Below are 46906 nucleotides of genomic sequence, written 5' to 3' on the forward strand. Positions count from 1 at the left end.
CGTGGGTGCCGGGGCCGCCGCCGGCGAGGGTCGCGCGGCCGCCGCGGGCGCCGACGTCGTCGGGGCCCTCGGGGCCGCCGGGACCGTCGTGGTGCCGACTCCGGCGGCCTGCCCCACCGCATCGCTCTTACCCTGGTCCGAGCCCGTCCCGCAGCCCGCCACGCCGATCGCCACCGCGCCGGCCACCGCGGCCAGCAGGCCGCCCTTCCCCGCCCCTGAAGTCCTCATGCCCCTATCGACGCCCGAACGGGGCTCCTCGTTGCGTCGGAACGGCCGCCACAACCTACTTGTTACAAAAAACATCGCGAGGCACCCCACGACACGGATCCGGCATGGTCGCCTGCCTGGTCAACGGCGTGAGGACGACCCCCGTGCGTTGCGGGTACGCGGCCCCTGGAACGGGGCACTGCCCGAGGCCCGCGGCGCACACCAGCTCACCGAGCAGCAGCTGGTCATCGCCCTTGCCGGGGCCGATGCACGGCCGGCCGCCGACCGCGGCGCTCTGGATGTTCGCGGGGTCGGACGTCAGGGCCCCACCGAAATCGAGATTCCCGTAGAAGCAGTCCCGCGGCGCGGTGGTGCCCTCGTCGGCGAGGTCTCCGTTGGTCGGGTTGCCGAAGGAGCCGTTGTGGGCGAACAAGTTCCCGTAGACGTGCGTGCCGAGGGCCTGGAACAGGCACAGCCCGGGCAGTTGCACACCGCCCTGGCAGCTGGACAGCGGCGGCGGAGTCTCGTAGTCGGGGTAGTCGTGGGTCACGACGCCCCATGAGCCCTGGTCGGTGATGAGGTTGTCGCGGATGGTGTCGTAGTGGCCGCCGGAGATCTCCACGCCGACGCCGATCACCGGCGCGAGGCCGAAGCCGGGCGCGTTCGGGTTGTTGTTGCCGTGGATCCAGTTGTGCTCGATGAAGGTGCACGAGCGCGTCGGGTCGTTCGGGCACGAACCGTCCTGCGGCGGCGGGGCGTCGTCGTTGTTCAGGGCGTTGGGGGCCAGACCGGTGCGGTTGCCGTCGAACTCGGAGTCGCGGATGGTGTAGCCGCCGGCGTTGGTGCCGGAGAATCCGAGCGCCGAGTTCTGGCCGTGGGCGCGCGTGATGGTGACGCCGCACAGGTTGCGGCAGGCCCCGACGTAGTAGTCGGAGTCGCCCATGTTGCTGGCGTAGGTGTCGGTGAGGTCGGCCGGGCCGACGGCGTTCGAGGTGAAGATGCCGTACTGGCCCATCTGGCCCGAAGTGTCGGCGGTCGCGTACTCGCTCGTCGCCGTGAGGTAGGCGCCGTGGTAGCGGTGCATGCCGATCGCGCCGGTTCCGTCGCCGCCGTTCCACCAGATCTCGTTGCCCTGTTCGCCGTCGGTGCCCGCGAGGTAGTTGCACACCGTCAGGTTCTCGATGGAGACGTCGTCGGCGCCGCGCACCACGACTCCGCTGCGCGGTGTGAAGTCCTGCTGGGCGGCGGCGCCCGGGCAGGGATGCGCGGCGTCCCCGTCGGAACCGTCGACGATGACCTTGTTCCGGTCCATCCCGCGCAGGTGCAGGCCGGATTTGGTGATGAGCACGCCTTCGGAGCCGGTGGCCTTCTCGTGGTAAACCCCGGGCCAGACCAGGATCCAGTCCCCCGGCCTGGCGGCGTCGACCGCGGCCTGGATCGTCGAGTACTCCGTCCCCCGGGGGCACCGGGAGGTGGAGCCGTTGCAGACGGTGTGCACGGCGCCGCGGGTGGCGGTGGTGCTCGCGGCGAAGGAGGTCGGGGCCGTGGCGGCCGCCGAAGCGAGGAACGTCGCGGCCGAGACCGCGATCATGAGGGACCTTCGGCTTCCCATGGTGTCGCAGAGTACTGCGGGGAACCGCTGATCGGAACGTGCTTACCAGCGGGTAACAAACCGGCGTCAGCTACTAGAGACGCTGTTAAATAGCGGCTACTCTACGCGCCATGAGCGCTGCGCTGGACTACGACGTGCTGGTCATCGGCTCGGGCTTCGGCGGTTCGGTCACCGCACTCCGGCTCAGTGAGAAGGGCTACAAGGTCGGAGTGCTGGAAGCCGGCCGGCGGTTCGCCGACGGTGACTTCCCGAAGACCTCCTGGCGGCTGCGCTCCTTCCTGTGGGCCCCGAAGCTGGGCTGCAAGGGCATCCAGCGGATCCACCGGCTGAAGGACGTCGTGGTGCTGGCCGGGGCGGGCGTCGGCGGCGGGTCGCTGGTCTACGCGAACACCCTCTACGAGCCGCTGGACCCGTTCTACGACGACCCGCACTGGCGCGACGTGGCCGACTGGCGCGGCGAGCTGGCGCCGTTCTACGACCAGGCCAAGCGGATGCTGGGCGTCGTGCAGAACCCGACGATGACGCCGGCCGACGTGCAGATGAAGGCGGTCGCCGAGGAGATGGGCGTCGGGGACACGTTCCACCTGACGCCGGTCGGGGTGTTCTTCGGCGGTGACGGCGACAAGCCCGGCACCGAGGTCGCGGACCCCTTCTTCGGCGGCGCCGGACCGAAGCGGAATTCGTGTCTGCAGTGCGGCGCGTGCATGACCGGCTGCCGGCACAACGCCAAGAACACGCTCGTGAAGAACTACCTCCATCTCGCCGAACGCCTCGGTGCCGAGGTACATCCGCTGACGACCGCCGAGGGTGTCACCCCGTTGCCGGGCGGCGGCGGATACCAGGTCACGGTGACCCGAACCGGGAAGTGGTTCGCCAAGGGCCGCCGCACGCTCACGGCCGAGCACGTCGTCTTCAGCGCGGGTGCGCTCGGCACGCAGCGCCTGCTGCACAAGCTCGCCGCCGACGGCTCACTGCCCGGACTCTCGCCGCGCCTCGGAGAACTGACCCGGACCAACTCCGAGTCGCTGCTCGGCGCCATGGCCAAGAAGCCGCGCCAGTACGACTTCACCGAAGGCGTCGCCATCACGTCCTCGTTCCACCCGGACGAGCACACGCACATCGAACCGGTCCGCTACGGCCGCGGCAGCGGCGCGATGGGCCTGCTGAAGACCGGGCTGACCGACGGCGAGGGACGCGTCCCGCGCTGGATCAAGCTGCTGGGCATCGGCGTCAAACACCCGACGTGGGTGCCGCGCATGCTGCCCAGCCGCCGGTTCGCCGAGCGGTCGATCATCCTGCTGGTGATGCAGGCCCTGGACAACTCGCTCACCGTCTACCGCAAGCGCGGCCTGTTCCGGAAGACGAAGCTCACCACCCGCCAGGGCCACGGCCTGCCGAACCCGACCTGGATCCCGGCCGGCAACGAGGCGGTGGAGCGCACCGCGGCCCGCATCGACGGCATCCCCGGCGGCACCGTCGGCGACCTGTTCAACATCCCGATGACCGCGCACATCATCGGCGGCTGCGTCATCGGCCGCGACCGCGACCACGGCGTGGTGGACCCGTACCACCGCGTCTACGGGCACCCCGGCCTGTACGTCGCCGACGGCTCGACGGTCTCGGCCAACCTCGGCGTGAACCCGTCGCTGACCATCACGGCGATGGCCGAGCGCGCCGCCGCGTTCTGGCCGAACAAGGGCGAGCCGGACACACGCCCCGCACTCGGGGAGCCGTACAAGCGGATCGGGTACGTGCGGCCGAAGAGCCCGGCGGTGCCGGAGGCGGCTCCGGGGGCGTTGCGGTTGCCGATCGTGGAGATCCGGTAGGGACCGGCAGGGATCAGGCGGCGCCGGGCGCGAAGACGGGAAGTCCCGCGCCCACCGCCGCCTCGGCGAGGCGCTTGTCGTAGGTCACGAAGGCGGTGATGCCGGTCAGCGACAGGGCGGTGCCGAGGTGGACGGCGTCCAGGCTGCGGATGGCGGCAGGCTTCACCGTCTGGGCCAGGATCCGGATCCCGGGATCGAGCTCGACGAGCTCGATCATGTCGAGGAACGAACGCAGGTTCCCGACTGCCGCCGGTTCGGCCCTCACCACGGCACGGAATGCCTCGACTTCAAGCAGGACCGAACTGACCCAAGGCGTGTCGATGCGCTGATCCAACCAAGCGACAAGCGCATCGGACTCGACTTCGTCCTGAACCAGCTTCACGAGTGCTGCCGAATCCAGATAGATCACCGTTCGTCTCCGTACCGCTCGCGAATGATCTCGTCAGCGATGCTGACGCCGGTGTTGGGCACCCGGGGCATCTGCAGCACCGCGCGCCGCATCGCCGCCGCCCGCTCCCGCCGCTGCGCGGCTTCCACGACAGCGGCCGTGATCGCCGCCGACCGGTTGGTCCCGTCGGCGGTCAGTATCTCCAGCGCGCGGTCGAGAGCCGGATTCGTCCTGATCGTGATGGTTTCAGCAGCCATGTGCCGACTGTAGCACATAATGTGTTACGGCTGTCCATCCCGTAGGGTTCCCCCGTGGCAGTGCTCCTCGACCGACTCGACCAACCGGGCCGACTCGACCGCCGCCGGCTCACCGTCCTGCTCGCCGTCTTCGCCGCCGTGAGCCTGACCGGCTATCTCGCGGTCCGGGCGCTGGCCCATCCGACGATGATCGACATGGTCGTGTACCGCGCCGAGGGGCAGGCGGTGCTGCATGGGCGCGACCTGTACGGCGACGGTGTGCGGATCCCGACCTCCGGCGGCAATGTGCTGCCCGCGACGTATCCGCCGTTCGCCGCGCTGCTGTTCGCGGCGATCAGCTGGATTCCGGTCGGTGTGCTGAAGGTGCTCGTCACCGCGGCCAACGTTGTGTTGCTCGGGCTCGTGGTGCATCTCGCGGCGAAGCTGATCGGCGGGTGGCTGGACCGGCCCGGGTTCGCTGAGCGGTGGGCGTCGCTGGCCGCGGTCGCCGGTGCGGGGCTGTGGTTCGAGCCGGTGTGGACCACGCTGCGGTACGGCCAGATCAACCTCGCGCTGTCCGCGCTGGTGCTGTTCGACCTGACCCGGCCGCCGACGAGCCGGTGGCCTCGCGGTCTCGGCATCGGGCTGGCCACCGGGATCAAGCTGACCCCCGGGGTGTTCATCCTGTGGTTCCTGTTGTCCGGCAAGCGGCGGGAGGCGGTGACCGCCGCCGCCGGCGCGCTCGCCACCATGGTGGCCGGTTTCGTCCTGCTTCCCCACGCGTCAGTGAAGTTCTGGCTGCACAAGGTCTTCGAGACCGACGCCGTCGGGAAGACCTACATCACCGACAACCAGTCGCTGTCCGGGATGATCGCGAGGATCACGCACATCGACGATCCCAAGGCGCTGTGGGCGATGGCCGCGGTGCTCGTCGCGGCGGCCGGGCTGTGGGTCGCGGCGCGAAACGCGCGGCGCGGGGACGACGCGCTCGGCGCCCTCGCGTGTGCCGTCACCGGGCTGCTGGTCTCGCCGATCAGCTGGTCCCACCACTGGGTCTGGGCGGTGCCGGTCGCGATGCTGCTGGCGGTGCGCGCGCCGCGGGCGGCGGTGGCCTGGTGCGCGGTGTTCCTGTCGTTCCTGATCTGGGCCGTGCCGCACAAGGTGGTCGGGTCCTCGCCGGCGCTGAACCCGCCGCAGATGGTGCTGAGCGCGCTCTATCCGTTGGCCGGGCTGGCGTTCCTCGCCTGGGCCTGGAGGGAGTCCACGCGCGCCCAGCCGGTCTCGGCGTCGTAGCGGCGCAGCATCCTCGCCGGGACGCCGCCGACGACGCAGTGGTCCGGGAACTCGCCGCGGACCACGGAGCCGGCCGCCACCACCACGTTGCGGCCCAGGACGGTGCCCGGCAGGATCACCGCGTTGGTGCCGATCCAGCAGCCGGGGCCGATGCGCACCGGGGCCTCGCTGGGCCATTGCTTGCCGATCGGCACGTCGGGGTCGTCGTAGCCGTGGTTCTGGTCGGTGATGTAGACGTTGGGGCCGGTGTAGACGTCGTCGCCGATGTCGATGGACCGGTGGCCGACCACGTGGCTGCCGCGGCCCAGCACGACGCCGTCGCCGATCCGCACCAGCGGCACCGGCCCCAGGTCCAGGCCCGGGACGAAGCCGACGGACATGGTGACGTTGGCGCCGATCAGCACGTGCGCCCCGACGGCTATGTAGCGTTCCCCGAACACGGTGCCCGGCGGGAAGGCCATCGTGGACCCCTCGCCGAACGTGGCGAAGCGGCGCGCGACGGCCGATCCGGCACGCACCTTCCCAGCCTTGCTCAGCCAGCCCCAGAGACCGGCGGCGAGCCGGTTGCCCAGCGCTGACACCATGGCCGCTACGGTACCGCCTCCTTCCGGGACCCTGCGCATACCCCGATCTTCGGGCCCGCAGGAGTCCCGATCGGGGGCGATGGCAGGGACTTCTCGCGGTTGGGCTGGGACTTTCCCTGCCCCGTAACCGTTCGGTCACAAGCGGGGTGAGGTGAAGACTCGGGTACCGTCGTTCCCGGCCTTGCCTCTAAGGTTCCGTTGGATCGGCGTCAGGACACGCCGACGCGGCCCGGGAGGACACCGACAGATGCACACAGTGGGGGCGGTACTGCTGGCGGCAGCGCAGCAGACCGAGAACATCAAAGTCCCGAGCCACTGGGACGCCGTCGGCCGGATCGCGCTGGCCTGGGTGCTGACCTTCGCGCTGGGCTTCGAGCGCCAGCTGCGCGGTGCGCTGGCCGGCGACCGCACGTTCTCCCTGCTCGGCGCCGCCACCGCGCTGATCGGCGTGCTGGCCGGCAACGGCGCCAACACCATCCTGGCCGGCGCGGTCACCGGTATCGGCTTCATCGGCGGCGGCCTGTGCTTCCGGCAGACCGTCGAGGAACACGAGGTCCTGCACGGCATCACCACGGCGGCCAGCATCTTCGCCTGCGCCGCGATCGGCGCGGCCTGCGGGCTGGGCCTGCTCAAGGAGGCGGTCGCGGCGACCGTCGCGACGCTGCTCACCCTGGAGCTGCGCCAGATCCCGCTGCTGCGCGCCCTGGACGCCCGCCGCTGGACCGGCCTGCTGCTGCTCGACGACCACATCCACGAGCACTTTCTCAAGCGCGCCGGCCGCGCCGAGACCCCCGAGCAGAAGGCCGCCGAGCGCGCCGTCGCCGAGGCCCGGGTGGCGACCGCGGACACCGCGGACACCGACGCGGTGGTGCTGATCAACCCGGTCATCGCGGCGCAGCAGGCCGCCGCGGCGACGGCGGTGACCGTCGAACCGGTCCTCGTGGACGCGGTTCCGGACGACGCCGCGGGCCTGGAAGCCCCGGCCAAGCAGTGACGCGGTCAGTGGCCTGAGAAAGACCGAGTAATACGGCGGGAGGGACGGCTGCGAACGCCGTCCCTCCCGCTTCAGTCCGGCCGGCAGCGCGATGGCGCCGGCCGTGGCGGTGAGTTCGAGGACCCGAGCGGTCATGGCGTGCTCCTCCTCAAAAAAGGCCCGCTGTCTCGCGGGCACTCCGGCAGCCTTCGCGACGAGCACGCGGGGCGCGAACGGCTGCTGCGCCGCCCGGAGGAGGACCGACGCGGTGACCAGGCACTTTATGCACCGTGCCGATCACGCGTGCTACCCTCGTGGGCGCCGGTGCGTAGAAGATGTCCCCGGGCCTCAACTAACGCCGTCGCGGAATACCGTTCGGCTGGAGCCGCGGCGAGCTTTCCGCCGCGAGGCGACACGCGCACCGGCGCTAAACTTTTTCACTTCTGGAATGATGGTCACCGCCACGGCATTGTCCCCTTCCATTCCAGGAGCAGATCAGAGTGCATGACCGCAAGCCCGTCGAGAGCTGGATGACCGATATGGACGGCGTCCTGATCCGCGAGGGGCACATGATCCCGGGCGCGGACGAGTTCATCCGCCGGCTGCGGGCCAAGGACCGTCCCTTCCTGGTCCTCACCAACAACTCGATCTACACCCCCCACGACCTGTCGGCCCGGCTGACCAGCATCGGGATCCCGCTGCCGCAGGAGCACATCTGGACCTCGGCGCTGGCCACCGCGCAGTTCCTCGACAACCAGCGGCCGAACGGGACCGCCTACGTCATAGGGGAAGCCGGTCTGACGACCGCTCTCTTCGACGTCGGTTACACCCTGTCCGAGGCCGACCCGGACTACGTGGTGCTGGGCGAGACCCGCGCGTACAGCATCGACGCCATCACCCGGGCCATCCGCCTGGTGACCAACGGCGCGCGGTTCATCGCCACCAACCCGGACGCCACCGGCCCCACGCCGGACGGTCCGCAGCCGGCCTGCGGCGCGGTGGCCGCGCTGATCACCAAGGCCACCGGTGTGGAGCCGTACTTCGTCGGCAAGCCGAACCCGCTGATGATGCGCGAGGGCCTGAACAAGATCCAGGCGCACTCGGAGGTGACGGCGATGATCGGCGACCGGATGGACACCGACGTGCTCTGCGGGATCGAGGCCGGCCTGGAGACGTTCCTGGTGCTGTCCGGGGTGACGCAGGCCAACGAGATCGACCGCTTCCCGTTCCGCCCCTCGCGGATCGTGAAGTCGATCGCGGACCTGGTCGACCTGGTCTGAGCCGGTGGCGTCCCCGCAGTGAACAGCTTCGTCCCCGCCGCCCGCCGGCCGGAAGACAGTGGTTTGACAATGTACGAGAACAGCAGGGGCGGCGCCGCGTCCGCGGCGTCCGCCGGTCCCAGCAGCACCCCGGTCTTCGACGCGCTCATCCTCGAGTTCCGGGCCGACTTCCGCACCGTCCCCGGGGAGCCGTGGGCACCGTCGCCGGTGCCGCGGTTCGCCGAGCTGTCCGTCTCCGGCGGGCAGTTCGGGCTGCCGCCGGGCCCCGGCGGGCTCTGAGCGCCGGGCGCGAGCCCGCACAACCGAACACCCCCTACTCCGCGCGGGCGGCCCGGCCGGGAGGCCGGCCGCCCGCGGAAGACCCCGGGCCGCCGGCCCGGGCGCGATCCTCAGTCCCCTGCCTCGCGGGTCCGCGAGTAGTCGACGAACCACTGGATCAGCGCCGGGTCGTCGACCGTCCCCAGGTTCACCGCCTTGGCCGGGTCGGCGCCGGTCAGCAGCCGCTTCACCGGGATCTCCAGGCGCTTGCCGGTCCGGGTGTGCGGGACGCCGGGCACCTCGATCAGCTCGTCCGGCACGTGCCGCGGCGTGAGCTCGGCGCGGATCGCGGCGGCCACCCGGGCCCGCAGCCCGTCGTCCAGCACCGCGTCCGGCGCCAGGTGCACGAACAGCGGCATCCAGTAGCCCCCGTCGGGCAGCTCGACGCCGATCACCAGCGACTCGCGGATCTCCGGCAGCTTCTCCACGACTTCGTAGATGTCCGCCGAGCCCATGCGGACGCCCTGCTTGTTCAGCGTGGAGTCGGAGCGGCCGTGGATGATGACGCCGCCGCGCTCGGTGACGGTGCACCAGTCGCCGTGCCGCCAGACGCCGGGGAAGACGTCGAAGTAGGCGTCGTGGTACTTGTGACCGTCCGGGTCGTTCCAGAAGAACACCGGCATCGACGGCGCCGGCGCGGTCAGCACCAGCTCGCCGACCTCGCCGACGTGCGGCTTGCCCTCGGCGTCCCAGGACTCCACGCGACAGCCCAGCGCCCGGCACTGGATCTCGCCGGCGTACACCGGCAGCAGCGGGTTCCCCGCGACGAAGGCGGTGCAGACGTCGGTACCGCCGGACAGCGAGTTCAGCCAGATGTCGGCGCCGACCGCGTCGTAGACCCAGCGGAAGCCGGTCGGCGGCAGCGGGGAGCCGGTGGAGCCGATCGCCCGCAGCGCGGACAGGTCGAAGTCGCGGCCCGGGTGCAGGTCCGCCTTCTGCGACGCCATCAGGTAGCCGGCACTGGTGCCGAGCAGGGTGGCGCGAGTCTTCTCGGCGAGTTGCCACAGGCCGCTGACGTCGGGGTAGGCCGGGCTGCCGTCGTACAGCACCGCGGTCGCGCCGAGCAGCAGCGAGCCCAGGACCACGTTCCACATCATCCAGCTCGTGGAGGAGTACCAGAAGAACCGGTCGCCCTCCTCGACGCCCATGTGGAAGGCGATGGCCTTGTAGTGCTCCAGCAGGATGCCGCCGTGGCCGTGGACGATGCCCTTCGGCAGGCCGGTGGTGCCGGACGAGTAGAGGATCCACAGCGGGTGCTCGAACGGCACCGGCTCGAACTCCAGCACCGGCTCCCCGGCGGCGGATCCCGGTCCCGGCTCGGCTGACGGCCCGGCGACCGCCTCGGCCCAGCGGATGCTCTCCGCGCACGCCGGGCCCCCGGGGAACTGGTAGTCCACCCAGACGGTGTGCTCGACGGAGGGCAGCGCGTCGCGCGCCTCCATGCACTCCGCGCGGCGGTCGATGCGCTTGCCGCCGTAGCGGTAGCCGTCGACGCCGATGAACACCTTGGGCTCGATCTGGGCGAAGCGGTCCAGGACGCCCTGGGTGCCGAAGTCCGGGCCGCAGGAGGACCAGATCGCGCCGACCGAGGCGACGGCGAGCACGGCGACGATCGCGTGCGGGGTGTTGGGCAGGAACGCGGCGACGGTGTCGCCGGGGCCCACACCCCAGGAGCGCAGCGTCGCGGCCAGGCCGGCCACCTGGTGGCGCAGCGCGGCCCAGGAGGTCTCGACCGGCTCGGCGCCCTCCTCGACGAAGACCAGGGCCGGGCGGTCGCCGCTCGCGGCCCGGAAGACGTGCTCGGCGAAGTTCAGCGTGGCGCCGGGGAACCAGTGGGCGCCGGGCATGGCGGCGTCGGGCAGACAGGCCGTGTAGGGCGTCGCGGCCCGGACGTCGAAGTAGCGCCAGACGCTCTCCCAGAACTCGCCCGGGTGATCGACGGACCACTGCCAGGCCTCGGCGTAGGAGGGGAACGGTCCCACGCCCTGGGCTGGCAGCCAGTCCAGGTAGCGTTGCAGCGGCGAGCGCAGGCGCGACGCCTCGCTCGGCGTCCAGAGCAGTTCCCCGAACGCGGCGGGCTGGTCGGCAGCGGACATCGTCGTCCCCCAACTTCGCGGTGGCTTCACCGTGCACCGGCTTGTGGCCGTGATCACGCCTGACAACCGTCAGATTAGCGGCCCGCGCGGGACGCGTGTACGGCGCCGGTCAGCGGCCCTCGCCGGGCTCCAGGAACGACTCCTGGCAGCCGACGCCCTCGGGCAGCGGCGGGAGCTCGATCCACTTCTCGGCCCAGTCCGCCAGCTCCCGGAACGCCGGCTCGAGCTCGGCGCCCTTCTGGGTGAGGCGGTACTCGACGCGCACGGGCGTGTCCGGGATCACGACCCGGTCGACGATGCCCACCGCCTCGAACTCCTTGAGGCGCTCGGACAGCAGCCGGTCGGACAGCTTGGGGACCGCGGCGACGATGTCGGTGTAGCGGGTGGCGCCGGCCAGCATGGCCCGGAGGATCGCTCCGGACCAGCGGCGGCCGATGATCTCCACGGCCGTGTGGAAACGGGGGCAGAAGGAGCTCAGGCAGTCCTCGGTCCCCGCGGTGGTGTGCTCGCTCGCGTGTGCTGCCATGCTCATAGCTTACCTTTCGTAGGCGACTTGACAAGCGTAAGCACGGCGCCTACCTTCAACCTTACGAAAGGTAACCGGCTCACGGAGGGTTACCGAGTAGGTCAAGGTGGGGAGCCGTCCCGCTTCCCACCTCGTCACCCAGACCCCGGGAGTTTCAGAAGTGACCATCAAGATTCTCGCCTTCTCCGGCGCTCTGCGTCAGGCCTCCACCAACACCGCGCTCGTCCGCGCCGCCAAGCAGCTGGCGCCGGAGGGTGTCGAGATCGAGATCTACGACGGCCTCGGGCAGCTGCCCTTCTTCGACCAGGACCTGGAGGCCGAGGTGCCGGCCTCGGTGGCCGAGCTGCGCCAGAAGATCGCCGACGCCGACGGCGTGCTGATCGCCTCGCCCGAGTACAACTACTCGATCCCCGGCGTCCTGAAGAACGGCCTGGACTGGGCCTCCCGCCCCTACGGCGAGTCGGTCCTGACCAACAAGCCGGTCGCCATCATGGGCGCCTCGGGCAGCGCCTTCGGCACCGTGCGCGCCCAGAACCACCTGCGCGACGTCTTCCACTGGCTGGACGCGAAGGTCGTCACCAAGCCCGAGGTGCACGTTGGCAACAACTGGGAGCGCTTCGACGGCGAGGGCAACCTGGTCGACGAGACCTCGCGCAACCTGGTGGCCGGCCTGGTGGCGGCCCTGGTGGTACTGATCGAGGAGACCCAGAAGGCCAAGGTCGACGCCTGACCGCGACCGGCGCCGCCGGTGGCTGAACGCTGAGGTTCTCGAGGTGGGCCCTGCCGCATCGCGCGGCGGGGCCCGCTTCGCGTTCGCGGAGCAGTCCGGCATGCGCCGGAGCGGCCGGTGCCGGAGATTGGAGGAGTGTGGCACCCGGGCATGAGCTCCGCACCGGCCGGGGACATCGACGAGGCGTCGATGCGCGTGCTGTTGGGCCGCGTTAGGCACGACCCCCGGCATACCGCGGAGACGCTCGCCGCATTCGGCGTCGGAAAGCTGGGACCGAACGCGGCGGAGTCGGTCCGGAAGCTGCGGAACGCGCACCCGGAGTGGACCTCGCGGCAATACCTGGACGAGGTTCTGCACCGCGGGATGCTGGCGTCGGTCTCGCGCGGCAGCCTGGTCGGCGGTCCGCTCCTGGCTCTGGCACCGTACGGGTTCTGCGCGGCGCTGATGGCGCAGAACCGGATCGTGCTGGGACTGGCCGCGCTGGCCGGCCGGGATCCGACGCTTCCGGAGCGCGCCGCGGAGCTGCTGGTCCTCCAGGACGCTTTCCCGGACGTCGACGCCGCGCGCGCCGGGCTCGCCGAGGCGGGGGCCGCGGGCGGCGCTCCCCCGGCGCCCGGCGGCGGTCTCCGAACGCTGTGGCGGGCGACGGTGCGGCTGGCGAATCTCCTGGGCCTGGTGACGCGGACGCAGGAGGGCGAGAGCCGTCCTTCGCGCTGGCGGCGCATGCTGGGTTACGTCGGGCTCGGCGTCACGTTCTTGATCGGCATGGTGGCGCCGCTGGTGTGGATGCCGTACATGGCGAACTGCTACCGCCAGTCCACGGTACGCATCGTCCAGCGCGCCGAGCGCTTCTACTTCGGCACTGTGACGCCTATCCGCCACGTCCCGGACCGCGCGTCGCGCGCCCTGGCCCTGGCATCGGTGCTGATCACGCTCGGGCTGGTGCTCGTGGCGCTGTTCGCCGACATCCGGCTGTTCGACCGCACGTGGATCGCGGTGGCGGTGGCGCTGCTCGTGGGCTCGCTGGCCGGGATCGCGCTCCGGACTGCCGCGGTCGAGGTGATGAAGCGGCGACGGTCGCACAGTATATGAGGGCTCCGGATCGGTCCGCGGTTCGCCCCGGGGGCGCGGAGCAGGCGCAGAACGTTTCAGGATTCGTATTATGTGTCAGCCCCCTTACGGCGGGCAGATCGAGGAATAACCCAAGGCGCTGCCATCGCGTAATTCTGCCTTCGTCCTCTAGGAGTCTTCCGTGGCGATCCCACCGATATCCAACGAGTACCTCTACACCCGCGCCATCCAGGTCATGGTCCTGGGCGCGGTCGCGATCCTCGTCGACTCCGTCCCGATCCGGGCGTCCAAGCTGGAGCGGACCCTGATCGCCGCGCTGGCCTGCGTGCCGGGCCGGGTGGTCTCCACCGAGCGGCTGGTCGACGTGCTGTGGCCGCACCGGCCGCCGTCCTGGGCCCGCACCCGCGTGCAGGCCGTCGTCAGCTCCCTGCGCAAGCGGCTGGCGACGGCCGGCGGCGACCCCGCCGCCATCGCCACGGAGGCCGGCGGGTACGTGCTGCGCGTGGACGCCGAACACGTGGACGCCGAGCGGTTCCGGGAACTGAGCCGGCGCAGCCGGGACGCCGCCGAGGCCGGGGACCGGGCGGCCGCGGCGGAACTGGCCCGGGAAGCGCTGGAGCTTTGGCGGGGCCCGGCCTTCGACGGGCTGCTCTGCGCGTCGTTGGAGGCCGAGGCGGTGTACCTGGAGGAGCTTCGCCTGGCGGTGCTGGAGGACCGCATCGACGCCGACCTGGACGCCGGGCGGCACGCGCAGCTGGTGCCGGAGCTCGCCAGCTTCCGCGTGCGGCACCCCGGCCGGGAGCGGCTGGCCGGCCAGCTGATGGTCGCCTTGAACGCGGTCGACCGGCACGCCGAGGCGCTGGCCGTCTACCGGGCCCTGCAACGGCACCTGCGGGAGGAGTACGGCACCGATCCGGGTCCGCGCATCCAGCAGATCCACGCCTCGCTGCTGCACGCGCAGTGAGCGGGTCGCAGACCCCTGAAATGAGAGCTCGAGCCTCCGTTTCGTAGCGGTAACGCAGCGGCATCGCAGTGGCATCGCAGCGGTTTCGCAGGGATGACGAGAAAACTGATCACGTCAGGGCTCGATTATCGGCAGGAAGGAACCGATGATGAAGTTCATCAGCTCTTTGGGCGACAAGATGTTGTCGCGTGTGCTGAAGCAGGAGACCGCCGGCGCGTGCATCCCCGAGCACGGCCAGTACTGCGGCCGGGTCGCCGTCAGCGGCGGCCACTGCGGCGGCGACGGCCACTGGTACCAGCGGTACTGTGACGGCGCGTACAGCTGCACCGGCTCCTGTGTCTCGACCGGGAGCAACTGCTACGACCAGCACACCGGCGCGCTCTGCTAAGTGATCCACCCGGCGGCGGGCTCCTCGCGGTCCCGCCGCCGCTCCCCCCGGACGGGTTCCATGGTCTACCTGAGTCTGTGCTGCCGCGGGCTGCTCGCGGCGGTCTTCCTGCTCGCCGTGGCGGGCAAGGCACGCTCCCGTACGGCATACACGGCTTTCGCCGCGTCGCTGGACGACCTCCGGTGGCTGCCCGCGTCCCTGCGCCGCCTGGCGCCGCCGGCCCTGGTCCTGACCGAAGCGGCGATCGTCGTCCTGCTGCTGGTTCCGGACACGGCCGCGCTGGGGTCGGCCGGCGCGCTCGCCCTGCTCGCCGCCTTCGCGCTGGGCATCGGCTGGTCGCTGCGGCGCGGCGAGGAAGTCCGATGCCTGTGCTTCGGCGCCGACCGCGGGGCGCTGGACGCCTCCTCGGTGGTGCGCAACGCGGTGCTGGCCGCGGGCGCCGCCCTCGGCCTGCTCAGCACGCTGCTCGCCCACGACCCGGCCTCGGCGGCCGGGACCGCTCTGGCCCTGGCCGGCGGCGCGGCGCTGGGCGCCGTGGCGACCCGCTGGGACGACCTCCACTACTTGTTGTTCTCCGCGTGAGGTAAGGGGATATTCCGATGGTTGGTGTGCTGGCCGCGGCGGTCGCGGTCCTGGCGGTGGCGACGGCGCTGAACCTCACCCTGCTGTTCGCGGTGATCCGGAAACTGCGCGCGTCCGAGGCGCGGCAGGCTGCGGCGGCCCCGGAGGCGTCGATGCCGGCGCCGGGGACGGAGATCGGCTCGTTCCTGATCGCCGCCGGCGACGACTCGATGATCTCCGACGCCTCGATCGCGGACGCCATGACGGTGGCCTGCGTGATGCCGGGCTGCTCGCCGTGCAAGACGCAGATCGCGGCGTTCCGGGAGAACCCGCGCTCGGCGCCGGACAAGACCGTGTTCTTCGTGTTCGGGGGCATCGGCGATCCGGAGACCGACGAGCTGGCGGCCTCGCTGGCCGGGCTCGGCCAGGTGGCCGTGACCCAGACCGCGAGCGAGGTCGGCGTCGCGCTCGGCGACGTCAGCAGCTTCCCGACGCTGATGCGGACCGAGGGCGGAAAGCTCGCCGCGGTCGGCCGGACCTGGGAGGAGATCGGCGCGGGCACGGTGGCGACGGTCCGGTGAGGACGGCGAGGACGGGAGCGCCGAGCGGCCGGACGGCCCGCTCGGCGCTCGCTCTTTCCTGGCAGGCGGCGCCGCTGGCGTCGGCGCTGGAGCTCGCCGTCACGGTCGCCATGGGCCTGGTGCCGGCGGCCGCGGCCTGGACCGGCAAGCTGCTGTTCGACGAGTTGGCCCGCGGGCGCGCGATGGACACCGGCCGCGCCACCTGGCTGGTGGTCGCCGGGGCGCTGCTGACCTGCGCTCTGGTGGCGCTGACGCAGTGCGGCGGACAGCTCGCGCGGCGGGTGCAGCGCGCCGTGGCGCTGCGCGCCCAGGACCGGCTGTACCGCGCGGTCAACGCCTTCCCCGGCGTCGGCCACTTCGAGGACCCGGCGTTCCAGGACCGGCTGCGGCTGGCCGAACAGGGGGCGCAGAGCGCGCCGCGGGACATCAACACCCTGCTGACCGAAGTGGCGCGGAACACGGTCGTGATCATCGGCTATCTCGGCACCCTGCTGGCGATCTGGCCGCCGATGGCCCTGACCCTGCTGGTCACGGCGGTCCCGGCGCTGCTGGCGCAGCGCGCGCTGGCGGCGCGGCGGGCCCGCACCACCGAGGAGACGATGGAGGGCCAGCGGCGCCGGTTCTTCTTCCAGCAGCTGCTCACCGACGCCACCATGGCCAAGGAGGTCCGGCTGTTCGGCCTCGGCGAGCTGTTCCACGGCCGGCTGCTGGCCGCCGCCCGGGAGAGCGCGGACGCCGAGCTCGCGGTCGAGGGGCACGGCTCCCGGGTGCAGTCGGCGCTGGCGCTGCTGAGCGCGTCGGTCGCGGCCGCCGGGACGATCGTCGTGGTGCGCGGCGTGGCCGCCGGGCACGTGTCGCTCGGCGACCTGACGCTGTTCACGGCCGCGGTGCTGGGAGTGCAGAGCGCCCTGTCGTCGATCATCGGGCAGGCGGCACAGGCGGGCAGGACGCTGCGGCTGTTCCGGAGCTTCCTGGAGGTCGTCCACGCGGAGCCGGACCTGGTCAGCGGGACCGCACCGGTCGCAGCGCTGCGCGACGGGATCGTGTTCGAGGACGTCTGGTTCCGCTACCACGACAACGCGCCGTGGGTGCTGCAAGGCGTGACGGTGACGATCCCGGCCGGCCGCAGCGTCGGCCTCGTGGGCCTCAACGGAGCAGGCAAGAGCACCTTGGTGAAGCTGCTGTGCCGGTTCTACGAACCGGAGCGCGGCCGCATCCTGTGGGACGGCACGGACGTCAGGGAGCTGTCGATCACGCAGCTGCGCCGCCGGATCGGCGCGACGTTCCAGGACTTCTGCCGGTACGACGTCACCGCCGCCGAGAACATCGGCGTGGGCGACGTCGCCCACCTCGACGACCGCGCCGCCATCCGGCGGGCAGCCGCCGCCGCGGGCATCGACGCCACCCTCGCGGGCTTGCGCGACGGCTACGACACCCTGCTCAGCCGCATCTTCTTCGACGCCGACCGGGAACGCGGCCTGGCCCTGTCCGGCGGCCAGTGGCAGCGCGTGGCCGTGGCCCGCTCCCTCATCCGCCGCGACGCCGACCTGCTCATCCTCGACGAACCCAGCTCCGGCCTGGACGCCGAGGCCGAGCATCAGATCCACCGCGCCCTGGCCGAGTACCGCCGGGGCCGCACCAGCCTGCTGATCTCCCACCGCCTCAGTGCCCTCCGCGACGCGGACGTGATCGTGGTCCTGGAACAAGGCCGCGTGGTGGAGCAGGGTACGCACGACGAGTTGCTGGGTACTGATTCGCAGTACGCACGACTGTTCATGATCCAGGCGGCGGGCTACCGCGACACGCCAGTGGGGAGCGCACCATGAAGACGGCCCGGGAAACCCGCCTGACCGCCGCCGCGTTCGGCACCGCCGCCGCCTGCGGCCTGCTGGCCCTGCGCCGCCGCTACACGGTGATCACCGTCACCGGCCGCAGCATGAGCCCCACCTACGCCGACGGCGATCGTCTCCTCGTGCGGCGTACTCGAGCCCATCGCGTCTCGTGCCAGGAGGTCGTCGTCTTCCGAATGCCGCCCCAGCACCGGAAGAACGGCCTGCGCTGGCTGGTGAAGCGCACCGCCGCGGTACCCGGCGACCCGGTCCCGGAGGACATGCGCGAGGCGGCCGGCTCGGACCGTCTGGTCCCGCCCGGCCGCCTCCTGGTCCGTGGCGACAACCCCCACAGCCTGGACTCGCGGCACTTCGGATACGTGCCGGCCGCGGACGTGCTCGGGATCGCCGTCAGAACCTTGCGCCGTTCAGGCGACGCTTAGCTCCCACCACCGCTCACACCCGGAGCCACGAAGCGACGGTACGGAGGCCGGAACCCGACCTCATGACCGCCGTCGAGGACCGGCCGCACCTACCCGACCGGCCACCGCACGCTCAGCGTGTCGTCCCAACCGACGGTGGCCGCTTCACCGAGACCGCCGGGGACCGCTTCCCGCACCCCGCCCGGCTGCCGGGCCAGTACCTCGACGGCCACCTGGATCTGCATGCGAGCCAGTCCCGCACCGGGGCAGTAGTGGGCCCCCATCCCGAACGTCAGGTGGGCGTTCTCGCCGCGCTCGATGTCGAACCGTCGGGGGTCTGCGAACACCCGCGGGTCGTGGTTGGCCGCGGCGAGCGAGCCCACCACGAGATCCCCGCGCCGGACCGGCGTCCCCGCGATCTGCGCGTCGCGTACCGCGTACCGGGGGAAGCTCGCCGTGCTCGCCAGCGGTGTGACACGGATCAGCTCCTCCACGGCGGACGGGACCGACTCCGGGCGCGAGGCCAACCGGTCCAGGTCCTGCGGGTGCCGCAGCAGCGTCCGCAGGACGTTCGCCGTCATCAGCACCATGTTCTGCAGTCCGGGGATCAGCAATCGGAACGCCACGCTCACCAGCTGGCCGTCGTCGAGGCGGTCCTCCCCCTCCCCCCGCACGCGGACCATGGCGCTCAGGAGATCGTCGCCGGTGCCCGCGGCCCGCGCGGTCAGCAGGGCCGCAAGGCAGCGGGTGAGCGCCTTCTGGTCCCGCTTCGCCGCGTCCGGCAGCGGATTCCCGGTGGTGGCGGCGCTCAGCAGCATGGCCCGCATCGGCTCACGGCCGCCGTCGGGGATCTGCAGCAGTTCGCACAACAGGGAGCTCGCCAGCGGTTTGACGAAGCCGGCCATCAGGTCCGCGGGCTGCGGCGTCCCGGCGAGCCGGACGAGCAGCTCCGAGGCCGTCCGCTCCGTCTCCGGCCGCAGTCGCTCGATGCGGCGAGGCTTCATCCCCGCCATGGCCACGTTGGTCAAGCGTGCGGTGGACAAGCGGCCACCGGACGGCTCGGCGGAGTCCTTCGCCGACGGGACGCAGTCCGGCGGCTTCACGTCGAACCGGGCGTCGGTGAGGATCTGCCGCACATCGGCGTAGTCCGAGCACTGCCACCCCTGGCCCAGCCCCGGTAGCTCGACGCGGATCAGGCCCTCCTCGCGGGGCCGGCGGGCGGCTCGCGACGCTCCGAGGTCGATAAGCGCCACGTCGCCGTAGCGGTCGGACCACGAGTCCGGCGTCTGCTTGAGATACATGTTCCTGGATTCCTCTCCGCGACTCGGGACGGGGATCCCGGCCGGCTATTCCCAGCCGAAGCCGTCGCCGTCGGCGGATCCGGTCGCCGAGCCCTGCCAGCCGAAGCCGTCGGCGCGGACCGTGGCCGTGCCGTGCGCGCCGGAGGTGAGCGCCTGCTGCACCGGACCCGACGTGCCCAGCGCGACCACGGCCAGAACGGCCGCGAATCCCATGCCGCGCCGGCCGGTCGTCCTCCGCGAGATCGCGTTCATCTTCCGCCCCTTCACTGGCGATATCCCTTTTGCCTTCGAGGTATTTGTACAGCCGGCCGGGAAGCGGGTCAGCACAATGACGATGGACATTGGGTGCCACGGCAGGGAGTGTCCATCCCGCGCGGCCCAGGCCGGTTTCGGCCACGCCCGGCGGCAGGACGGAAGTGACCACTTACGCCCGGCTCGGCGGCGGCGCACAGTGGAACTCGTCGGCGGAACAGCCGGCACCACCGCCCAGTGAGGAGAACAGAATGTCCGCGAACGAAGAGCTCGAGGTCCTGGTCGAGGCCATGCTGGCGGCCGAGCCCGAGGGTGGCGAGGACGAGGAGAACACCGGCGACCTGCTCTGGAAGATCTCCTACTCCACGTTCCGCGACTAATAGGACGCCGGACCGGGGCGCCTGTCGCGCCGCGCCGAAAGGGGTCCCCCTTTCCGCGGCGGACAGGCGCCCCGGTCCGCTTCGGCGGCCGCATTCTCCCGGCGACGGGAAACGCAACAGTCCTTTCCGGGAATGTCCCCGGCAGATCGGATGGAGCCCGCAATGAATTACGTGATTCCGGACGAGGGTGTCCTGCAGGGAATCAAGGTCCTGCTGGAGGACTACGTCCTGATCAAGGAGGACGACACCTTCGTCGTCACCTACACCCCGGACAGCCGCCAGCCCGCGGCCTGGCTGGCGCTGGCGCTCAAGCAGCGCGGCTTCTCCCCGGCCGTCGTCATGATGCGCAAGCTGCAGGACGAGGGATTCGCCGACCGCTACGCGGCCGCGCTGCCGGACCCTCACGAACTGCCCGGACGGCTCGTGGTGTTCACGCTCGAGAAGGACACCATGTCGCACTTCAACGTCTTCGAGCGCACGCTGAAGGACTACGGCGCCGAGCGCACGATGATCGTGCGCGTCATCAGCGCCTCCGAGGAGTTCTTCGCCAAGGCCCTCAACCTCGTGCCCTCGCAGCTGTCGCGGTTCAACGCGACGCTGCTGGACCGGGTCAAGCCGGCGAGGAAGCTGCGGGTCACCAGCCGCGGCGGCACCGATCTGACCGTCGAGATCGACTCGGAGAAGTACCACTGGATCAGCAACCGCGGCATCTGGCGGCCCGGCGGCTTCACCATTCTTCCGGCCGGCGAGATCGCCACCTACCCCGCGCGGGTCGACGGCGTGCTGGTCGCCGACGGCGCCTACAACGCCAACATCCTGACCACGCTCAACGCGAGCCTGGCCCCGAACCCGGTCCGGGTCGAGATCCAGAACAGCACCGTGGTCGAGCTGACCTGCTCCGAGCCGCGCCTGAACGAGATGTTCCAGCTGTGCCTGAGCAGCCCCTACGGCCGCAACGTCGGCGAGTTCGGGCTGGGCACCAACCGGGGCATCGACTCCTTCATCACCGCGAACTCGCACATCAACGAGCGGCGCTGCGGCGTGCACCTGGGCTTCGGCCAGCACAACCAGAGCCTGTCCATCGTCCCCTACATCGCCGACGTCCACCTGGACCTGATCACCGACGGCGCCCTGGTGTGGGTCGACGACGACCCCGAGCCCATCGACCTGGAGACCTTCGTCGCGACCGACGCGCCGCACCCGCAGGACGCTCTGGACGAGGACATCACCGGCGACTGCTGCGGGCTGGGCTACGGGCAGCTCGAGGGGCTGGCGTGCGCCGTCCCCGGCTCCGAGGTGAGGATCCAGCGATGACCGCCACGACGACGGCCGCCGCGCCGGTGCGCGGCCTGCCGACGGCCGCCGCGGTGCCCGGCGGCGCGACCGTCCGGCACGCGCCGGACTCCCTGGCCGCTCAGCTCGCCGATCGCGGCTATGTGATCGTGCGCGGCGTCCTGGACGCCGCGGAGGTCGCGCGGGCCCGGGACCTGTGCACCGCCTACCTCACCGGGACCGGCACCCAGGAGATGATGACCGGTGAGTTCCTGACCGACGAGTTCCTGGCCGGGATCGCGCTGCGCGACCAGGTGGTGGCCGCGGTGAAGGAGCTGATGGGCCCGAACCCGGTGTTCTACCCGAACTCCACCACTCGCAAGAACGTGTACGTGCCCTGGCACGTCGACGCCACCTTCGTCGGTCCCACCGCCGCGTACGTGTGGGAGCCCGGCTTCGCCCACGTCCAGTGCGGCCTGTACCTCCAGGACAACGACCCGGTCCGCGGCGGCGGCATCGACGTGGTGCGCTCCTCGCATCTGATGTCGTTCGACGGCTACGGCACCCGCGAGCCGGAGTTCGACATCCCGGCGCGCACGCTGGGGGAAAGCCCTCTGCGGGAGCGGGTCGACACCCGCGCCGGCGACGTCGTGATGTGGGACGGGCGCCTGATGCACGCCAGCACGCCGGTGGTCCGCGAGACCGACCGCGAGAAGTTCGGCGTCTTCTTCAGCTACGCCCGCGGCCACGCCCGGGACAACCACCGTTTCATGAGCCAGATCGCGGTGGACTCGATGCGCACGATGAACGGCGTCTCGCGCGCCATCCCGCGGCTGGACGAGATCGCGCACATGCGGTATCCGGAGAGCTTCCCGGACTGGTTCGTACGGCGGGCCCGCGATACCGGGGTCCGGGTCGTGACCCTGTGACCCCCGGGATCCGCCACACCCCTATCACCTATGGCAGCCGGCTGAGCCCCGGCAGAGCGCTGAGGGCTCTGAGGGTTCTGAGGGCGCTGAGAGCACCACGAGCACTGGGAGAAGACGGGACATGACTTCGACGACACTGGCCGACGGCGCCGAACAGACCGGCGGCCCCGCGCCGCGGTTCCCGGACCGGTCGTTCCGGGCGCTGTGGACGGCGACCGGCTTGTCCCAGGTCGGGTCGGCGGTCAGCAACGTCACGATTCCGGTGTGCGCCGCCGTGACCCTCGACGCGACGGCGGGGCAGATGACCTTGCTGGCGGCCGTCGAGCTCGTCCCCTCGCTGCTGATCAGGATCCCGGCGGCGGCGTGGTCCGACGGGCTGCGCCGCCCCCGGGCGCCGCTGATGGCGTTGTGCAACCTGGTCCAGGCCGCGGTCATGGCCTGCGTACCGCTGCTGTGGTGGCTCGGGGCGCTGAGCATCGGCCTGCTGTTGGTGCTGGGCGCCGCGGCCTCGGCGGCGCTCGGGGTCTACGCGGCGCTGTCCAGCCCGCTGCTGGTGCAGGTCGTGCCCAAGGCCCATCTGGTGGACGCGAACGGGAAGATGTCCGCGACCCGCAGTGTCGCCGACATCAGCGGTCCGGCTCTCGGCGGTGCGCTGATGGCGCGGATCGCGGCGCCCTACGTGGTGCTGGCCGACGCGTTGTCCTTCCTGGCCTCGGCGGTCTTGCTGGCCCGGATCCGCCCGAGGCCGCACGACCGGGCGGTGGATCACGGCGGCGCGACCGCGGACTCCGGCGCGGATCCCGGCGCCGGCGCCTCCCGGCCGAAGCCGCCGCGACCGGGCCGGCGGGCGAACCTGCGGCTGGCCTGGGCCCTGGCCCGGCAGTCCGGCGTCCGGGTGGCGGTCACCGTCGCCTTCGTCAACGGCCTGGTCCAGCCGGTCATCGTGCTCTTCCTGGTCCGGACCGCGCACATGCGCCCGTCGACGATCGGGGTGCTGCTCTCCTTCGGGGCGATCGGCGGCGTGACCGGCGGCCTGCTCGTCGGCCGGGTCCAGAAGGCGCTCGGCGGCGGCCGGACGGTCGCGCTCGGCGCGCTGGCCAGCGTCCTGTCGCTGGCGGTCCTGCCGTTCGCCGCGCCGGGACCGGTCGCCGCGGCCGGGCTGGTGCTGCTGGAGCTCGGCGGCAGCTTCGGCGGCACCCTGCTGATCGCCACGGTCTTCGGCGCCCTGCAAAGCGCCGCCCCGCCCGACCGGATCGCGCAGGTGATGGCGACGGCGATGGTCCAGCTGCAGGCCGCCAGCCTGCTCGGGGTGCCGGCCGGCGGAGCGCTGGCCGTCGCCTTCGGCCCCCGGACGGCGATGGTCGCCGCGGCGGCCGTCATGGCCGGAGTGCTCGTACCGCAGCTCCTGCGCTGGGCGCTGACCCGCTGGGCCCCGGACCGGCCACTCACCGTGTGACGACCACCGTGTACATGACCAGGACGATCATCGACCTGCCGGATGCCGCCGAGCACTCGGAAGCGGCGCTGCGCGAGCAACTGACGCGCAGCGCCGCCGGCGCCGACTGCCTGCAGCACGCGAACATCCGGGTGCGCGCCGGATCAGTGGTGTTCACGCTCTTCCTGATCGCGGCCGACCGGGTGGACGCGGCCATGCACGCCGAACAGCTGTGCCGGCGCACGATGGCCAGCGTCGCCGCCGACGAACGGTGGTCGGTGCGCTCGACGTCGGCAGGACCCTGAAACGTGCGAGGGACGCTCGGCGAACGCACGACGGGAACGCACGGCGGGAACGCTCGGCGAACGCACGACGGGAACGCACGACAGCTCCCCCCGGTCCGGCGCTACGCCTACTCCAGGTCGTCCGGTGTGATCCAGCCGCGGGTGACGGCGTGCGCACCGGCCTGGAACCGGCTCCGCGTGCCCAGCCGGGCCTGCAGATCCGCCGCGACCCGGCGCGAGGTGCGCACCGAGACGCCCATGTGCCGCGCGATCGCCTCATCGGTCAGCCCGGCCGCCAGCAGGCGCAACACCTGCCGTTCCTGCTGGGACAGCCCGTCGTTGTCCCGGCGCCGGGCCGCGCCCAGCGGCGAGGCGCCCCGCCACACCGCGTTGAACAACGCGGTCAGCGCGGTGACGATGCCGTCGCTGGTGATCACGATCGCCGCGGCCGCGCTGTCCTCGGAGTCCACCGGCACGACGGCCACGCGGCGGTCCACCACCAGCATCCGCAACGGCAGGCTGGCGGTGGTGCGCACCTCGCTGCCGAGCTCGCCGAGCCACTGCGCGTACTCCAGCGTCGGCTTGTGGTTGCGCACGCTGTCCTGGTAGATGGTCCGCAACCGCACGCCCCGATCGATCGCCTCGGCGTCCAGAGCCCGGCTGGCGTCGAGGTTCTCCTCAGTCTGGGCTCCGCCCGGCATGAACGAACTGGCCTCCCACTGGCAGCTGCGCGCCAGCTCGCCGAGCCGGTCGCGGATCGCGTCCAGACCCAGCAGCCGTTCGACTCCCGAGTCCGGGGGCTGCGACCGGTTCTCCGCGCGCTGGGCCAGCAACAGCGACAGGGCGGCCTTGCCCTCTTCGATCTGCTGGTGCCGGCGCGCCATCTCAGCCTGCTGCCGGGCGACGAGCATCGACAGCCCGACCTCCGGGCGCACCGCCTTCGGCGCGGGCCGCCCCGGGAAGACCTGGAGCAGGGAGATGTCGGTCAATTCGTCCAGGGCCTCACGGATCTGGTCGCCGCCGACACCGAGCCTGCGAGCCAGCTGTCCCAGGTCTTCCTCCGGATGTTCGAGCATCGCCAGATAGACGGATTCGGCACGGCCGGATAAGCCCAGGCCTTCGAACATCGACGCCCCCTGAAGCAGCCCGACGTGATCGCCGGCCGACGCTCCAGCCCCCGCATCGTGGCCAGTGAGTGCGAGCATAGATATCTCGAAATTTCGCGTCAAGACGCACAGAGTCGCCCGCGGATATCCGTCGCGGGTCACCCGACCGAGTCTTAGGGGTATTCACTGAAATCTCTCTCCCTGCTGTCCGCGATCGCCACAGGTGTCAATGCCGCCACCGAACGCCCCACCCGGGCGGCGTCGCCCAGCAGCACGGCGACAGCGCCGGACGGAGCGAGATAGGTGGTTGCGGCGGCGTGGACGTCCTGTACCGTGACCGCCGCGAGCCGCTCGACGTACTCCGCCAGGTAGGTCAGCGGCAGCCCGGCGCCGACCAGCCCGGCGGCCAGGTCTGCGAGGTCCCGGTGCGTGGACATGCCCAGGACCGCCAGCGAGCCGAGCGTGTAGTCGCGGGCCCGGTCCACCTCGCTGCGCCGGGGCGGCAGGCAGGCCATCCGGCCCAGCTCGTACAGCGTCTCGGCCAGGGCCGGTCCCGTGTGCTCGGCCGCCACCTCGGCGGAGGCGATCAGGTGCGAGCCGGCCGGCAGGTCCTGCACGGTCGAGCGCGGACCGTAGGCGTAGCCCTTGTCCTCGCGCAGATTCGCCGTCCACCGCGACCCGGAGTAGCCGCCGAAGACGAGGTTGGCCAGACGCAGCGCGGCGTTGTCGGGGTGGCCCCGCGCCACGGCGGGGAACGCCATCCGCAGCGAGGACCGGGAGCTGCCCGGCCGGTCCAGGACCAGCAGCGTGCCGGGGTTCAGCGGCGGGACCGGCGGCGGCGTGCGGCCCGCCGACACCCCGGTCCAGGCCGCGAGCCGGCGTCCGGCGGTCTGGACGGCGGCCACCGGATCGAGGTCGCCGACCAGGATCAGGGTGCTGCCGCCGGGGCGGACGAACGCGGCGTGCAGGGCCCGCAGATCCGCGGGGGTCACGGCGCCGAGGTCCGCCGGATCCGCGAAGCGCGACCCGTAGGGATGTCCGGGGTAGATACGGCGGGCGAGGGCGGCGCCGGCCAGCTGGTCCGGTCGGCGCCCGGCGACCCGGAGCTGGTCCAGGAGGCGGTCGCGGGCCAAGGCGACCTCGCCGGGAGGATACGAGGCCTCCGTCAGGACACCGCCGAGCGTACCGAGCAGCGAGGACAGGCCCGCCGCCAGCGCCCGGCCGCTGACCTGGAGCCGGTCGGCGTCGGCGTCGGCGTCCAGCGTGCCGCCGACGGCCCGGGCCGAGGCGGCGATCCGCTCGGCGGGCCACGACGCCGTGCCCGCGAACAGGGTCCGCGCCAGCAGTCGGCCGGCGGCCGGGGCGGCCCCGCCGAACGGTATCCGAAGCCTGATCTCGACCAGCGGTTCGCCGGCTCTGCGCACCGCGAGCACGGCCAGACCGCCGGGCAGCGCGGTGTCCACATGGTCGGGCACCGGCAGCGGCGCGAACGGGCCGAGAGCCGGGAGCCGCCTCATGGGAGCACCGCCGGGACGGCCGGGCCGCCGGGCGGCACGGTGGCCGCCGGCCCGCGCGCCGGCATGGGAAGCCCTCTCATCAGGCACCGGCCGCGGGGATGAGCTCGATGCTCACGCACCGGTCCGGCGTCAACTGTGCGGCCGCGCCCCTGACACGGTCGGGACCGACCGCCGCCAGCAGTGCGGGCAGCTCGCCGAGCAGCTCCGGAGCCGCGCGCTGCAGCTCGAACACCGCCAGCCGCCGGGCCCGGCCGAGTACCGAGTCGGTCTTGCCGAGCAGTCCGGCGACCGCCTGGGCGACCACCCCGGCCAGCTCGCCGGCTTCCGGGCCTCGCCGAGCCAGCACGTCCATCTCCTGGAAGGCACCGGCCAGGACCCGGTCGGCGGTGCCGGCGGCGGGCATCCGGGCCTGGAACACCAGCGCGCTGGGATCCCGGAGCGTGAACGCGTCGCCGAGCAGACCCGCCCGGGCCGTCACCGACGTCGCGCTACGGTCGGCGACCACCAGCCTGCGGACCAGCCGGCCGCCGTCCGCGGCGGCGAGCAGCCCGGCCAGGAGTACGTGGGGCAGGAAGTCCGCGAGAGCGCCGACGGGGTCCGGTACCCGCCAGCCCCAGGCGACCGCCGGGAGCGGCGCCACCGGGTCCCGGTAGCAGGCCCGCCCGCCCTCGGGTTCCGGTTCACCGAGGTCCACCCGGGCCGGGGCCGCGCGGTCCGGGACGTCCTCGAAGAACCGCTCGACGTGCCGGGCGACGCGATCGGGGTCGAAGTCGCCGCACACGCTCAGGACGGCGTTGCGCGAGGTGTAGTGCCGGTCGAAGAACTCCGCGGCGTCGGCCAGGCTCGCCGCCTCCAGATCGGCGAACGAGCCGTGCCCGTCATGGGTGTTCGCGAAGGACCCGAACATGACGGGGGCCAGCCGCGGCCACGGGAAGCCGGCATAAGGACGGCTCAGGACATTGGTCCGGATCTCCTCTTTCACCACGGAGATCTGGTTGGCCAAACTGGCCTCGGTGAGCCGCAGCCCGCGCATCCGGTCCGATTCCAGATAGAGCAGCCGCTCCAGCGCGTTCGCGGGCGCCACCTCGGAGTACATGGTGTGGTCCAGATGCGTGGAGCCGCTGAACGACCCGCCGGATCGCTCGACGCACCGGGCGTGTGCGGACCGCCGCAGTCCCACCGAGCCCTGAAACATCAGGTGCTCGAACAGGTGCGCGAATCCAGCTCGGCCCGGGGACTCGGACCGGGTGCCCACGTCGTAGGCCACCGCGACGCCGGCGACCGGCGCGGCGCGGTCCGGACTGAAGACGACGCGCAGCCCGTTGCCCAGCACGCCTCGCTCCACACGATGGCGCGCATGCGTGCTCCCCGCCGTTGTCACCGGTGCCATATCTGTTGAATACGCTTGCCGGGGCGCCTGCCGATAGTGGTCAAATGAGGCCAGCGGGCGCCGGTGCGGAACCGGCCAGTGCCACCAGCGGCGGTCGGTTCCGGCCGGGGCAGGTTCCGTCCACGCCGTCGCCGGGACAGCACGGCCGGCCCGCGCCGAAGATGAACCCATGACCGGATTCACCACGACAGCCGCGGCCAACTCCTGGACCACCGTGGCCGACGCGCGGGCGCACGCCTACCTCGACCATGCCCAGGGCATCCGCGGCGAGGTCCGGTTCCAGCTGGTCACCCGGGCCCTGCTCGCCCGGCTGCCCGACCGCCCCTGCCGGATCGTCGACATCGGCGGCGGTTTCGGCCGGCAGGCGGTCCTGCTGGCCCAGGCCGGCCACTCGGTGGTCGTGGTGGACCCGGACCAGACCCTGCTCACCGCGGCCCGGGAGAGGTTCGCCGCGCAGAGTGCGCAGGTGCGCCGACGGCTGAGCCTGGTTCAGGGCTTCGGCGAACAGGCCGCCGATCTGGTGGGCACAGATTTCGACCTGGTGTGCTGCCACAGCGTCCTGCTCTACCTCGCCGATCCCGATCCGATGCTGGCCGCGCTGGCGGCACTGGCCGCACCCGGCGGCCTGGTCTCCCTGCTCACCGTCAACCGCGACTCCCTGGCCTTGCGAGACGGGCTGCAAGGCGACTGGCGCGGCGCCCTGGCGACCTTGCTCGCGTCGGCGGAGCAGGGTGACCGGTACCTGCCCACCCGCCCCGACACCCCCGAGGATCTCGGGCGACGGCTGGCCCGGCTCGGCGTCGAACCGCTCGACTGGCACGGCGTGCGAGTCTTCTCCGATCACCGGACCGCCGATCCGGCGCCGGAAGAGTTCACAGACTTGTGCGAACTGGAGTGGCAGGCCGGACTGCGGGATCCCTATCGCGGGTTCGCGCGGCTCTTCCATCTGCTGGCCCGGAAGACTCGGGAGGCTCGGGAGGCTCGGAGCTGACGCCGGCCGTCCGCAGCACGCCGTCGTCTCAATGGCCTGAAACAAAAAAGGGGGCGGTCTCCGACAGCTGTCGATCCGACAGCCGTTCTCTCGGAGATCGCCCCTGAACCAGCCTTTCAGCGTCAGGCCCCGGGCAGCCCCATGTCCCGAGCGATCAGCATCCGCTGCACCTCGCTCGTCCCCTCGCCGATCTCCAGGATCTTCGAGTCCCGCCACATCCGCGCGACCGGGAACTCGTTCATGAACCCGTATCCGCCGTGTATCTGCGTCGCCTCGCGGGCGTTGGTGACCGCCGACTCCGAGCAGTACAGCTTCGCCATGGCGGCTTCGGCCTTGAACGGCTCGCCGACCAGCATGCGGCTCGCCGCGTCGTAGTACGCCAGGCGCGATGTGTGGGCGCGCAGGCGCATGTCCGCGAGCTTGAACTGGATCGCCTGGTTGGTGCCGATGGCGTGGCCGAAGGCCTCGCGCTCGCGGGCGTACTTCACCGACTCGTCGACGCAGCCCTGGGCCAGGCCGGTGGACAGGGCGGCGATGGCGATGCGGCCCTCGTCGAGGGTGCGCAGGAAGTTGGCGTAGCCGCGGCCGCGCTCGCCCAGGAGGTTGGCGGCTGGGACGCGGACGTCGGTGAAGGACAGTTCGCGGGTGTCGGAGGCGTTCCAGCCGACCTTGCTGTACTTCGGGGCGACGGTCAGGCCGGGGGTGCCGGCCGGGATCATGATGGTGCTGATCTCCTTGCGGCCGTCGGGCTTGGTGCCGGTGACCGCGGTGACGGTGATCAGGCCGGTGATGCCGGTGCCGCTGTTGGTGATGAAGGCCTTGCTGCCGTTGATCACCCACTCGTCGCCGTCCAGGACCGCGGTGGTGCGGGTGGCGCCGGCGTCGGAGCCGCCGCCGGGTTCGGTCAGGCCGAAGGCGCCGAGCATCTCGCCGGAGCAGAGCTTGGGCAGCCACTGCTGCTTCTGCTCCTCGGTGCCGAAGCGGTAGACCGGCATGGCGCCGAGGGAGACGCCGGCCTCCAGGGTGATGGCCACGGAGGAGTCGACGCGGGCCAGTTCCTCCAGGGCCAGGCAGAGGGCGAAGTAGTCGCCGCCCATGCCGCCGTACTCCTCGGGGAAGGGGAGGCCGAACAGGCCCATGCGGCCCATCTGGGCCACGATCTCGTACGGGAACTCCTCGCGCTCGTAGAAGTCGCCGATCTTGGGGGCGACGACGTCGTGGGCGAACTCCTCCACGGTGGCGCGCAGGGATTCGTACTCTTCGCTCAAACGGTGATCCATGGGAGTTCCTCCGCTCAGACCGGGGTGACGCCGTGGCGGCGGCGGGAGAAGAAGCGGTCCTTGCCCTCGGCCGCGCGGTAGCGGGCGATCAGGCTGGAACGCAGGTCGGCCGGCTCGACGATGTCGTCGATCACCAGCTCGGAGGCCAGGCGCACGAAGTCGATGTCGGTCTCGTACTCGGCCCGCTTGTCGGCGACGAAGGCGGCCCGCTCGGCCTCGTCCTCGATCGCCGCGATCTTGTTGGCGTAGACGGCGTTCACCGCCGCCTCGGCACCCATCACCGCGATCTTCGCGGTCGGCAGCGCGATCGTGGCGTCCGGCTCGAAGCCGGGGCCGGCCATCGCGTAGAGCCCGGCGCCGTACGCCTTGCGCACCACCACGCAGATCTTCGGCACGGTGGCCTCGGAGACCGCGGTGATCATCTTCGCGCCGTGCCGGATGATGCCCTGCTTCTCCACCGCGGTGCCGACCATGAAGCCGGGCACGTCGGACAGGAACAGCAGCGGCACGTTGAACGCGTCACAGAGCTGGATGAACCGGGTGGCCTTGTCCGCGGAGTCGACGAACAGCACGCCGCCCTTGAACATCGGGTTGTTCGCCACGATGCCCACCGGCTTGCCGTCCAGCCGCGCGAAGCCCACGGTGAGCTCCTTGGCCCACAGGGCGTGGATCTCGAAGAACGAGTCGGCGTCGACCAGGCCCTTGATGAACCGCCGCATGTCGAACGCCTGGCGCTCGCTGGCCGGGACCAGGGTCGCGAGGTCGATGTTCGCCGGGGAGTCCGCGGCCTCGGCGGCGGGGGCGTCCTGCTGCCAGTTCGACGGCAGGTACGACAGGTACCGCTGGACCGTCTCCAGCGCCTCCTGCTCGGTCTTGACGAGGAAGTGCCCCACCCCGGACTCGGCGCAGTGCACCCGCGCGCCGCCCATCGCCTCCAGCGTGGTCTTCTCGCCGGTGACCATCTCGACCATGCGGTCGCTGCCCAGGTACATCGAGGCGTTGCCCTCGACCATGACCACGACGTCGCAGAACGCCGGGATGTACGCCCCGCCGGCCGCGCTCGGCCCGAACAGCGCGCACACCTGCGGGATCGAGCCGGAGGCCCGGACCTGGGTGTGGAAGATCTTGCCGGCGCCGCGCCGGCCCGGGAACAGGTCCACCTGGTCGGTGATCCGCGCGCCGGCCGAGTCCACCAGATAGACCATCGGCACCCCGGTGCGGTACGCGGTCTCGATGATCCGGATGATCTTCTCGACGGTGCGCGCGCCCCAGGAGCCGGCCTTGACCGTCGAGTCGTTGGCCATCAGGCACACCGGGCGGCCGCCGATCCGGGCGGTGCCCGTGACCACGCCGTCGGCCGGCAGGTCCCCGGCCATCACGTTGGCGAACCGGCCGTCCTCGACGAACGAGCCCTCGTCGACCAGCAGGGCGACCCGGTCGCGGGCGAACAGCTTGCCGCGCTTCTCGTTGGCCGCGTGGTACTTCTCCGCCCCGCCGCGCAGGATCTCCGCGGTCAGCTCGGGCAGATCGTGGTGCGGAAGGGTGTGCGGTGGCACGCCGGGTTCCGTCATATGTGGCAACTCCCTTGTTGCTTAGTACGCGCGTGTGTTGTGGGACACGCTGCAACAAAGATTCTGCCAGCGGGCTCCTACTTCGCTAGTGCCCGGATGGTGTGCTCGATCACACCTGCGTCGTGATTCTCCGGAAGCATCACGATCTCGTCGACGCCGGCCTGCCGGTAGTCCTCGAAGGCGGAGCAGACCTGGTTGAGGTCCCCGACCGCGGCTATGGAGCGCAGGACCTCCTCCGGCATGGCGGCCATCAGCGAGCGCTCGTGGGCCCCGCCGCGGGCCAGGTCCACGAGTTCGCCGTGGCCGGCCTCGGCGAACATCCGGCCGAAGCCGTCGGCGTCCAGGTAGGGCAGCAGGGAGCGGCGGATCCAGTCCAGGGACGCGGGGTCCGGGTCGACGACCGTCGGCAGGAAGACCGCCAGCCGGGGCACGGCGCGGTTCATCCGGTCGGCGGTCAGGGCCAGCCGGGCCTTGATGCGGGCGGCGTGCTCGACGGTGGCCAGCGGCACGGCCACCCGGTCGGCGCGGCCCACGGCGACCTCGCTGGCCTCCAGCCCGAAGGCCAGGACGGTGAGCGAGGCGCGCGAGGAGTCCAGACGGGAGCTGAAGCCGCGGGAGCGGACCGAGACGCCCTGGAAGCTGACCCGGTCGCCGCGGGTGAGCGGGCCGAGGATGGTGAGGGACTCGGCGAGCACGGTGGCGGGGTCGGTGCGCGGCCGGCCGTGCCAGTCGACCACCACCAGGCCGGTGGACGCGGTGAGCGCCAGGCCGACCCGGCGGCCGGTGAGCGTGGCGACGCTGGCCGCGCCGCGGGCGGCGGTGACGGGGTCGCGCACGCCGGCCGGCAGCGGGCCCAGGGTGAGGGCGGCGCGGTGCTTCCCGCCCGGGTTCTTGCGGCGGAACTCGTCGGCGGTGGCGGGCTGGGCGCCGGCGGCCCGGGCCTTCGCGGCCAGGCTCGCGGTGCCGGACAGGGTGGCCGCGCGGGTGCCGTCACGGCCGCCGCCGTCGCCGCTGTCCCCGTCGCCGTCGTCGCCGTCGGAAGCGGACGCCTCCGGCAGGTCCCCCGCCGCCGCGGCCACCGCCACGGCCAGCGCGAACGCGTCGTGCCCGGTCGACTCGCCGAGCCAGATCTCCCGGTAGCCGAGCTCGTCGGCGAGGCCGGCCAGCCGCAGGGTCAGCGCCGGGTCGCTGTCCGTGCGGTTGCCGAGCAGAACCCCGTCCACGATCACTTGACTCACTGCCCCCTGGTCCAACGTGTCCCGCACGCACGGGCCGACCGCCTGTGATCCGCCCCGCTGGCAGAGTACCGGTCGGGGGTACGGCGGTGCGATACGTTGGGTCGATGCGCATCACGTCGATTGGTCACGCGGGGATGCTGGTGGAGACTGCCGCCGGCCGGATCGTCTGCGACCCGTGGTTCACCCCCGCGTACTTCGCGTCGTGGTTCCCCTTCCCGGACAACTCGGCGTTCGGTTCCGACGCCGATCCGGCGGGCATCCGGGACGCCGAGTACCTGTACGTCTCGCACCTGCACCACGACCACTTCGACCCGCGCTGGCTGGCCGCGCACATGTCGAAGGACACCACGGTGCTGCTGCCCGACTTCCCCGTGCCGGACCTGCGCAACGAGCTGGAGGAGATCGGCTTCCGGAACTTCGTGCAGACCCGCAACCGCGAGGTCACCGAGCTGCCCGGCGGCCTGAGGATCCTCATCGACGCGCTGATCACGCCGACCGACGGCCCGATCGGCGACAGCGGCATCGCCGTCGACGACGGCGAGGTGCGGATCTTCAACCAGAACGACGCGCGCCCGGTCGAGGACGGCCCGGTCGCCGCGTTCGGCCCGTACGACGCGCACTTCCTGCAGTACTCCGGCGCCATCTGGTACCCGATGGTCTACGACTTCCCGGAGCGGATGAAGGCCACCGTCGGCCGCCGCAAGCGGGAGAACGGCATGGCGCGCGCGCTGCGTTACGTCGAGCAGTACCGGGCCAAGCAGATCTTCCCGTTCGCGGGGCCGCCCTGCTTCCTGGACGAGCGCGACGGACTGTTCGCCATCAACGATTTCGACGACGACCCGACCAACGTCTTCCCCAGCCAGCTGGCGTTCCTGGAGTTCATGCGCGAGCAGGGCCACGACAACGGCCATCTGTTCGTCCCGGGCACCACCGTGGTGCTGGGCGCGGACGGCAAGTGCGAGGTCGAGCAGGTGCCGCAGGCGCAGATCGAGGAGATCTACGGGCAGCGGCGGGCGTACCTGACCGCGTACCAGGCCCGCGCGCGGGCACAGATCGACGCGATGCATGACAGCCTGCCGAAGGACAAGTCGGACCTGGTCGGGCAGCTGAAGGAGTGGATCGAGCCGCTGCTGGAGTGGGCGGACCACACCTGCGCCGGGCTGAACGGCCGGATCCTGCTGGAGACCGTCGACCCGGCGAGCGGCGAGGTGGACGACCGCATCGTCTTCGACTTCCTGACGCGGACCGTCGGCGCGTGGGACGGCGAGGCGGAGTGCCGCTACAAGTTCCGCGCCGAGCGGCCGCTGATCGAGGAGCTGGTGCGCACCCGGACCCAGGACTGGGTGAACGAACTGTTCCTGTCCTGCCGGTTCCAGGCCTCACGCAAGGGCCCTTACAACGAGTACATCTACACGTTCTTCAAGTCACTGTCCGAAGAGCGCATGACGTACGTCGAGGGGTACTACGCCGAGTCCAGCGACGTCACCGACCTGGCCCAGGCTGACGGATACGCGGTGCAGCGCCACTGTCCGCACCTGAAGGCCGACCTGACCCGGTTCGGGACGGTGTCCGGCGGGGTGCTCACCTGCCAGATGCACGGCTGGCAGTTCGATCTGGCGTCCGGACGCTGCCTGACCAGCGACGACCGCAAGCTGGTGGCGCGGCCGCTGACGGCCGAGGACGGGGACCTGCCGGAGATCCCGGTGGAGGCTCCGGCCGTTTCCTGAGCCTCGGCGGGGAACAACCGCGCCCGGCGCGATAGTTTGCCCACCCGTTGAGGAGACGCTACGCGCCACTGTTGTATTACTGGGTGCCGGTCCGGAGCGGACCGGAGGCGAGCGAAAGGGAATCACGCGCCGTGCGGCTGGGGGTCAACGTCCCGAATTTCGGTCCGTCCACATCGGTGGAGGTCCTCGAGCGCTGGGCGCACGTCGCCGAGGGCCTGGGCTTCGACCTGCTGATGATGTCGGACCACGTGCTGGTCACGCCGGACGTGGCCGAACGCTATCCGGGGCCGTTCCACGACCCGTTCACCACGCTAGCCTGGCTGGCCGGCCGCACCTCGCGGATCCGGCTGGGCACCACGGTGCTGATCATGCCGTACCGGCAGCCCGCGCTGACCGCGCAGATGGCGGCCAGCCTGCACCGGTTGTCCGGCGGCCGGTTCGTGCTGGGCGTGGGCGTCGGATGGGCGCGGCGCGAGTTCGACGCGCTCGGCGTGCGCTTCGAGCGGCGCGGCCGGCTGACCGACGAGCACCTGGACGAGATGCACCAGATCTGGGGCGGCGGCGTCGAGGGCGTCTCGGCCGCGCTGGCCCCGGAGGAGCTGCCGGGGCCGCCGGTGTGGATCGGCGGCAACAGCGACGCGGCGCTGCGCCGCGCGGTGGTGGCCGGCTCGGGCTGGCACCCGCTCGGTTTCACGATGGACTGGATCACCGAGGCCGTCGGCCGTCTGGCGGCCTTCGCCGACGAGGCCGGCCGCGCGCTGCCGACCATCGCGCCCCGCATCAAGCTGCGGCTGAGCGAGAAGCCGGTCACCGACCCGGAGCGCGAGGCCGGGATCGGGACGCTGGAGCAGGTGCTGGAGGACTTGGTGCGCCTGGAGGCGCTGGGGTCGGAGACGGTGGTGCTCGACCCGTACCACGGTGATCCCGCGGAGTTGGAGCGGCCGGAGGTCGCTTGGCGGGAGCTCTCCGTCGTGGTGGAGGCTTGGGCGGCGCGGGCCGGCTGAGCGCCTCGGGCGGGCCGGCTGAGTGCCTCGCGCGCCGGCTGAACCGGAGCGGAGTGGCCGCAGGCGCGTCGGGGCCCTCGACGCGCACGGCCGCGATGGCCGCCACTAGCCGACGTACTGGTGGTCGGTGCGGATCCGGCCGTCCTCCGCGAACGTGAGGACTTCCAGGCCCGCACCGGCCACCGTGCCGTCGGCGCGGTTCCGCATCACCCAGCTGAACGTCACGGCCGCGCCCGGCTGGCGGACCGGTTCGCTGGAGCGCTCGAACACGTAGCCGGGCTCGACGAACATCTCGTACGCGCGGTCGACCCGGGCGTCGAAGGCGTCGTGGCCCTGGACCACCAGGGGCGGGTGGGCGATGCCGTACATCGCGGCGCCGTCCCGGATCTCCCGCGGCGGGTTGACCAGAACCTGGACGCCGTCGACCGCCCAGACCCGGCGGATCAGAGCGTGGCGCCTGGCGGTGTCAGGCTCGTTCCACTGGTCGATGTAGTCGTCGATCAGCTGCTTGAGTTCGGTGGCGGTGGGTTCGTAGCTCATGTCCGCGATTCTGGGACAGCGGCTGCGGCGTGGCGATTCCCGGCGGGGAATGACGGTCAGACCGGCGTCCCGCCGGCTCCGCTCTTCGGGCGCCACCCGGCCGGCGGGTCCTCGCCGACCCGGCCGTCCACGGCTTCGCGCAGCAGGTCGGCGTGGCCGGTGTGGCGGCCGTACTCCTCGATCATGTCGCAGACCAGGCGGCGGAGGTTGGCCGCGCCCCGGCCGGCGTGCACCGGCTGGTCGAGGCCGCCCTTCGCCAGCGCGGCGGCCACGCGGACCCGGGAGCGTTCGACCGCGCCGTCCCAGAACGCGTACAGCTCCTCCGGGGTGTGGCCGTCGGCCGCGAAGGTGAACGCCCAGCTCTCGGAGCCGTCCCAGCCCAGGAGGTCCCACGGCGCACCGATCGGTTCGCCGGTCATCTTGGCCGTGAACATGTAGTCCTCGCAGCAGGCCAGGTGCTTCAGCAGGCTGCCGAGCGTCAGCGTCGAGGCGCCGACGCGGGTGCCCAGGCCGGCCTCGTCCAGGTCGTCGGCTTTGTAGCGGAAGGTCCAGCGCAGTCGGTCCAAGGCGCCGAGCAGGGCTTCGGTCTCGGTGCCGGCCAGCGGCGGTTCCCACGGATAGTCGTCGTTCGCCATGATCCCCACCGTAGACGCCCCGGTGACGATCAGCGCTCGCGCCGGCCGGGAGGCGTCCGCCCCATGCGCTCGTAAGCGGCGCCGACGATGTCCGAGGGCTCCATCGCCCACCGCAGCGCCCGGCCCGCGGCCTGGGCCAGCGGCCGGTCGACGAGCAGGCGCGCCAAGTCCGAACGGCCCAGGCGCAGCGGATCGCGGGCCCAGTCCGGCAGCAGCGCCGCAGCGCCGTTCATCAGGATCCGCGACGCGGCGCGCTCCAGCGGGGTGGCTCCGAAGGTGCGGATGAAGTGGATGCCCTCGATCGCGGCCTCGGTGATCTGCAACTCGGGGCGGATGTCCCGCAGGTACCGCGCGACCTCCGCCGCGGACTCCGGGACGTCGCGCGCCCCCAGCCGCCGCGCCGGCTCGGCGGTCTCGCGGTAGTAGCGGTCACGCTCGGCGGGGGTGAGCGTCGGCGCGCCGAAGCGCTCGTAGCCGGCCAGGAAGCAGCGCACCTCGGCGATGTGGACCCAGGTCAGCAGGTGCGGATCCGAGGCGCTGTAGGGGCGGCCGTCCGGCGCCGTGCCGTGGATGTGCGGGTGCACGCGGTCGCGCACGTGCGCGATGGCGGCCTCGGCCACCTCCGTGGAGCCGAAGGTCGTCGAGACGACGTAGGCGACCGTCCGGTTCAGCCGGCGGATCGGGTCGCGCCGGAAGTCGGAGTGCTGGTCGACGCCGGCCATCGCCAGCGGGTGCAGCGACTGCAGCATCAGCGAGGCGAAGCCTCCCATCAGCATGCCCGGGGCGTCGGCGTGCACGCGCCAGGTGACGCTGTCCGGCCCGAACAGGCCCGGGTCGCCGGGCGGGCCGGAGTAGCGCTCCAGGTGCAGGCCCTGGTCGCCGTGCACCGTCAGGGAGACCTCGCGCCGGACGTAGTGCCGCACAGCGCGCGCCGGACCGGTGTCCGACACCTTCCGGAGCCTTGCCGTCATCAACCGAAACCTGTTCTACTTTCCGGCATGAGTCAGCGGGACCGCATCCGGATGTCCGATGATGAGATCGAATCGTTTCTGGCCTCGGCGCGCAAGCTCCAGGTCGCCTCGATCAACCCCGACGGCACGCCCCACCTGGTGACCATGTACTACGCGGTCATGGACGGGGACCTGGCGTTCTGGACCTACGGCAAGGCGCAGAAGACGGTGAACCTGCGGCGCGACCCGCGGATCACGTGCCTGGTCGAGGACGGGGTGGCGTACAACGAGCTGCGGGGCGTCACGGTTTACGGCGAGGCCGAGCTGATCGAGGACCACGACGACGTCGTGGCCTTCGGCATGGCGCTGACCGCGCGGTACCCCGAGGTGTTCGGCGCCGACGCCGAGGCCATGCGGCCGTTCGTCGAACAGCAGGCGCCCAAGCGCACCGTGGTGCGGGTCCACCCGAAGCGCACCGCGTCCTGGGACCACTCGAAGATGTGAGCTAGCGCCCGGCGATCACACCGGTGTCGAACAGATAGGCCAGCCACGCGATCACGAACTGCAGGCCGCCGAACACCACGAACAGGGTCTGCAGGTCGCCGCCGCCGGTCGAGCCGAACGCGGACAGCACGAGGGTCACGAAGATCGCGCTGGTGATCAGCGCCGGCAGCGCGCCCGGCGAGCGCTCGCCGGGCAGCCAGCCCCGCACCGCGACCAGCCCGCCGAGGAACAGCATGGTCGGCGCGAGGGCGAAGACGGCGACGCCGGCCTTGTAGAGGTTCACGGTGATCAGGTCGTCGTTGGAGACGAAGCCGAGGAACAGGTTGATGACGCCGAGCGCCGCGACGCACAGGTAGAGCATCTTGCCGAGCGGGACGGTGACGGCGCCCGGCCGGACCGCCTGCCCGTGGTGGACCCCGGAACCGGGCTGACCGGGCTGACCGTCATAACCGGGCGGGCCGGGCTGAGCGGCGGGAACCGGATGGCCGGGGTGCCCGGGACGGCCGGCGGGAACCGGATCGCCGGGATGACCGGGCGCCCCCGGCGGAACCTGCGCGGGCGGAGGCGGCGAGCCGGACGGCGGAACCTGCGGCACCGGCGGAACCGGAGTGGGCGTCGGGTTCGGCGGCGGGACGGGCGGAACCGGCGTCGGGTTCGGCGGCGGCACCGGAGTCGGTGTCGGCTCGGGAGGTATCGGCTCGGGAGGTGTCGGCTCGGGCGGCGCGGGCACCGGCTCAGGGATCGGCGACGGCTCGGGAGGCGGCACCGGCTCGGGCGCCGGCACCGGCGTCGGCGTCGGAGTCGGCGTCGGAGTCGGAGTCGGAGTCGGTTTGTCCGGTTCCCCCGAGGCGGTCGGCATGTTCGGCGTGCTCATCGGTCCTCCGTTCGGCCGGACGGTAGCGGGTCGCCGCGTCCTCTTAGCCGACCAGCCGGTCCCCCGCGCCGCCCGTCCCCCACGCCGTTCGGGCGATGCGGGAAGGGATCTGATGATCCATCAGAAACTCTTGCCATCGCAGCTGTAACACGTTCTAATTCCTCTCATGCGGATCGCGTACACCGAGGCGCAGGCGCAGCTGCGCGACACTCTCCGCGCCTACTTCACCGAGCTCGTGACCCCCGAGGTCGCCGAGGAGATGTCCACCGGCGAGTTCGGCGGACCGCGCTGCCGGGAGGCGGTGCGGCAGATGGGCCGCGACGGCTGGCTGGGCGTGGGCTGGCCCCGGGAGTACGGCGGCCAGGGTTTCACCCCGGTGGAGCAGTTCGTGTTCTTCGACGAGGCCCAGCGGGCCGGTGCCCCGGTGCCGTTCCTCACGGTCAACGCCGTCGGACCGGCGATCCAGCGCTTCGGCACGGAGAAGCAGAAGGCGGAGATCCTGCCCCGGATCCTGGCCGGCGAGTGCATGTTCGCCATCGGTTACTCCGAGCCGGACTCCGGGACCGATCTGGCCAGCCTGAAGACCCGCGCGGTGCTGGAGCCGGACGGCGAGCACTACGTCGTCAACGGCCAGAAGATCTTCACATCGCTGTCCGACCACGCCGACTACGTGTGGCTGGCCTGCCGCACCGATCCCGAGGCCCCGGCGCGCACCGGCAAGAAGCACAAGGGCATCTCGATCCTGATGGTGCCGACCTCGGATCCGGGGTTCAGCTACACGCCGATCCACACCATCGGCGAGGCCTCCACCTACGCCACGTACTACACCGACATCCGCGTCCCGGCCGAGAACATCGTCGGCGAGCCCGGCGAGGGCTTCCGCGTGATCACCACGCAGCTGAACCACGAGCGGGTCGCCCTGTGCTCCTCGGGCTCGCTGGAGCGGCCGTTCATCGAGATCGTGGAGTGGGCCCGGCAGACCAAGCTGGCCGACGGCTCGCGGGTCATCGACCGGGAGTGGGTGCGGGTCCATCTGGCCCGGATCCAGGCCAAGCTGTCCGCGCTGCGCCTGTTCAACTGGAAGGTCGCGGCGGCCGCGGAGCTCGACGTCGCCGACGCCTCGGCGACCAAGGTGTGGGGCACCGAGCTCTACTGCGAGGCCTACGGCCTGATGCTGGAGGTGCTCGGCGCGGCCGGCGCGCTGAAGAAGAGCTCCCCCGGCGCGCTGCTGGCCGGCCGGGTCGAGCGCGCCTACCGCGGGGTCCTGATCCTCACCTTCGGCGGCGGCACGAACGAGATCCAGCGGGACCTCATCGCCTTGTTCGGGCTGAACATGCCCCGCATCCCCCGCCACTAGGGCTTGACCGAGGAGCTAGGAGCACGCCATGGACTTCGAGCTGACCGAGGAGCAGCAGGCGCTGGTCGAGCTGGTCGACCGGATCCTCGCCGACCACTGCGGCAACGAGCGCCTGGCCGAGCTGGAGAAGGAGGCGCGGGGCGGCGGCGTGGGCTCGGTGCACGACGCGCAGGCCTGGCGGGCGCTCACCGCGGCCGGCGCGGTCGGCGCGCTCCTGCCCGAGCCCGACGGCGGCGGCCTCGGCGTGCTGGGCCTGGCGCTGCTGGCCGAACAGGCCGGCCGGTACACCGCCTACGTCCCGGTGGTGGCGGCGATCGCGCTCGGCGCGCTGCCCCTGGCCCGGTTCGGCGGCCACGACGAGCTGCTCGCCGAGGTGGCCGACGGCACCAAGCTGGTGACGGCGGCGCTGGAGGAGCCCGGCGAGCCGGCCTCGCTCACGACCACGGCGCGCCGCGACGGCGACCGCTTCGTCCTCGACGGCGCCAAGACCATGGTCCCGTACGGCGACCTGGCCGACAGCGTCCTGATCCCGGCGGCCCTGGACGGCGAGCCCGCCCTGTTCCTCGTCCCGCGCTCGGCGCTGACGGTGACGCCGCTGCTGGCCACCGGCCTGCAGCCGTACGCCGACCTCGAGCTCGAAGCCGCGGCGGTCCCCGAGGCGGCGCTGGTCGCCCGCGGCGCCGACGCCGTCGACCGGCTCCGCGACCTGGGCGACCTGGCGCTGGCCGCCGAGGCCGCCGGCGTCTGCGCGGAGGCGGTCGCGATGACGGCCCGCTACACCAGCGGCCGCAAACAGTTCGGCGAGCCGATCGCCTCGTTCCAGGCGGTGGCCCAGCGGGCGGCCGACGCCCACATCAACGCCCAGGTGCTGCGGCTGACGATGCTGCGTGCGGCGTGGCTGCTGGACGACGAGGCACGGGGCGGGGACCCGGAGCCGCGCGAGGAGATCTCCGCCGAGGTCGCCGTCGCCAAGTTCCACGCCGGCGACGCCGGCTCCCGCGTCCTGCACGCCGCGCAGCACCTGCACGGCGGGATCGGCGTCGACACCGATTACCCGCTGCACCGCTACTTCGTGCGCGGCCAGCAGATCGAGCAGACCCTCGGTACCGCGACCCGCCAACTCCTCCGCATCGGCGCACACCTCGCAGAGTAAGGACTCCCCATGCAGTTCAACCTCGCGGACCTGTTCGAGAGCGTCGTCGACAAGATCCCCGAGAAGGAGGCGCTGGTCGTCCGGGGCGTGAAGCGCTGGACATACCGGGAACTGGACCGCGAGGCCAACCGCCTGGCCCATTTCCTGTTGGCCCGCGGGGTCGGCGTTGGCGACCACGTCGGCATGCACATGTACAACGGGTCAGAGTACGTGGTCGCGGTGCTGGCGTGCCTGAAGATCCGCGCCGTGCCGATCAACATCAACTACCGCTACCTCGCCGACGAGCTGCGGTACCTCTACAACGACGCCGATCTCGTCGCGGCGGTGGTCGACGTCGAGTTCGGGGACCGGCTCGAGGCCGTCAGGGCCGAGACGCCGAAACTGAAGACGGTCGTCTCGGTCGGCGGCACGCTGCCCGAGGCCGTCACCTACGAGGACGCGGTCGACGGGCAGCCGGACGACCGCGAGGGCCTGCTCCCGTCCGGACCCCGCTCCGCCGACGACCTCTACATCATCTACACCGGCGGCACCACGGGGATGCCGAAGGGTGTGATGTGGCGGCACGAGGACATCTTCTACGCGGGCATGGCCGGCGGGCGTCCTTACGGCGAGCCGATGAAGGCCCCCTCCGAGGTAGCCGGCAGCATCGACCCCGCGGCGGGCCAGCTCTCGACGTTCCCGGTGGCGCCCCTCATGCACGGCGCCGCGCAGCTGGCCACGTTCATCAGCTTCAACATGGGGCAGAAGGTGGTCCTGAACCGGAAGTTCGACGCCCACGAAGTGCTCCTGACCGTCGCCGAGGAGAAGGCGAACGTCATCTCCATGGTCGGCGACGCCATGGGCCGTCCGCTGGCCGAGGCGCTGGCCGGCCCGCTGGCCGGGACCGACATGAGCAGCCTGATCGTGGTCAGCTCCGCCGGGGCCATCCTGTCCGAGGCGGTCCGCGAGCAACTCCAGTCGCAACTCCCCGACGTCCTCATCCGGGACAACTTCGGTTCCACCGAGAGCGGCTTCAACGGCGACGCGGCCCCGGGCAGCGGCCCGGCCGGCGGCATGCGCTTCACGGTCAACGAGCGCACCACGGTCTACCTCGACGAGGAGAAGCGCCCGGCCACCCCCGGCGACGGGAAGGTGGGCCGCGTGGCGCAGCACGGCAACGTGCCCCTGGGCTACTACAACGACCCGGTGAAGACGGCCGAGACGTTCTTCGAGCACGACGGGCGCCGCTGGGTGCTGCTCGGCGACCTGGGCACGCTGGAGGCGGACGGCTCCGTCTCGGTGCTCGGCCGCGGCTCGCAGTGCATCAACACCGGCGGCGAGAAGGTCTTCCCGGAGGAGGTGGAGGCAGTCCTGAAGTCCCATCCCGGGGTCTTCGACGCGATCGTCGCCGGCGCCCCGGACGAGCGTTTCGGCAACCGCGTGGCCGCGGTCGTCCAGCTGCGCGCCGACGGCGCCGAGGCCCCCTCCGACGCCGAGCTGGAGGAGTTCTGCAAGTCCAGATTGTCCGGTTACAAGGTCCCCCGGCTCCTGGTCCGGGTGGCGGATATACGACGCTCGCCGAGCGGCAAGCCGGACTATCCCTGGGCCAAGGACCTGGTCACACAGGCCGCGCGCACCGCATGATGAGAGACGGCTCACACCGCCTCGAATTCCAGTTGACAGCTCCGCACATCCCGCCACTGGACCTATGCCGACGAGGTGACTTACGCTAACGTAACCTACGTACCCGTAAGTTTCGGGCCCGTAGGACCGTCCCCCTAAGGCCCGTCCGCCAGGCCTGAACGTGTAGGAGCAGCCCCGATGACCGTCACCGACCTGCCCCGGCAGGGCCGCCCCGGCACGCCCCGGCTGACCGAGACCGCCCTGCTCACCGAGCTGGAGCAGGTCGTGGCCGCCAACCTCGACCGCCACTTCGCCACGGCGAAGGAGTGGTTCCCCCACGAGTACGTCCCGTGGAGCGCGGGCGAGACCTTCGACGGCCCGCTCAACGGCACGCCGTGGTCCCCGGACCAGAGCCGCATGCCCGAGATCGCGCGGATCAGCCTGGTCCTCAACCTCATGACCGAGGACAACCTGCCCAGCTACCACCGCGCCATCGCCGTCCAGTTCGGCCAGGACGGCGCCTGGGGCACCTGGGTGCACCGCTGGACCGCCGAGGAGGGCCGGCACGGCATCGCGATCCGCGACTACCTGCTGACCACCCGCGCCGTGGACCCGGTGGCGCTGGAGCGCGAGCGCATGACGCACATGTCGAACGGCTACAGCCAGCCCGACAGCTACGACGCGCTGCACTCGATCGCCTACGTGAGCTTCCAGGAACTGGCCACCCGCATCGCGCACCGCAACACCGGCAAGATGAGCGGCGACCCGGACTGCGAGCGCATGCTGGCCCGCATCGCGCAGGACGAGAACCTGCACATGCTCTTCTACCGCAACCTGCTGGGCGCCGCCTTCGAGCTCGACCCGGACCAGGCCATGCGCGCGGTGGCGAACGTGGTGCGCGAGTTCCAGATGCCGGGCTCGGGCCTGCAGGACTTCGGCCGCAAGTCGGTGATGATCGCCAAGGCCGGGATCTACGACCTGCGCATCCACCACGACGAGGTGCTCATGCCGGTGCTGCGCCAGACGCGCGCGCTGGAGCGGTCCGATCTGGGCCCGGACGGTGAGATCGCGCGCGCCGAACTGGTGGAGTTCCTGAACGGACTCGACTGCGCCGCGACCCGGTTCTGCGAGAAGCGCGAGGCGCTGCTGGCGAAGCAGGCCGCCCGGCGGGGCTGAGCCCGGGCTCCGACCGACGACGGCCCGCCGCGAAAAAATCTAAAGCAGAACCCTAAAGTCATCCGCCGAAGGTGCCGATACCTCTAGTAAGCGGTTCGGCCCCGGCGACGCCCACGTACCTGCCCTCCGTGAGCTCGCCGCCGCCGGACCTGCCTCCTGGTAGCAGGTCCCCGACAGGTTGCCCCCCGGCCTGTCGGGGACCGGTTCGCGAGCGCGGTCCTTATCAGGGCACGAGGATCAGCTTCCCGCGCGCGCCGCCGGCCGCCATCCGCCGGTGCGCCTCGGCGGCGTCCGTCAGGGGAAGAAGCGCCGCGATCCGCGGCCGCAGAATCCCTTGCGCCGCCGACCGCGACAGCTCCGCGAGGCTCCCGACGGTCTCGTCCACGAACACCGTGACCGGTTCGATCCCGCGCGCCGCCGTGAACTGGCCGCCCGGGATCCAGAACTCCGGCACGATCGTCGCGTAGCGGCCGCCGTCCTTCACCCGCGCGAACGCGGCCAGCGCGGCCTCGGCACCGGCCACGTCGAGGGCGGCGTCCACGAACCCGGTGTCTACGAGCCGGGTGTCCACGAGCCCGGCGTCCGCCCCTTCCCCTTCCAGGGAAACGACTTCCACTCCCCGCGCCTTGGCCAACTGCTCCACGAAGCGCCCCACCGCGCTGCTCACCCGATTGACCAGCAGCCTCTCCCCTGCCACCATCGCCAACCGCGCCAAAGCACTTTGGGCTGTCAGCCCCGCGAGCGGAAGCGCCGCCGCCCGGCCCCAGTCCTCATCGCCCGCGGTCGCCCAGTCCACCGAGCCGGGCGCCTCGGCGACCAGACTCTCCGGCAGCGTCACGAACTCCGCGTACGCCCCGACCTGGGTCTTGGTGTGCGCCGTGTACGCGATCACCGCCGTCCCCGCGGGGAATCGCGCCGTCCCGTGCTCCACCACACCGGCCACGTCGTAGCCGGGCACGACCGGCATCCGCACCGGATCCGGCCACACGTAGCGTCCATCGCGCATCCCCAGGTCGGCCGGGTTCACCGCCGCGGCCTTGACGCGTATCAGGACGTCGCCTTCTCCGGGCTCGCGGATCTCGATGCGTGCCGGAACCAGGTTCTCGAAGCCGCCGAACTCGTGCACCGCCATCGCGTTCATCATCGTCATGCCCCGAAGCTACGAGCGCCGGGGCCGCGGGTCCTTGACCCGGATCAAGCGGTGACGAAAGTCCTCCGCCGGATCCGGCTCAGTGCCTCCGGCGTCACGCCTATATAGGCGGCGACCTGTGAGAGCGGTATCCGTGGGGCGATCGCGGCGTACTGTTCCAGAAACGACCGGTACCGCTCGGTCGCGTCGTCCAGCAGGAGCGTCCGATTACGGAGCTCGGCGGTGACGAACTTCATCTCCGTCAGCCGCGCCAGGAGGTCCCGCCATCCCGCGTGGCGCTCGCCGAGCTCGGCCACCACGCCGGGCGGGATCGCCAGGTACCACGTCCGCTCCAACGCCTGGATCGCCAGGTCGGAGATCGACGTCGTCAGGGCCGCCCGGTACGGACACACCAGGGTGTCCGCCGTCCCGAACGAGTTGACCCGCTCGCGACCGTCGCGTCCGGAGAAGACCTGCCGCACCAATCCGTCGAGGATGAAGCTGGACGCCGCATCCGCGTCCCCGGCCCGCGCCAGGTACTCCCCCTTCTCCACCTTCGCCACCCGGAACCGGCGGGCCGGTTCCAACTCCTCGTCCGGCATCCCCGGCACCCACCGCCGGGTGAACGCCGCGAACCGCTCATAGGGATCCACGAGAGGAACAAGCCGCGCCGCCCCGCGACGATTCCCGTTCCCGGAAAGCCGGAATGCCCGCCGACATGGCTCAGGACACGTCAGCGGGCAATCGGCTTATTCGGACCTACTTGATCGACCCGGCCGTCAGGCCGTCGACGACCTTGCGCTCGATCAGTCCGAAGAGCACGATCACCGGGATGGTCGCGATGACCGTACTGGCGAACAGGTGCCCGTAGTCCACCGTGTACTGCCCGATGTAGTTGTCCACCGCCACCGACAACGGCGCCTTGTCGGGGCTCGTCGTCAGGGTCAGCGCCACGATGAACTCGTTCCACGCCGCGATGAACGTGAAGATCAGCGCGGTCACGATGCCCGGCATCGCCAGCGGGATGGTCACCCGCCGGAACGCGCCGAACCGCGTCGCCCCGTCGATCATCGCCGCCTGCTCCAGCTCCGCCGGGATGGCCGCGAAGTACGCCGACAGGATCCACACCGCGAACGCCAGGTTGAAGCCCGCGTCCACCATGATCAGCGCCCAGACCGAGTCGATCAGGCCCAGGTCGCGCATCTCGCCGTAGATGCCGACGACCATCGCCGTCGGCTGGAACATCTGCGTGATCAGCACCAGCACCAGGAACGCCTTGCGGCCCCGGAACCGCTTGCGCGCGGTGTAGTACGCGGCCGGCAGCGCCACCAGCAGCACCAGGAACGTGGCGCCGAACGCCACCTCCAGAGTGATCCGCATGTTGGTGCCGAAGCTCGACGTCCCGGAGAACACCGAGGTGAAGT

Annotated in this window: 47 protein-coding genes and 1 pseudogene; 26 read left to right on the forward strand and 22 right to left on the reverse strand. The window is 71.6% G+C overall.

Going from position 1 to position 46906, the window contains the following annotated elements; genetic code table 11:
- Together ABD466_RS40105 and ABD466_RS40110 are read right to left on the reverse strand one after the other, a co-directional pair.
- Positions 1-228 (reverse strand): annotated as a pseudogene (locus ABD466_RS40105) (hypothetical protein); the annotation flags it as partial.
- Between the two features lie 55 nt (positions 229-283).
- On the reverse strand, positions 284-1819 hold the full coding sequence (locus tag ABD466_RS40110) for a hypothetical protein (RefSeq protein WP_344662537.1): 1536 nt from the start codon (positions 1817-1819) through the stop codon (positions 284-286).
- A 110-nt stretch (positions 1820-1929) separates the two neighbouring features.
- Between ABD466_RS40110 and ABD466_RS40115 the strand changes: the two genes are divergently transcribed.
- Complete coding sequence (locus ABD466_RS40115) at positions 1930-3645, forward strand: GMC oxidoreductase (RefSeq protein ID WP_344662538.1); 1716 nt, start codon at positions 1930-1932, stop codon at positions 3643-3645.
- 13 nt (positions 3646-3658) lie between these two features.
- Here ABD466_RS40115 and ABD466_RS40120 read toward each other — a convergent pair whose 3' ends face one another.
- Together ABD466_RS40120 and ABD466_RS40125 are read right to left on the reverse strand one after the other, a co-directional pair.
- Entirely contained in the window at positions 3659-4054 is a 396-nt protein-coding gene (locus tag ABD466_RS40120; protein WP_344662539.1) for a type II toxin-antitoxin system VapC family toxin, read from the reverse strand.
- Positions 4051-4290, reverse strand: a complete 240-nt coding sequence (locus tag ABD466_RS40125; protein ID WP_344662540.1) for a hypothetical protein — start codon at positions 4288-4290, stop codon at positions 4051-4053. Before ABD466_RS40125 ends, ABD466_RS40120 begins: the two co-directional genes overlap by 4 nt.
- Before the next feature lie 54 nt (positions 4291-4344).
- On the opposite strand from ABD466_RS40125, the gene ABD466_RS40130 reads away from it, so the two are divergent.
- A complete protein-coding gene (locus ABD466_RS40130; RefSeq protein ID WP_344662541.1) occupies positions 4345-5562 on the forward strand; it encodes a glycosyltransferase 87 family protein in 1218 nt (405 codons plus the stop codon).
- On the opposite strand, the gene ABD466_RS40135 is transcribed toward ABD466_RS40130, so the two are convergent.
- Positions 5484-6146: an acyltransferase gene (locus tag ABD466_RS40135; protein ID WP_344662542.1), complete on the reverse strand. Its 663-nt coding sequence runs from the start codon at positions 6144-6146 to the stop codon at positions 5484-5486. The genes ABD466_RS40130 and ABD466_RS40135 overlap by 79 nt on opposite strands.
- A gap of 247 nt (positions 6147-6393) precedes the next feature.
- Between ABD466_RS40135 and ABD466_RS40140 the strand changes: the two genes are divergently transcribed.
- The 3 genes from ABD466_RS40140 to ABD466_RS40150 all read left to right on the forward strand — a co-directional run bounded on the left by ABD466_RS40140 (position 6394) and on the right by ABD466_RS40150 (position 8678).
- Positions 6394-7140 (forward strand): MgtC/SapB family protein, encoded by a 747-nt coding sequence (locus tag ABD466_RS40140; RefSeq protein WP_344662543.1) that lies wholly within the window; start codon positions 6394-6396, stop codon positions 7138-7140.
- A 479-nt stretch (positions 7141-7619) separates the two neighbouring features.
- Positions 7620-8399, forward strand: a complete 780-nt coding sequence (locus tag ABD466_RS40145) for an HAD-IIA family hydrolase (protein ID WP_344662544.1) — start codon at positions 7620-7622, stop codon at positions 8397-8399.
- 69 nt (positions 8400-8468) lie between these two features.
- On the forward strand, positions 8469-8678 hold the full coding sequence (locus ABD466_RS40150) for a hypothetical protein (RefSeq protein WP_344662545.1): 210 nt from the start codon (positions 8469-8471) through the stop codon (positions 8676-8678).
- Positions 8679-8788: 110 nt separating this feature from the next.
- Here ABD466_RS40150 and ABD466_RS40155 read toward each other — a convergent pair whose 3' ends face one another.
- The gene (locus ABD466_RS40155; RefSeq protein ID WP_344662546.1) at positions 8789-10813 is read right to left on the reverse strand and encodes an acetoacetate--CoA ligase; all 2025 of its coding nucleotides are present in this window, start codon (positions 10811-10813) and stop codon (positions 8789-8791) included.
- A gap of 109 nt (positions 10814-10922) precedes the next feature.
- Entirely contained in the window at positions 10923-11339 is a 417-nt protein-coding gene (locus ABD466_RS40160) for a winged helix-turn-helix transcriptional regulator (RefSeq protein ID WP_344662547.1), read from the reverse strand.
- Between the two features lie 160 nt (positions 11340-11499).
- On the opposite strand from ABD466_RS40160, the gene ABD466_RS40165 reads away from it, so the two are divergent.
- From ABD466_RS40165 to ABD466_RS40200, 8 genes are all read left to right on the forward strand, one after another.
- A complete protein-coding gene (locus tag ABD466_RS40165) occupies positions 11500-12069 on the forward strand; it encodes an NADPH-dependent FMN reductase (protein ID WP_344662548.1) in 570 nt (189 codons plus the stop codon).
- Positions 12070-12219: 150 nt separating this feature from the next.
- Complete coding sequence (locus tag ABD466_RS40170; protein WP_344662549.1) at positions 12220-13161, forward strand: hypothetical protein; 942 nt, start codon at positions 12220-12222, stop codon at positions 13159-13161.
- Between the two features lie 160 nt (positions 13162-13321).
- The gene (locus tag ABD466_RS40175) at positions 13322-14104 is read left to right on the forward strand and encodes an AfsR/SARP family transcriptional regulator (protein ID WP_344662550.1); all 783 of its coding nucleotides are present in this window, start codon (positions 13322-13324) and stop codon (positions 14102-14104) included.
- A gap of 145 nt (positions 14105-14249) precedes the next feature.
- Complete coding sequence (locus tag ABD466_RS40180; protein ID WP_344662551.1) at positions 14250-14492, forward strand: hypothetical protein; 243 nt, start codon at positions 14250-14252, stop codon at positions 14490-14492.
- Between the two features lie 60 nt (positions 14493-14552).
- Complete coding sequence (locus tag ABD466_RS40185) at positions 14553-15074, forward strand: MauE/DoxX family redox-associated membrane protein (protein ID WP_344662552.1); 522 nt, start codon at positions 14553-14555, stop codon at positions 15072-15074.
- A gap of 17 nt (positions 15075-15091) precedes the next feature.
- Complete coding sequence (locus tag ABD466_RS40190) at positions 15092-15634, forward strand: hypothetical protein (protein ID WP_344662553.1); 543 nt, start codon at positions 15092-15094, stop codon at positions 15632-15634.
- Positions 15631-17460: an ABC transporter ATP-binding protein gene (locus tag ABD466_RS40195; protein ID WP_344662554.1), complete on the forward strand. Its 1830-nt coding sequence runs from the start codon at positions 15631-15633 to the stop codon at positions 17458-17460. Before ABD466_RS40190 ends, ABD466_RS40195 begins: the two co-directional genes overlap by 4 nt.
- Complete coding sequence (locus ABD466_RS40200) at positions 17457-17906, forward strand: S26 family signal peptidase (protein WP_344662555.1); 450 nt, start codon at positions 17457-17459, stop codon at positions 17904-17906. Before ABD466_RS40195 ends, ABD466_RS40200 begins: the two co-directional genes overlap by 4 nt.
- A gap of 89 nt (positions 17907-17995) precedes the next feature.
- Here the strand turns inward: ABD466_RS40200 and ABD466_RS40205 are convergent, their stop codons facing one another.
- The gene (locus tag ABD466_RS40205; RefSeq protein ID WP_344662556.1) at positions 17996-19186 is read right to left on the reverse strand and encodes a cytochrome P450; all 1191 of its coding nucleotides are present in this window, start codon (positions 19184-19186) and stop codon (positions 17996-17998) included.
- A 45-nt stretch (positions 19187-19231) separates the two neighbouring features.
- Positions 19232-19438 carry a hypothetical protein gene (locus ABD466_RS40210; RefSeq protein WP_344662557.1) on the reverse strand — a complete coding sequence of 69 codons (207 nt, stop codon included), beginning with the start codon at positions 19436-19438 and terminating at the stop codon, positions 19232-19234.
- A 251-nt stretch (positions 19439-19689) separates the two neighbouring features.
- Between ABD466_RS40210 and ABD466_RS40215 the strand changes: the two genes are divergently transcribed.
- The 5 genes from ABD466_RS40215 (at position 19690) to ABD466_RS40235 (ending at position 23759) form a co-directional block, all read left to right on the forward strand.
- The gene (locus tag ABD466_RS40215; protein WP_344662558.1) at positions 19690-19818 is read left to right on the forward strand and encodes a hypothetical protein; all 129 of its coding nucleotides are present in this window, start codon (positions 19690-19692) and stop codon (positions 19816-19818) included.
- 162 nt (positions 19819-19980) lie between these two features.
- A complete protein-coding gene (locus tag ABD466_RS40220; RefSeq protein WP_344662559.1) occupies positions 19981-21132 on the forward strand; it encodes an aminopeptidase in 1152 nt (383 codons plus the stop codon).
- A complete protein-coding gene (locus tag ABD466_RS40225; RefSeq protein WP_344662560.1) occupies positions 21129-22019 on the forward strand; it encodes a phytanoyl-CoA dioxygenase family protein in 891 nt (296 codons plus the stop codon). The genes ABD466_RS40220 and ABD466_RS40225 overlap by 4 nt, the downstream gene beginning before the upstream one ends.
- A gap of 121 nt (positions 22020-22140) precedes the next feature.
- A complete protein-coding gene (locus ABD466_RS40230; protein WP_344662561.1) occupies positions 22141-23475 on the forward strand; it encodes an MFS transporter in 1335 nt (444 codons plus the stop codon).
- A complete protein-coding gene (locus ABD466_RS40235) occupies positions 23472-23759 on the forward strand; it encodes a hypothetical protein (RefSeq protein ID WP_344662562.1) in 288 nt (95 codons plus the stop codon). Before ABD466_RS40230 ends, ABD466_RS40235 begins: the two co-directional genes overlap by 4 nt.
- Positions 23760-23866: 107 nt before the next feature.
- On the opposite strand, the gene ABD466_RS40240 is transcribed toward ABD466_RS40235, so the two are convergent.
- The 3 genes from ABD466_RS40240 to ABD466_RS40250 form a co-directional block, all read right to left on the reverse strand.
- A complete protein-coding gene (locus ABD466_RS40240; protein WP_344662563.1) occupies positions 23867-24865 on the reverse strand; it encodes a LuxR C-terminal-related transcriptional regulator in 999 nt (332 codons plus the stop codon).
- A gap of 152 nt (positions 24866-25017) precedes the next feature.
- A complete protein-coding gene (locus ABD466_RS40245; protein WP_344662564.1) occupies positions 25018-26361 on the reverse strand; it encodes a M16 family metallopeptidase in 1344 nt (447 codons plus the stop codon).
- 79 nt (positions 26362-26440) lie between these two features.
- Positions 26441-27751, reverse strand: coding sequence for a M16 family metallopeptidase (locus tag ABD466_RS40250; RefSeq protein ID WP_344662565.1), 1311 nt, complete (start codon positions 27749-27751; stop codon positions 26441-26443).
- Positions 27752-27920: 169 nt separating this feature from the next.
- Here ABD466_RS40250 and ABD466_RS40255 point away from each other — a divergent pair, with 169 nt between their 5' ends.
- Positions 27921-28742, forward strand: coding sequence for a methyltransferase (locus ABD466_RS40255; protein WP_344662566.1), 822 nt, complete (start codon positions 27921-27923; stop codon positions 28740-28742).
- Positions 28743-28864: 122 nt separating this feature from the next.
- On the opposite strand, the gene ABD466_RS40260 is transcribed toward ABD466_RS40255, so the two are convergent.
- From ABD466_RS40260 to ABD466_RS40270, 3 genes are all read right to left on the reverse strand, one after another.
- A complete protein-coding gene (locus ABD466_RS40260; RefSeq protein ID WP_344662567.1) occupies positions 28865-30022 on the reverse strand; it encodes an acyl-CoA dehydrogenase family protein in 1158 nt (385 codons plus the stop codon).
- A gap of 14 nt (positions 30023-30036) precedes the next feature.
- Positions 30037-31593 carry an acyl-CoA carboxylase subunit beta gene (locus tag ABD466_RS40265; protein WP_344662568.1) on the reverse strand — a complete coding sequence of 519 codons (1557 nt, stop codon included), beginning with the start codon at positions 31591-31593 and terminating at the stop codon, positions 30037-30039.
- 77 nt (positions 31594-31670) lie between these two features.
- The gene (locus ABD466_RS40270; protein ID WP_344662569.1) at positions 31671-32831 is read right to left on the reverse strand and encodes an LLM class F420-dependent oxidoreductase; all 1161 of its coding nucleotides are present in this window, start codon (positions 32829-32831) and stop codon (positions 31671-31673) included.
- Between the two features lie 104 nt (positions 32832-32935).
- Between ABD466_RS40270 and ABD466_RS40275 the strand changes: the two genes are divergently transcribed.
- Together ABD466_RS40275 and ABD466_RS40280 are read left to right on the forward strand one after the other, a co-directional pair.
- Positions 32936-34558, forward strand: a complete 1623-nt coding sequence (locus tag ABD466_RS40275) for a Rieske 2Fe-2S domain-containing protein (RefSeq protein WP_344662570.1) — start codon at positions 32936-32938, stop codon at positions 34556-34558.
- 131 nt (positions 34559-34689) lie between these two features.
- Positions 34690-35562 carry a TIGR03619 family F420-dependent LLM class oxidoreductase gene (locus tag ABD466_RS40280; RefSeq protein ID WP_344662571.1) on the forward strand — a complete coding sequence of 291 codons (873 nt, stop codon included), beginning with the start codon at positions 34690-34692 and terminating at the stop codon, positions 35560-35562.
- A gap of 105 nt (positions 35563-35667) precedes the next feature.
- Here ABD466_RS40280 and ABD466_RS40285 read toward each other — a convergent pair whose 3' ends face one another.
- From ABD466_RS40285 to ABD466_RS40295, 3 genes are read right to left on the reverse strand one after another with little or no spacing between them, the layout of a single operon-like run.
- Positions 35668-36102 (reverse strand): hypothetical protein, encoded by a 435-nt coding sequence (locus tag ABD466_RS40285; RefSeq protein WP_344662572.1) that lies wholly within the window; start codon positions 36100-36102, stop codon positions 35668-35670.
- Between the two features lie 56 nt (positions 36103-36158).
- Positions 36159-36737: a mycothiol transferase gene (locus ABD466_RS40290; RefSeq protein WP_344662573.1), complete on the reverse strand. Its 579-nt coding sequence runs from the start codon at positions 36735-36737 to the stop codon at positions 36159-36161.
- Between the two features lie 29 nt (positions 36738-36766).
- Positions 36767-37687: an oxygenase MpaB family protein gene (locus ABD466_RS40295; RefSeq protein ID WP_344662574.1), complete on the reverse strand. Its 921-nt coding sequence runs from the start codon at positions 37685-37687 to the stop codon at positions 36767-36769.
- A 48-nt stretch (positions 37688-37735) separates the two neighbouring features.
- Here ABD466_RS40295 and ABD466_RS40300 point away from each other — a divergent pair, with 48 nt between their 5' ends.
- Positions 37736-38191 carry a pyridoxamine 5'-phosphate oxidase family protein gene (locus tag ABD466_RS40300; RefSeq protein WP_344662575.1) on the forward strand — a complete coding sequence of 152 codons (456 nt, stop codon included), beginning with the start codon at positions 37736-37738 and terminating at the stop codon, positions 38189-38191.
- Between the two features lies 1 nt (position 38192).
- Here ABD466_RS40300 and ABD466_RS40305 read toward each other — a convergent pair whose 3' ends face one another.
- Entirely contained in the window at positions 38193-39065 is an 873-nt protein-coding gene (locus ABD466_RS40305) for a DUF5336 domain-containing protein (RefSeq protein ID WP_344662576.1), read from the reverse strand.
- Positions 39066-39231: 166 nt separating this feature from the next.
- Between ABD466_RS40305 and ABD466_RS40310 the strand changes: the two genes are divergently transcribed.
- The 4 genes from ABD466_RS40310 to ABD466_RS40325 all read left to right on the forward strand — a co-directional run bounded on the left by ABD466_RS40310 (position 39232) and on the right by ABD466_RS40325 (position 44353).
- On the forward strand, positions 39232-40422 hold the full coding sequence (locus ABD466_RS40310) for an acyl-CoA dehydrogenase family protein (RefSeq protein ID WP_344662577.1): 1191 nt from the start codon (positions 39232-39234) through the stop codon (positions 40420-40422).
- A gap of 28 nt (positions 40423-40450) precedes the next feature.
- Positions 40451-41575, forward strand: a complete 1125-nt coding sequence (locus tag ABD466_RS40315; RefSeq protein WP_344662578.1) for an acyl-CoA dehydrogenase family protein — start codon at positions 40451-40453, stop codon at positions 41573-41575.
- 9 nt (positions 41576-41584) lie between these two features.
- Complete coding sequence (locus ABD466_RS40320; RefSeq protein ID WP_344662579.1) at positions 41585-43198, forward strand: acyl-CoA synthetase; 1614 nt, start codon at positions 41585-41587, stop codon at positions 43196-43198.
- 177 nt (positions 43199-43375) lie between these two features.
- Positions 43376-44353: an acyl-ACP desaturase gene (locus ABD466_RS40325; protein WP_344662580.1), complete on the forward strand. Its 978-nt coding sequence runs from the start codon at positions 43376-43378 to the stop codon at positions 44351-44353.
- Between the two features lie 223 nt (positions 44354-44576).
- On the opposite strand, the gene ABD466_RS40330 is transcribed toward ABD466_RS40325, so the two are convergent.
- The 3 genes from ABD466_RS40330 to ABD466_RS40340 all read right to left on the reverse strand — a co-directional run.
- Positions 44577-45503, reverse strand: coding sequence for an NADP-dependent oxidoreductase (locus ABD466_RS40330; RefSeq protein WP_344662581.1), 927 nt, complete (start codon positions 45501-45503; stop codon positions 44577-44579).
- Positions 45504-45547: 44 nt separating this feature from the next.
- Positions 45548-46135, reverse strand: a complete 588-nt coding sequence (locus ABD466_RS40335; protein ID WP_344662582.1) for a Crp/Fnr family transcriptional regulator — start codon at positions 46133-46135, stop codon at positions 45548-45550.
- A 106-nt stretch (positions 46136-46241) separates the two neighbouring features.
- Positions 46242-46906: carbohydrate ABC transporter permease (locus ABD466_RS40340; protein ID WP_344662583.1), on the reverse strand; the 665-nt coding region annotated here is incomplete at its 5' end.

Source organism: Catenulispora subtropica (assembly GCF_039531675.1).
Taxonomy (GTDB): Bacteria; Actinomycetota; Actinomycetes; order Streptomycetales; family Catenulisporaceae; genus Catenulispora; species Catenulispora subtropica.

Coding starts and splice junctions, on each gene's coding strand:
- ABD466_RS40110 (WP_344662537.1), bottom strand. CDS start 1,819: ATGGGAAGCCGAAGGTCCCTCATGATCGCGGTCTCGGCCGCGACGTTC.
- ABD466_RS40115 (WP_344662538.1), top strand. CDS start 1,930: ATGAGCGCTGCGCTGGACTACGACGTGCTGGTCATCGGCTCGGGCTTC.
- ABD466_RS40125 (WP_344662540.1), bottom strand. CDS start 4,290: ATGGCTGCTGAAACCATCACGATCAGGACGAATCCGGCTCTCGACCGC.
- ABD466_RS40135 (WP_344662542.1), bottom strand. CDS start 6,146: ATGGTGTCAGCGCTGGGCAACCGGCTCGCCGCCGGTCTCTGGGGCTGG.
- ABD466_RS40140 (WP_344662543.1), top strand. CDS start 6,394: ATGCACACAGTGGGGGCGGTACTGCTGGCGGCAGCGCAGCAGACCGAG.
- ABD466_RS40150 (WP_344662545.1), top strand. CDS start 8,469: ATGTACGAGAACAGCAGGGGCGGCGCCGCGTCCGCGGCGTCCGCCGGT.
- ABD466_RS40155 (WP_344662546.1), bottom strand. CDS start 10,813: ATGTCCGCTGCCGACCAGCCCGCCGCGTTCGGGGAACTGCTCTGGACG.
- ABD466_RS40160 (WP_344662547.1), bottom strand. CDS start 11,339: ATGGCAGCACACGCGAGCGAGCACACCACCGCGGGGACCGAGGACTGC.
- ABD466_RS40170 (WP_344662549.1), top strand. CDS start 12,220: ATGAGCTCCGCACCGGCCGGGGACATCGACGAGGCGTCGATGCGCGTG.
- ABD466_RS40180 (WP_344662551.1), top strand. CDS start 14,250: ATGATGAAGTTCATCAGCTCTTTGGGCGACAAGATGTTGTCGCGTGTG.
- ABD466_RS40185 (WP_344662552.1), top strand. CDS start 14,553: ATGGTCTACCTGAGTCTGTGCTGCCGCGGGCTGCTCGCGGCGGTCTTC.
- ABD466_RS40190 (WP_344662553.1), top strand. CDS start 15,092: ATGGTTGGTGTGCTGGCCGCGGCGGTCGCGGTCCTGGCGGTGGCGACG.
- ABD466_RS40200 (WP_344662555.1), top strand. CDS start 17,457: ATGAAGACGGCCCGGGAAACCCGCCTGACCGCCGCCGCGTTCGGCACC.
- ABD466_RS40205 (WP_344662556.1), bottom strand. CDS start 19,186: ATGTATCTCAAGCAGACGCCGGACTCGTGGTCCGACCGCTACGGCGAC.
- ABD466_RS40210 (WP_344662557.1), bottom strand. CDS start 19,438: ATGAACGCGATCTCGCGGAGGACGACCGGCCGGCGCGGCATGGGATTC.
- ABD466_RS40215 (WP_344662558.1), top strand. CDS start 19,690: ATGTCCGCGAACGAAGAGCTCGAGGTCCTGGTCGAGGCCATGCTGGCG.
- ABD466_RS40220 (WP_344662559.1), top strand. CDS start 19,981: ATGAATTACGTGATTCCGGACGAGGGTGTCCTGCAGGGAATCAAGGTC.
- ABD466_RS40225 (WP_344662560.1), top strand. CDS start 21,129: ATGACCGCCACGACGACGGCCGCCGCGCCGGTGCGCGGCCTGCCGACG.
- ABD466_RS40230 (WP_344662561.1), top strand. CDS start 22,141: ATGACTTCGACGACACTGGCCGACGGCGCCGAACAGACCGGCGGCCCC.
- ABD466_RS40240 (WP_344662563.1), bottom strand. CDS start 24,865: ATGTTCGAAGGCCTGGGCTTATCCGGCCGTGCCGAATCCGTCTATCTG.
- ABD466_RS40245 (WP_344662564.1), bottom strand. CDS start 26,361: ATGAGGCGGCTCCCGGCTCTCGGCCCGTTCGCGCCGCTGCCGGTGCCC.
- ABD466_RS40250 (WP_344662565.1), bottom strand. CDS start 27,751: ATGGCACCGGTGACAACGGCGGGGAGCACGCATGCGCGCCATCGTGTG.
- ABD466_RS40255 (WP_344662566.1), top strand. CDS start 27,921: ATGACCGGATTCACCACGACAGCCGCGGCCAACTCCTGGACCACCGTG.
- ABD466_RS40260 (WP_344662567.1), bottom strand. CDS start 30,022: ATGGATCACCGTTTGAGCGAAGAGTACGAATCCCTGCGCGCCACCGTG.
- ABD466_RS40265 (WP_344662568.1), bottom strand. CDS start 31,593: ATGACGGAACCCGGCGTGCCACCGCACACCCTTCCGCACCACGATCTG.
- ABD466_RS40275 (WP_344662570.1), top strand. CDS start 32,936: ATGCGCATCACGTCGATTGGTCACGCGGGGATGCTGGTGGAGACTGCC.
- ABD466_RS40285 (WP_344662572.1), bottom strand. CDS start 36,102: ATGAGCTACGAACCCACCGCCACCGAACTCAAGCAGCTGATCGACGAC.
- ABD466_RS40290 (WP_344662573.1), bottom strand. CDS start 36,737: ATGGCGAACGACGACTATCCGTGGGAACCGCCGCTGGCCGGCACCGAG.
- ABD466_RS40300 (WP_344662575.1), top strand. CDS start 37,736: ATGAGTCAGCGGGACCGCATCCGGATGTCCGATGATGAGATCGAATCG.
- ABD466_RS40305 (WP_344662576.1), bottom strand. CDS start 39,065: ATGAGCACGCCGAACATGCCGACCGCCTCGGGGGAACCGGACAAACCG.
- ABD466_RS40310 (WP_344662577.1), top strand. CDS start 39,232: ATGCGGATCGCGTACACCGAGGCGCAGGCGCAGCTGCGCGACACTCTC.
- ABD466_RS40315 (WP_344662578.1), top strand. CDS start 40,451: ATGGACTTCGAGCTGACCGAGGAGCAGCAGGCGCTGGTCGAGCTGGTC.
- ABD466_RS40320 (WP_344662579.1), top strand. CDS start 41,585: ATGCAGTTCAACCTCGCGGACCTGTTCGAGAGCGTCGTCGACAAGATC.
- ABD466_RS40325 (WP_344662580.1), top strand. CDS start 43,376: ATGACCGTCACCGACCTGCCCCGGCAGGGCCGCCCCGGCACGCCCCGG.
- ABD466_RS40330 (WP_344662581.1), bottom strand. CDS start 45,503: ATGACGATGATGAACGCGATGGCGGTGCACGAGTTCGGCGGCTTCGAG.